The sequence below is a fragment of the Mucilaginibacter sp. genome (assembly GCF_041660805.1).
Classification (GTDB): Bacteria; Bacteroidota; Bacteroidia; order Sphingobacteriales; family Sphingobacteriaceae; genus Mucilaginibacter.
Map to the genome: position 1 here is coordinate 115,344 of NZ_JBAZVP010000005.1, position 56,222 is coordinate 171,565.

Genomic DNA, 56,222 nt, shown 5'->3' on the forward strand with positions numbered 1-56,222 from the left:
AATTTTATCAATTGCTTCAATAACAGTGTTGGTAGCTGTATCAAACCCAAGGGTATAGGTTGATCCGTAAAGGTCATTATCTATTGTCCCCGGAACGCCAATAACGGCAATGTCCGGGTATTTTTTTGAGAAACGCAGTGCACCTGTAAAAGTACCGTCGCCGCCTATAACCACAATGGCATCAATACCTTGTGATTTAAGGTTCTGATAAGCTAACTCCATTCCCTCATCACTGCGAAAAGGAAGACAGCGCGCTGTTTTTAATATGGTGCCGCCAAGATTTAGTATGTTACTTACCGAGCGGGTACTCATATCATACATATTGTTATCAATAAGCCCCTGATAGCCCTGGCGTATGCCTACCACCTGTAAACCGTTGTATATTGCTGTTCGTACAACCGCACGGATACAGGGGTTCATACCCGGTGCATCACCGCCTGAAGTAAGAACTGCTATTTTTGAAATTTTATGCATCTTTACACAAGTAAATTTGTAGGCACGAATATAGTGTGTCAAATTTACACCATTAAATTTATTTATTTTTTTTTGTATACAGATTTAACGGTATATATTTAACAATTATATAATCTATAAACTCTTGGAAGTAAAGTTACCTACATTTGACTCAGTTTTCTCAATTGACTGTGTAATATTTGGATTTGAAGCCGGCGAACTGAAGATATTGCTTATTGAGCGTAACGAAGAGCCTTTTAAGGATTGGCTTGCGCTTCCCGGCTATATTGTTGAGCAAGACGAGAGCATTGATGATGCTGCCGAGCGGATCCTTTATGAGCTTACAGGCCTGCGCGACCTGCATATGCAGCAATTCCACACATTTGGTGAGGTAAATCGTCACCCGCAGGGTAGGGTTATTACTGTTGCTTATTATGCGTTGATACGTATAAACGGGCAAAAAGAAGTAAAACCTGTTACCCAATACGCTAAAAGCGCTTTCTGGCACCCGGTTAATGAATTGCCTAAGCTGGCCTTTGACCATAGTGAGATATTTAACACCGGTTTCAACAAAATCCGTAGGCGGTTAAACTATCAGCCTATTGCTTTTGAACTGCTTCCGGAGAAATTTACCTTAACACAACTACAATCTTTATATGAGGCTGTACTAAATAAGAAGCTGGATAAGCGAAACTTCAGAAAGAAAATGTTAAGCTACGGTTTCCTGAAAGAATTAGATGAGAAACAAAAAGGCGTATCATATCGCGCAGCCAAATTATATAAGTTCGATCGTCGTAAATACACCAAAATATTCCAGAACGATCTGATCGTTGACAAATAGCTCTGTTATTTAACCAGATTTTTCTTATTGCATTTTGGGCACAGTCCCGATGCATACAATGTAAAGCTCTCGGGTTTAAACCCGGCCGGAAGAGTTATGTCTGGCAGGGAAAGTTCGTTTAAGCAATATACATTTTTGCAAACGGTACAGTTAAAGTGTACATGCTCATCGTGGTGGTGGTTGGCCTCACAATCTGAATGGCATACCGCGTAATTAGCAGTGCCATTTAAATCAAACACCTTGTGGATGATGCCCTTTTCTTCAAAAACATTCAAGATGCGATATAATGTAACCCGGTCAATATCATGCATTACATTTTCCAGGTCGGGCTGCGAGGTAGCTGTATTTTTTGAGTACATCATTGACAATACCCTTAGCCGCGGCGCGGTTTTTTTCAGCTGATGCTTATCAAGCATATCCTCAAACTGGTAATTGTTTTTTATTGATGTCATTGTATGTTAAATATAATAATTATACATGTACATTATCACCGCTGTGGGAATGTTTAACATGCAAAAAACTATCGCCTGCCTGGCAGGTACCGGCATATTTATAATTTACAAAGTGTGCAACCGCTATCAGGATGCCTCCGGTAGGTACAATAATGGCCTCCAGCCAGCCCTTTGTGAAAATATGACCTAATATAATGGTTATGAAACCGGCTATCAATAATATTAAAGGCGATGCCCGGTGATGAGCGCGTAAAAATGATGTACCAATTGATGAAACCCCAACCACAATTGCCAATAGTATCATGGTCCACTCTACCCAGGGATTGGCTAAAAAACCCAAACCTAAGATGGGCAAGCTGGTAAAAAAAATTGGTACAGCCGCACAATGTATTGCACAAAGCGTTGAAGCGGTCATTCCTATATTATCCAGTTTTATGGCCATTTTTAATGATCTCATGGCTGCAAAGATAAATATAAATGCAACAATATTTCATTTAGGATTATTTGGATAGGTGATTATGCGATGCTTTTGAAAAATTGTTACATTAAATCAACAATGTTGCAAGAAAATATTAAAAAGATGAAGCGTTGCTTTTGATCATTTGGTAGGCTTCCTGTCCGTTTACACGTTGCACGATATGGAGCTCTTTACCGGCCGGCTCATTGTAATTCTTAAAGAAACTTTCAATTTGGTTCAATATGGCTTCGGGTAAATCGTGAATGGAGTTAATGTTGCTGTATAGCTGCGAAGCTTCCGGCACGGCAAAGTAGCGGTCATTACGTATGGTTTTGCCATCGCGCCCGGTTTGATCAACTTTTATGGCGCCAATAATTCTGCAATCCATACAGCAACCGGGGAAACCGCTTATTTCAGATAGCACCATCACATCCAGCGGGTCGCCATCTTCGCCTTTCGTATCAGGTATAAAACCAAAATCAAACGGGAACACCATCCCGGCAGGCAGAATTTTTTTGAGTTTGAAACGATTTAATTCAGGTTCAAAATCATATTTGTGGCCGCTCCCTTTAGGGCTTTCAATTATTATGGTAATGGGTTCCATTATCTGTTAGCTCATTTTTTAAGTTTGTTTATTATTAGTTGTGCAACCTTGTCAACCGTTTGCAAAACTATTTGCTCCGGGTTGCCTTTATAAACTTCTTTCACCGCAACCGGGTCGTTTTTAATAATAGCGTGTATAAACATGGTGCCTACGGGCTTTTCCGGAGTTTCGCTGCCGCCGGGCATTGTAAGGCCTGTCACCGCAACCTGTATATCGGCTTTCATAAGTTGCTGCAGCCGTTCGGCTAATTCTTTAGTTACCTCGGCAGATTCAGGTGTGTATTTTTCAACCAGTTCTTCGGGGACACCCAACACATCCTGCTTAATACAGGCATCATAGCACACAATGCCGCCTTTTAGTATCTTGCCGCAATCAGGGATCAGTGAAAATTCTGATGATAACCGGCCGCCGGATGCGCTTTCTGCAAACGCTATGGTAAGTTCCTGATCAAGAAGTAATTTTGTGCAAGCTTTTACTATTGCTGATGGCATAGATTTTTTTATTTTCTATATAGTTAACATCATAATACACTGTTTTGATTTAAACTTTATAGAATGATTGAAATTTGATATAGCTATTAAAAACGATAAGCCGTATGTTAGCCTAATTATTTTATCACGGCAATTATATCTGCTTTTATGAAAAATTTCCTGCTTACCTCCGCGCTTTTTTTTACTTGCATATTATCGGCAAATGCCCAAACGGTAACTGCTGCAAAACCGCTTACCGAGCTTCAGCAAAACTTTGTTGATTTAAAATTTGGTATGTTTATCCATTACAATATACCCACCTATATGGATGCCGACTGGCCTGACCCGGATGCATCGCCCGGTATTTTTAATCCTAAGAAACTTAACCCTGCTCAATGGGCCAAAGCTGCAAAATCTGCAAACATGACTTATGGCTGCTTAACCACAAAGCACCATAGCGGCTTTTGTATCTGGGATACCAAAACAACCGACTATAATGTAATGAACAGCCCGCTGAAAAGAGATGTGGTAAAGGAATTTGCAGATGCGTTTAGGGCCAACGGGTTAAAGGTGATGTTGTATTATTCAATACTGGATACCCACCACAGGCTTCGCCCGAATGCGATCACTAAAAAACATTTTGAAATGGTTAAAGCCCAGTTAACCGAATTACTGACCAAGTATGGTAAAATTGAAGCGATAATTATAGATGGCTGGGATGCGCCATGGTCAAGGATCTCTTATGACGATATTCCGTTTGAAGATGTGTACCACCTTGTTAAATCTATCCAGCCGGATTGTGTGTTAATGGATTTGAACGGCGCCAAATACCCTGCCGAAGGTTTATATTACAGTGATATAAAAACTTACGAAATGGGAGCGGGGCAGCATATATCAAAAGAAACTAACCGTATGCCGGCATTGGCCTGTTTGCCAATTAATAGCGCCTGGTTTTGGAAAACAAAGTTCCCAACGTCTCCGGTTAAAGACCCGGCTAAACTGGTTAACGAAGATATTATCCCGCTTAACAAAGTTGATTGCAATTTTATACTGAACGTAGCGCCAAACCGAGATGGTTTAATAGATGATAATGCTTTGGCTGCACTAAAACAAATAGGTGAATTATGGAAGAATGACGGGCCTGCGCCTAAGCTGGCCCCAACCGGTGCGCCTATAATATCAACCAATCTGGCAAAAGGGAAAATGTCTAACTCCAGCTGGAGTGATGACTCGGAGATTATGGATTTTGCTAATGATGATGATTTTACTACCTCATGGGTATCAAACCCGGCGGTTGAAAAACCCTGGTATGAAATTGATTTTGGCCACGATCAGGATTTTAACACCATCACTTTAACGGAATCGAAACCTAATATCACCAACTACCATCTTGAATACCTGCAAAACGGTGTTTGGAAACCAATTGCTAAAACCGAAAATGCTAACCGCTTTAAAGTGAACCGTTTTGAACGGGTTTATGGTAACAAAGTACGGGTTTGGATTGATAAGGCTGATAAGCAGGTGTCTATAGCGGAATTTGGGGTTTATAATGAGAGAAGATAGCCTCATTAAGTTAAGCTATAGCTGACATGTCTCAACGGCAAAGCATTAACATTCAAATGCTGAATGTTAATGCTTTGAGGCAACCGGTTTTTTAACGATCTTATTAAAACGGGGCCCTTATCAAGGGAACTGTATTTGTTCGGGCTGTACGGCAACAATTTCGGGGCGGCCCTTGTGCAACTCATATACACCGGTAACACAAAGCTTTTTGCCTTTAAGATTCGCCCAGTCGAGCGTAATTTTATTGCTTTTTACAGCTATGGTATATTTTTGATTAGGATAATTACCACCCATGTTTATTAGGGTGAGCGTATCGCTGAATATTTTTACAGATGAAACCTCATCGCACAGGGTTTTGGTTTTGCCCAGGTTAGCCTTAAAATCTTCGGCAGAAAACGTTTGTGCCGATGCCTTTAAAGAAAAAGCGACTAAAAAAATAATCGGGATTAGTAATCTTTTCATTAGGTAAATATACATACGTAAACATTTAAACTTACAGAGTTAATAGTTTTAATATATAAAAGGTAGTTAAATTATCATATAAGTAAATTTTTTTAATAACTATCATCTCAGATCATTATCAGTTATAACATTTAACTATATTTACCCTTGGTAGTTGTATTTATACTAATTATCACTCTGATTAACTTAAAACTTATCACATGCTGCACTCATTTTTAAGCATAAAATGGTATTATCTGCTATTGTTATTCGCTGTTAATCCGTGTTTTGCACAAACCACCAAGGTAAATGAGCTACAGCAAAAGCTAAAGAAGCCTATGCATGATACCGCCCGGTTAACGCTGCTTCAAAAATTAGGGTCGGCGTATTCTGTGGTTGATCCTCAAAAGAAATTTTATTACGCCAATGTTTACAAGGCACTTGCCGAAAAACTTCACAGGCAGGATGCTGTTGCTGATTCATATATCCAAATGGGGATATCATACGGTATCCGCAGCAGATTGGATAGCGCTATGTTTTATTTTAACCTGGCTTACAATCACTCAAAAAAGTACGATTATCAGGTTGGGATAGGCAGGAGCCTGGCAAATATGGGTTTCGCATATGATCGCCTTGATGATGGGAAGGAAGCAATAAATAAGTATTTCCAGGCGCTTGTTATCTATAAAAAAATAAACTACGAGATTGGGACAAATCAATGTTACAATAATATCGGGTCAATTTATTTTGATATGGATAAATTTAAAATAGCGCAAAGTTATTTTAGCCAGTCATTAGCAAGTTACACCAAAGTTAAAAATGAAATAGGAATAGGTAACGCCTTATACTCTTTAGGTAATTGTTACCGCGGGTTAAAGCAGGATGAACTTGCAATTGATTATTATAACAGAAGCCTTGCCCTGCGTGAAAAACTTGGCGACATGAATGGGATAGGCCTGTCAAGAATGGGTTTAGGGCGCGCATATACACAGCAAAAGAAATATATTAAGGCCCTGGTTAATTTAGATACGGCTTTAAAATATGTGCGTATACTGGAAGATAAGTATCTGGAAGCTAACGTGCTGAATTCAATTGCAGATGCTTATAATGGAGAAAAAGATTATGATACAGCTATTGATTATGCTACGCTGAGCTTAAAAGTGAGCAGGGCGATCAAATCAAAAGGTACAGCGTACGAGGCCATGGAAAGGCTGGTTACAGCTTATAAAAACAAAGGCGATCTTAAAAGCGCTTTGTACTATCAAACAGAATATGTTTTAACTAAAGATAGCATCCAGGAAGAAAAAATGCTAAAAGATGTTTCGCTGATAGAGATAGGCAGGATGAGAAGTGAAAACGCCAACCTTGAAAAGAACAACCAGGATATATCTTTAAAGAACTCCAATTACCTGGTAAAAATTAAGAAATATAGTACGGTTATTATTGTTACAGTGGTCGTGTTGATATCGGCCATACTGTTTTTGATTATATTATACCGCCGTAACTTAGAGAAGCAAGCTACTAACAAGGTTTTGATTAAACAAAAGGAGGAGATAGCAGCCATTAACCATGAGCTTGAAATGCTTAATGAGGAAGTTAGCGCCCAAATGGAACTTACCAACGCGCAAAATATAGAGCTGGAAAGGCTGAATGATATTAAAAACAAGTTTTTTTCCATTATATCTCATGATTTGCGCAGTCCGCTGAGTACGTTACAAACCTTATTTGCTGTTTATAGGGAAGGAGATATTGGAGAAGAGGAGTTGAGCGAATTGCTGGTGAAGCTGGAAGATACCATACTGAGTACAGGAACATTTTTAGATAATTTGCTGGAATGGTCAAAAAACCAATTAGAGGGCATTGTTATTAAGCCCGTGAATTTTAATGTTAGTAAAAGCATTGAAGAGAACATCCGTTTATTTGAGACCAAAATAGGGCTGAAAAATTTAAAGGTTAGCAACCTGGCCAATGAGCAGATCATGGCATATGCCGACCCGGACATGATAAACCTGGTTATAAGAAACCTATTATCAAACAGCATTAAATTTTGCAATGCAGGCGATGAGATCATATTTAACGCACAAATGAAAGGCGACCGGGCAGTAATCTCTATACATGATAATGGCCCCGGTATAAGCAAAGAAGAAAGCGAAAAGCTCTTTAGCCTTGAGCATACCTTAAGCACTGGTACACATGGCGAAAAGGGTAATCATTTAGGTTTGATACTTTGTAAGGATATGGTTACCCAAAATAAAGGCAAGATATGGTTTGAAACCACGCAAGGTGAGGGGACTACCTTCTGGTTTGATCTGCCGGGAGAGAAAGCATAACTTCCGATGCAAGGGAAATGCTTCCCGTCAATTTTTCCGCAACTGAACATGCTTTTAAATTCCTTTAAGCGGTTACCAAAGGGCTTGCTGATGGCAGACGGCCTGGTTAGGTGTAATCTACCCGCTAATTTGTCGCTTCTACACCTCTTGCGAGGCAAAAAATATTTTGACATTTGTTGTGAACAGTTAAATATTTAATCACTATGAGCAATACAAAGAAAGTAGAAGAATTTATGGCCAAACTTGAACATCCATTGAAAGCAGAAATGGAAGCGGTAAGGTCAATCATTGTAAACGCCAATCCTAAAATAGAAGAAGACGTAAAGTGGGGAGGCCCCAGCTTCTTTTATAAAGAAGACCTGGCTACCTTTAATCCCAGGATCAAAAACTATGTAGCCCTGATATTTCACAAGGGAGAGCTATTGAATATCAAATCTGATTTTCTTGAAGAGGCTTCGAAAGGAAAGGTGTACGCAAAGTTTTATTCCATGGAACAAGTGACAGAAAACAAAGAACTGCTTGAAAAAATGGTGAACGCCTGGGTTGAACTCATGGATAAATAGCAGGAGTTGTTGGCCAAATAGGCCCATTTCTGAAACCATCGGCCTTTGAATGTGCTGTTGAGTATTCATGCTTTTTCAATTTCATATTTAATTAACTTTGGTTAATGAAAAACATGGAATCGTTTCTGGATGGCTTTAAGCAGAACGATAAGTTGCCAATCAGGATGGTTTCGCCGGGTTTTGGTCACTTATCACCTGAGGTAGCTCAAACGTTTGGTACTGTCCATCGTACGCCATATTATTTTTTTCTTTTTATGCTGGACGGACGCAGCCGGCACAATGTTGATCTTCAACCGTTCGAAATCAATAATAACGAGCTGCTTTTCATACTGCCGCATCAGATACACAAACTGCCAGACGCCCAACACGGTTCAGATTATTTTAAGATAGGTTTTGATGAAAGCTGCCTTTCTCTGTTACCCAAACAATATTCTTTTCTGATCAATCCGTTAAATAATCAAAAGATAAGTTTCACCGCTTCATCGGCTGGCCGATTGAGATCCATTTTTAAGATATTGCTTGAATTATTAAGCAGCATGGATACAGATCCTGAACTTATTCTGGCACACCTCAATAGCTTGCTCACAGAGATCAATACGTCCTATTTTGCAGCAGATAAAAAGCCGGCTGATGAAAGGCTTTCGAAGTATATCGATTTTAAAGTTTTTGTAGAAAATAATCTTACAGACCATCCGTCCATCCGGCTCATTGCTGAAAAACTGGCCATCAATACAAACGGTTTGTACCATATTGTTAAGCACTATTCCGGGCTTTCGCCCAAAGAGTTTATTACTAACCGACTGATATTGGAAGCAAGGCGGCGGCTATATTATGCCGAAAGTTCCTCAGTCAAGGAACTGGCCTTTGAACTCGGTTTCAACGACCCTGAATATTTTTCCCGGCTATTTAAAAAAGTTACAGGCAAAACTATAGTTGGTTTCTTTCAGGATTTGTCAGGGAACTAATACATTTTGTCCGGCTCTTTTCGCGATGTTCTGTCAATCTTTGTTCATCAAATAAAATCAAACGATGAACAGAATATTAGGAACAAAAGGCCCTTTGGTGTCCGCTATAGGTTTAGGCTGTATGGGGATGTCCGGTGCTTACGGGCAATCTGACGATAAACAATCGATCGCTACTATTGAAAGAGCCCTGGAACTTGGGCACAACTTTTTAGACACAGCCGATTACTATCTCGCTGGTCATAACGAAGGGTTGATTGGTCAGGCAATTCAGGGCAAACGTGACAAGGCTTTTCTCTCTGTAAAAACCGGCCAGCTGGTTGCTCCCGGCCCTAATGGCACTATGAGGCCATATTCGGTAACGGGCCGCCCGGAGTACATTCAGAACGCGGTGATGTACAGCCTTCGGCGCCTCCAGACGGACTACATTGACCTTTATACACTTGCACGTATAGATCCAGGCGTGACTGTTGAAGAGACGATTGGCGCGCTGGCAGACCTGGTACAAAAAGGAGTGATTCGTTATATTGGTCTGTCAGAAGCATCTGCAGAAAGTATACGCAAAGCTGCGGCCGTTCATCCCATCACGGCACTCCAGATTGAATATTCACTTTGGAGCCGTGATATTGAGGCTGAAGTGCTGCCAACCATAAGAGAGCTTGGCATCGGTCTGGTAGCTTATGCGCCTTTAAGCCGGGGCTTCCTCAGCGGAGAATACAAAAAGCCGGAAGACTTAAAGGACGGCCGCGCTTATATGCCGCGCTTTCAGGGCGAAAATTTTTACAAAAACCTGGAATTGGTAGAGAAAATCAAATCACTGGCTAAGGAAAAAGGCTGCACACCATCTCAGTTAGCGATTGCCTGGGTGCTTGCTCAAGGTGAAGACATTATTACGATTCCCGGTACCAAGCAGGTCAAATATCTGGAAGAAAACATAGCATCTGAAAAGATAAACCTTAGTGCTGAAGACCTGCAAAGTATCGAAGAGATTATGCCTGCGGGAAGCGTTTCCGGAACCCGGTACCCGGAAAAATTCATGAGCAGCCTAAACCAATAAATGTTTGAGCAACCGTAAAATATTTGTTGATTTAATTTACACTCAAACCAGCTGATAAAGATTTTTTAGAACCCGTAACTAAGCCCGCCCTGGAATATAAATGAATTCTGAAGATAGGAGACATTGGCTACCCTGTCGTTGAGTTTGCCGAATCCGTTGAATGGTACTTTTTGATCCATATTAAATGTTTCCAATCTTTGTGAAAAAGTATGACCAGCAACCAGGTTTATTTTCCATCGTTGGCTAAGTTTAAGGTCATAGATGAGTCCTGCACTATTTTGCCGCAAATGTATGTATTGATCCTTCCCATCCTCGTTCAGGCGGTACATGCTGCCGTTGAGCGATGCCGTAATACCCAATGAGTGGATTTCTGATAGTTTATATTTTAAAGAAGTCCGGGCAGGTATAATACCGGTCAGGCTTAGCCTGTTGCTGATTGTCCAGTCTATATCAGGTAAGGGCAGCAGGAACTTACCTGAGTAACTACTGGTATAAATGAGTGTGATACCGTATTTGAAAGCCTTTCCCTGCCGAAAGCCTATCCGCACACCGGCAGTATAAAGAATATCCGCTGCATCAATACTTCGTTTAAAGTCAGAGCCAATGGTTGCCAAACCCACAAAAGTGATATTGGTGCTGCGCGAAAGCGAATAATTTAACAACAAGGGAACGGTGATGGAATGAAATTCATTGCTGCCTATATTTTGTTCGCCCGAAAGAAAAAGGCCCTGGTAACGGATGCCTGTTTTTATCAAAACGGGATGAACGCTTGAAAAATCCTTATACACAGGAAAACCGACGTCCACAATAGGTTGTTGCATGGTAAAGGTATTTCCGCCGGCATCAACCGGGGCTACAATATGGGTTACGGTAACACCGCCGAGCAGGGGTGCTGTAGTAGTCAATTTTTTGCGCATACTACTACTGTCAACGCTTTGGCAATAGGAAAGTACAGGCAATAGCATGCCCATAAGAAAAAGGCTTCTTTTCATTTTTTTGTCGATATGTTTTTGAATGAAAGGGTAGTTACGTTAGCAGGGTGTAACCAGCCCGATTAATTTCTGCATTGTTTTGTCAAATTGATTTCTTTCTTCTCCTGTTAGTTCCGAAGACAGAACGGAGTCAAATCTCGCAAGGATAGCGTCAGCCTGTTTTCCCGCGCTTTCGCCGCTTGCTGTTAGTTCTACATGAGTTTTTCGCTTGTCGACGGTATCAGGGATTACCTTTACAAAATCTTTTTTTAGTAAAACTGATATTGTTCTGTTAACTGATGCTTTATCGCGCCTCAGATTAGTACCGATAGCTTTCTGAGATGCCCCGCCTGAGTAATACAGGACCATCAAAACCGGTAGCTGGTCCATCTGGAGGGGAAAGTTGTGCTCACTAAAGATTTTATCACATTCTTTGTATATCCTGTTATAAAGGGCGCCTATTTGTGCGACGAGCGAAGGCGGGGCAGGATGATTTAATTCACGATTCATTATACAAAGGTCTAAATATTAGTTGATATATCAACTAATATTTAGAAAAAAATTATTTTAGCCAGCCCCCATTGGGGGGGCAACGAGGATTGAACTCAAAAAGTGGCTCCATTGCGAATAAACGCAATGTTGAAATCATCTTTAAAAACAAAAAACCACCCTTAATCAAATAAAGATGGTTTTTAAATTAATGTGATCCCAACAGGATTCGAACCTGTGACCTACTGATTAGAAATCAGTTGCTCTATCCAGCTGAGCTATGGGACCATCGCGATTTTTTCGCGGTGCAAATATGCGAAATTACGGTTGAAATGACAATAGTAACCGCATACTTTTCTGTAGTGACTTACATTTATCAAAATGCCCGGTTATCTGCCGCAATACTTGTATATTTAATTATGGTGTTTTTACGGGCTTAACGCCGGTTTTGTTGTTTTTAATTCGGCAGAAGTTACCTTTAAAGCATATTTAGTGCAACAAAAAACAGTGGCAATAAATAATTGTTAAAATAATACATATAATTGTAAATAAATTATAATCCGGCTCAACAGCAAATAGTAAATTATATGTGTAACTTACAGTTGATAAGTGTAGCATAACTTATTAAATTGCTATTCTGACTGATTTTATTTTCTGCGTATAAAACATCGGTTATATACGTAGAAATGTAGTTTTTAATGAGGAAAAGCATTTTTTTACTTTTTAAAGTTGCGAAGTGTTTTTTTTACAATAAGTTAATCATACTTTTAACCCAATTTTTTTAATAAACTTATTTTATGATCATAATTGCTGACGGTGGCTCAACCAAAACAAACTGGTGCCTGGTTACTGAAGAAGGTAAAAAGGTGTACTTTAACACCGAAGGTTACAATCCTTATTTTGCTCCAACTGATTACATCATTCAATCATTAAAGGATAGTTTGCCTACAGATCTTGAAAAAGACAAGATCACGGAGGTTAATTATTATGGCGCAGGCTGTTCAACTCCCGAGATGCGTAAGGTTGTAGAGGATGCCATGCAGGCAGTTTTTACAAAATCAAAAATTAATATTGGCCATGACCTGCTTGCCGCCGCGCGTGCATTATTGGGTAACAACGAAGGTTTTGCTGCTATTTTAGGTACCGGTACCAATACCTGTTTATATAATGGCCGCGAGATTATCAATAACATTGACTCAGGAGCATATATTTTAGGAGATGAAGGTAGTGGTTGCCATATAGGTAAAAAATTGCTGGTAGATTACCTGAGAGGCTATATGCCCGATGCGGTTAGAAAGAACTTTTGGGAAACCTTTAAATTAACCCCTGACGATATTAACGAAATAGTATACACACAGCCAAGGGCTAACCGTTTCTGTGCAAGCTTTAGCAAGTTTGTGTATGATAACATTGTGAACATTGAATACTCACGCAACCTGGTAAGGACATCATTTGAAGATTTTTTCCGCAACCTGGTTGTTCATTATCCTGATTATCAAAAATATACTTTTAACTGCATAGGTTCAGTAGGTTACAATTTCCGTAACGTGCTGGAAGAGGTAGTTACCGAAAATGGTATGACAGTGGGCAACATTATCCGTTCACCTATAGATAACCTGGTAAAATATCACCTGGATCTTGCACCCAGCCAGTTGTAATTACAAAGGGTAGATTTTTAAAAACTAATATTATAATTGGCGGCTCAATCATGTATTGATGCCGCTTTTTTACTTATGTGGCATATTATATTTTATAAAAATTCGTTATCAGGACAAAAATTCTTCTTCTTTAAATGAATCAAAAGTATTTTAGGCTATTAAGTATATTGGCAATTGTTGGCTCATGGTTAATGCTGTGTTCATTTACATTGCCTGCCGATACTATAAAAAGCACTGGTTTTAAATTTAAAACAGTTGTTGTTGATGCCGGCCACGGAGGTAAAGATGGCGGAGCAAAGGGTAGTTTTTCAACAGAGAAAAACGTTGCTTTAGCTATCGCTAAAAAACTGCAGACTGCTATTCAAACCCAATTGCCTGATTTGAATGTGGTAATGACCCGTACAGATGATACGTTTATTGAACTGAATAAACGATCGGCCATTGCCAATCAAAACCAGGGAAATCTTTTTGTATCTATTCATTGCAATTCATCGCCGGAAGGTACTGCTGCAAGAGCCAATAAAAAAAGCGGGGTAATGTTGTTGGTATATGGAATGCACAGGCTAAGTGAACAACTGGAAGCTGTTAGAGAGAATGCATCTATATTTATAGAGAAAGATTATAAAGAGAATTATCAGAGCTATGATGCAAGCGACCCGGCAAATGTTATAATCCTGAACACTTTTACACAAAAGTACCGTAAACAAAGTATCCAGTTTGGCGACCTGCTGAATAATGAATTTAAGTTTACTGATAACCGGGAAAGTATAGGGGTAAAAGAACAGGGAGTATTTGTTTTGGCACACAGCGCAATGCCTGCTGTATTGGTTGAGACTGGTTTTATAAACAATCCGGATGAGGAGGAATATTTAAACTCTGACGAAGGGCAATCACAAATTGTGCAATCCATAATTAGGGCAATACAGGCTTACAGGGGCTCATTTGCCGCGCAATAATTTATATTTGCAAGCCTATACATAAAAATGGATATTTTACATACGCTGCTTGGAGATGATATAGAAGCAGGCTTGCTGGTTATACTTAACTTAATAGTAATTGAGAGCCTTTTATCGGTTGATAATGCTGCCGTGCTGGCAACAATGGTGCTTGATTTGCCAAAACATCAGCGCAAACGAGCTTTAAAATATGGCATTGTTGGCGCTTACGTGCTGCGTGGGGTTTGTTTATTATTAGCATCATGGCTTATTAAAATATGGTGGTTAAAGCCGCTGGGTGGGTTATATCTGCTATACCTGGCCGTTCATTATTTCATTAAAAGAGCTAAAGCTAAGCCTCATGACCATCCGGAGCATGAGCATGAAACGATCAATAAAAAAAGGAATTGGTTTTACCGCTCAACTGTTGGTTTAATAGGCCCCTTTTGGGCAACCGTAGCTTTGGTAGAGCTGATGGACCTGGCTTTCTCTATAGACAATGTTTTTGCAGCAGTAGCCTTTACAGATCATATTTTTTTGATTTACACCGGCGTTTTTATAGGTATACTGGCCATGCGCTTTGTAGCACAGGGTTTTGTTAGATTAATGGAAAAGTTTGTTTTTTTAGAGACCGTTGCATTTTTAGTAATTGGCGTGTTGGGTATAAAACTAACCGCATCTGTTTACGGTCATTTTTATCACGGCACCCCTTTAGCCGAAATACTGGATGGAGAAACAGCCGACCTCTTTGTATCGGTATTTACGGTTACTATTTTTGTAATTCCGGTGCTTACTTCTCTCTTATTTAATTTCCCTAAGCAGCATAAAATAAAAGCTGATCATAAGTCATAAAAATATGAACAAAGCTATAGCATCAGTTTTTGGTATAGGGTATATAAAAGGTGGCGGTACAATAGCCGCGATGATTACCTGCGCTGTCCTTTATCTGTTTTGGCAGCAAGCCTGGTTTGTTAACCCGCTATATTTATTGGCAGCTACAATTCTAATAATTATTTTGGGGATATATACCGGCAATAAGGTTGAACCAGCCTGGGGCAAGGATAGCTCACGCGTAGTTATTGATGAGGTTGCCGGTATGTTGGTTACTATGTTGTTTATCCCTCCAAACGCGTATTTTTTACTGGGAGGATTAGTACTGTTTCGCTTTTTTGATATATTAAAACCGCTGTATATACGCCGGATGGAGGCCTTCCCCGGTGGTACTGGAGTTATGATGGATGATATTTTAGCCGGCGTTTATTCTAACGTGCTTTTACAGGCAGCGGCTTTATTTTATTTAAGGGCCTGATGATCGGCTAAGCCTCTATCTGTGTAAGTATTATTATACTATAATATAACTAATTTAATACATTGATATACAGTAGTATCTTTTGATACATGCCCGTTTTGTATTAATTTACCGGTATTATATTCATCAGCGATCGCTTGTAACTTACTTTCAAGTTTTCGGCATAAGCTCTCGTCCTCTCCATAACCAATTGAATATAAAGGAGTTGTTGCAGTCAAATTATAGCATTGCTCGGCAGATAATCCGGAAATATTTAAAATGTCATATTTAATTTGGTTAGTTATAAATATTATATCCATTGCGCATCTTTTAAACTTATAATAATAGTATTACGGTGTAAATATATAACCTTAGTTGCGATTATTAAAACCGGCGGTTTTCTTACGCTTTAACTATGCTTAGGTTTAAATTAAAAAATTAAATACGCCTACATAAGCAGGCAATTATATTTCCTAATAAATAATTATTTTAATACGGAGTTTGCAAAAAGGAAAACACGTAGAAATACCTGTTTTTAAAAACAGGTATTTCTACGTAACGTTTAATTCAGAAAATTGAGGCTAAATGTTATGGCAATATTTCACACAAGCCATTCTTTATGGCAAATAATACCATGCCGGCGGTATTGCGGCAATTGATCTTACTAATAATTCTTACCCGGTGGCCTTCAACTGTACGTGCACTTAAATATAATTCGGCACCTATTTCCGCGTTGCTGTATTCTTTGCAAACTAATTGCAGTACTTGTATCTCACGCTCAGATAAAGATACAGGCAGATTGTTTAAAACGTCTATTGCCGGTATTTTGTGATTGCCGCTTTTTCTTATGGCTTTAAGTGCATCGGCATTAAAATAAAAGCCTGTTTTATTTACGGTGTTTACGGCCAGTATCAATTCATCCTTATCACAATTCTTAGCCAGATACGAAGCCGCGCCGGCGTTTATCATTTGCGTTACCAGTATTTCATTTACATGTACCGATAATATGATCACTTTTATATCAGGATGTTGTTTTTGAAGCAGCTTGTTCAACTCAATGCCATTCATGCCCGGCATATCCATATCAATTATGGCAACGTTAACTTTAAGGTTACCATCCGCAAGCATATCAAGCAATGGTTGCCCGCCTGCACATTCTGCTACAAGTTTAAAATTATCAATATGGTTAATGAGCATTGCCATACTTTGGCGAAACAAGTTCTGATCATCAACTATAGCTATATTAATTTCTTCGTGCATTTTAAATTACCGGATAATTGATATTAGTATGAAAACCTTTGCCTGAATAAGGGTCTGTATGGAAAGTAGCATTAATATTAAGCAAGCGGCTTTCTATATTTTGCAGCCCCATGCCCTTCACTACTTTTTCTGTTCCTGCTTGTAAGCCCTTGCCGTTATCATTATAATCAATACTAAGGGCGGTCGCTTTCATTAAAAAATGAATGCTGGCCCTGCTTGCACCCGAGTGTTTGATGGTATTATTTAAAAGTTCTTCCAAAACACGATATATAGCGGTAGCAACGGGCAATTCAAGCTTTTCTAATAACTGGTCGGCATCATTAGTTAGGGTTACCTCCAGTTTGCCTGATTGATTAATGATGGTGCAATGTTCTGTTATAGCAGCAACCAGCCCATAATACCTTAATGTTGTAGGCGAAAGGTTGTGTGATATATTCCTTACATCTTTTACAATTTTATCAATAACATTTTTACTTGAGGCAGCAAAGCTTTGATAAGTTTCGTCGCCATTTGTTATAGGCTTAAACATCTCTATCATTAGCCTTAAGCCCGACAGGCTGGTGCCTACATCGTCATGCAGGTCTTGTCCAATTCGTTTACGTTCGGCCTCCTGCGATTCAATAATGGCATGCAGCAAACTTTTTTGATGTGCTATTTCGGCCTGCTGAAATTGCTGGCGTTGTTTTAATAGTTTGTTTTGGTTGCGGATAGAAAATAATATGAATGAGCTAACCAATAAAAAGGTTCCGCTCATGCCCAATATTACTAATATGTAGATATTGTCGGTTGTGTTTTGCATTTATAAAAGCCTATGGCAAATAAAACATATTCAAGTAATAAAATAGTATCATGTACGCTCCAAATTATCTCGTTTACAAACAAGCTTGCAGTCAAAAAATAGTTAGAGGTCATGAACATAAATAAACCGCTGGAATAATAGATTAATAATCCGGTATTTATCCAGTTTGCGCTATAGTCGCCCCAGTTATGCTCATCATCAATATCAGCCTGTTTAAAACTGAACAACAAACCGTAAGCGATCATAATAACGGCAGATAATGACCTGGTGTAGGTATTGACTACAGACATGCTTTGAAAATAGTAATTCACAAAGTATAGTATAGTAAATACAACTGCGATCCACTTCATGATATTACGGCCTTTTTTGTTTTGAAAGCATTGGTAAAAGGCCGAAAGCATTAAAAACTCAAAAATTGTATAAATATGAAGCAGTATAAGTGTTGGTATATGAAATACAACACCAAGTATTATATTAATAAAATTAGCAACACCCGAAACAAATACGAACCAAAAAATGATTTTAAAAGGTTTGCTTAAATACTTATAGTTAGTAAAACCGGTTATAAGGGGGATTAATACACTAAAGGGGATAATGTATTTCATGTAGATAAGTAACATCGATTGTGATTATAAGCTTTAAATATAATGCTTACAATCACAATTGATGTAAAGAAAAAAAATTATCCGTTTAAAATGCTTTCGTCAATGGTGCAAACAGGTGGGCATGTTGTTGTAAAGTCATACACATTGCTTTCAGGTTCAACGCCTAAGCCGTCCATTCCCTCCAATCCCTCCGTAGATTGAAATAAAACGTCTTTGCCATCAACCACTGGTACCAATACAAGTTTGCTTGACTTTGAACCATCTATTTCTTTTAATCCAACGTAAGCCCTTACGCCTTCAGCATCGGGATTGTACTTTACAATGTTTTGAAAATCTATAATTGGAATAAGAAATGACCTGGCCGCAAATTCCTGGTTTGTTGATTTGAGGTAGTCTCTCCAGTTTTTGGTCATTTCGGCTGCTTCATCTACCGGGATGGTTCCTTCTGGTCCTTGTGATTCATTGTCTAGGTTGCTCATTGTTTTAAATTTTAAGTGTGTATGTGATCGGTTGTTATATAGTGATTATCAGTATTTTAGTACTACCAATATTCAGAGGACTAAATAACTCATTTAATGTAATATTTGCTAATTCTGATTTAATTCATTTAACTTTTTATCCTGAAATTTAGCCATAAAGAGCACCATACAAACTGCCCCAATCATAGCGTAAAGCATATCAGACTGGGTATCCCAAATATATCCCTGTGTACCCAGGAATGAATCGCCTGATTCCCCGGATATAATTGCAACAAACCATTCTAAAAATTCATATAATACGCTGATGGTTACACAAACGCACACGGTAAGAAATGCAAGCCACGATCTTTTTTGAACCACCTGTAGCCTGATAAATAATTCTCTTGTTATCATAGCAGGCACAAAGCCCTGAGTGAAATGACCCACCTTATCATAGTTGTTACGGGTTTGGTGGAAGATATCTTTTATCCAGTTAAAAGCGGGTACTTCAGCATAAGTATAATGGCCTCCAATAAATAACACATAACAGTGCAACAATATAAAAGCATAGGTTAAATAAGTGAACTGAAAACGCTTATGGGTAATAAGCAAAACAACCAGTCCGATTAGCGCAGGAAACACCTCCAGTATCCAGGTAAAATAATCGTGCGGATGGATGCCAGAAATAATTAATCCGGCAAAAAATAGCAATATTAGAATAACATGTTTATTCATCTTTCTAAGATGAATATTATTAACAACATTTCTTTTTTTTGTATGGTTATTTCCTCTAAAAATAATAAGTGCAGAATCGGAAATATAACTTTTTATCCAAATCAGGTTGTTGGTATGCGTGGTAAATTTAAGCAACAGCCGTATTTCACTTCTCATTTTCTCTTTTTAATATTTATTATGTAATTTCCGAGCATACTGATTTCTTAACATGAAGCTATTATATTCTATTTTAATTGTTTTGTTTACGATAAGTGCGGTAAAGGGTCAGTCAGACCGAGTTGAAAAGGTGATTGATTCTTGTATTACAAAAAGAAATTTTAACGGGGCTGTTTTGATAGCCAAAAACGGCAAAGTAGATTTTATAAAATACACTGGTTTAGCAAATCGTCACTATAATATCCCATTCTCCGCTAAAAGCAGATTTCAGATTTTTTCTGTTACCAAAACGTTCACTGCCATACTTATTATGCAGTTGTACGAACAAGGCAAGATTAATCTTGATTCGGCTATAGCTACTTATTACCCGGAATACAAAGGCGAGGCTGCGCACAGAGTAACTATCAGGAATTTACTGACTTACAGCAGTGGCCGCTATTTAAAGGAAATGGACCCTAAGTTTATTCCGGAAGCTTATGACCAAAATTTATGGCCGGTTGATACATTCATTAACAGATATTGCTCCGAGAAATTGATTGACACCCCAGGTACTAAATTCAATTATAGTAATGGCGATTTTATTATACTGGGAAGGATCATAGAGAAAATATATAAAAAGCCGTTTGATGTGGTTTTACGTGAAAAGATACTCATACCGCTTAAGATGCGCAATACCAATTACTGGCACCATGAAGACATTGTGGCTAATCTCGACGAAGGATATTATAACAAAGATGGCAATGTTGATTCTTTGATCATGCCCACTAATCATTACATCGATAACCATTTTTCCGCGGGAGCAATGTATTCTACGGCACAGGACTTATTAATTTTTGATCAGGCCATTTTTAATCATACGCTGCTTAAAAAATCGACCGTAGATGTTATGTTAAACCCTTATCCAAAGCTGGGTGATGTAGCATTTGGCTTTTGGGTATATCCAAGAAAGATAGGTAAGACAAATACCATTTTTGCAGAAAGGCAAGGTGGTGGTTACGGAAGCGAATCAAACTGGGTACACTTGATTGATAAAGGAGTAACGCTCATATTATTGTCAAATACTGAAACCACTGATTTAAACAGAATGAGATTAGATGTGTTAAGTGCTTACTTAAATGGCAAACCGGCCAGCAATTGATAAATTGTTTAAATAAGCTTACGCCTTTGTGCTCTAGTCTGTAGCAATTACAAATACAGCATTTCTTTTAAAAATAAGTTCCCTCTGCGTTTTTATGGGAACAAAGCCTGGGGCGTTATCTGCAGTTTTGGCAGCTTAGGTTTCAGACTTTTTATTCTATTACCTTTCCGTCCTTTTAGTTCGCATGGTAACTCCGAATATATAATATTCCCTCAACGCTTAATTTGGGCACGGTGATCTAATCCCCATTGTACGAGATTTTCTGCAAGAGGCAAGACATTAAGACCATAGGAGGTAACCTTGTATTCAACAGTTACCGGTTTAGTATTAATAACCGATCTGGAAATAAGTAAGTTCAACTCCAAATCTTTCAATTCTTTGGCTAACATTTTGGCTGATAATCCTTCAATTTCCCGCTGGATTTTTTTAAATGTGTTTTTTTCTTCTAAACGGTTACTCAAATAACGTAATAGCATAAGCTTCCATTTACCACCTAATATTTCAAGGCTGTCGCGCATTGCAGTTAATTCCTGCTTGCAGGTTGCTTCCTGTATATTTCCGTCGATGTCAATAGTGCCCATTATGATAGTTTCCTTTAAGTTACCGGTTACCTCTGGTTAACTCATATCAAAAATAAAAAAATTAGCACTGAACTTTGGTATAACAAAAATAATATGAAAGCAATAGTGTTAAACGCATTCGGTGATACTAATAATTTTACCGAGAGAACTGACCTGCCGGTTCCGGTACCTGGAGATCATGAGGTATTGGTTAGGATTAAAGCGACAGGTTTTAATCCAATGGATTATCAAATGCGCCAGGGAAAAAGTGAAAAGAGAAACATGAAATCGCCAATCCTGGGTCGGGAGTTTTCAGGGATTGTTGTTAAAACCGGAAAAGATGCCCGGAGGTTCAGAAAAGGAATGGCTGTTTTTGCCGCATCAGGAAGCATGGGATCGAATGGTACGTACGCAGAATACATCAGCGTTCCTGAAAATATCTTAGCCGGTAAACCGGTTAATCTCACTTTTGAAGAAGCGGCGGCAGTACCATTAGCCAGTCTTACCGCTATGCAAACCTATAAACGTTTAAAACCAGATCAAGATGACACGCTTTTTATAACAGGAGCTGCAGGCGGTGTCGGCATGGCCCTGATAAAATTGCTGCTATATGAAGGCATCAACAGGTTGGTTGTTACAGCGGGTAATGATGAAAGCCGGAACCAACTGATCGCTGCTGGTATATCAGTTGAACAAATAATTGATTACAATGCAGATAATATGTTGACGAAAATTATTGTTGCCAATAACCAATCTTTGTTTAATCATTGCATTGATCTTGTTGGAGGTAAATTTTCCGAATTGTGTGCTCAATTACTTATAACCAATGGTACATACGTTGATATTACAGCTTTCACTACTTCTAAGGCAAGAGAAAAACTGTTTGATAAAGGAGCGACGATTCTCAACATCTCCAATTATGCATATGCACTGAAGGGGGAGGTAGATTACTATGGCAGTAATTTGCAACAGATCTCTATCTTATTAGAAAAAGGGGTTATTAGTCCGCCTCCGGTATATCTCATTGGCGAGCTTAGTGTAGCAACAGTTAAAAAGGCGCACCATATTTTAGAAAGTAACTTGAGCAAAGGGAAAAAATTAATAATGCGAATTCCGGCTGTATCTTTTTGGATAAGCATTATGTCAAGGGTGTTTTTCTCTGATTTCGTTGAATTGTATAAATACCTGCATGTTGTTAAGTGATTATAAAAACATATCGTATAACAAAGCCCTGTGCTGCCATATCGTCAAAGAATAAGTTTCCTCTGCGTTCTTATGGAACAAAGCTGGGAGGATAATAAACAACCAGGCAACTAACGCCAAACCATCCCATCAAATCAGATCCTCCTTTTTAACGTTAATATAACCCGGCTGTATTGTTTATCGTGATAGATCTCAAGCAGTACGCCACGCCCGTCGCCTGATTTGAAAAGATGGTCAAGGTCTTCCAGGCTCATATTGGCCACCGGTTTTAAATTTACCGACATTATCTCGTCATCCTTTGCCAAACCAATGTCATCACTTGCTGATCCCGGCTCCACCCGGCTAATTACTACATGCTTTAATCCGGCGCCGCCTGCATAATACTCCATCCCGCTCATGTCATGTTCAAATGGCTCTTTTAGGTTACCACGCGCTTTCAGGTACATAAGGTTATTTTCGTAATCAAATATTACAGTAAACCTTTTCAATACATCCATCCCCAAATTGCCGTCGCGGGATGTAAAATAAGCCGAGTTTTGATTTTCAGGGAAAGAAGAAAGTACATTATTTAAGCCATATTTACCAATGGATAGCTGGGTTACACGGCTTATCTCACCAGATATTGGCCCGGTTAAACCCATGCCCAAATTAGCTGCTATACTTTTTTCAGTTGGCCACCGGTTAACGCGGTGATTATCTAAAGAAAGCGGGTGCCCGGCTCCAATATCAACTATTAGTTTGCACTTACGCTCGCTGCCATCACAAAAACGTACCGTGGTAGTAATGTATGGTTTATTGTTTTCTATGAGAATAGGCAGGGCCTCAAATTTCTTTATCTTTTTTAGCTTGCCAGGTTTGTAAGCCGTTAGTACGCTATCGGTAAAGTTAAGTTTCACCACCAGTTTATTAAAAAACTCATAGCCCAATAAGCCGTGAATAGGGATCCCGGCATAATTAGACAAGCCAAAATGATCTTTTTTAAATATGGCCGCACCTACCCCTACGCCCTTGATACCGGGCATATCTATTTTTAAGGGGGCGGTTACATAAGCTTCGTAATCTTCGCCGGCACCCAAACCTGCCAGGCGCAGGGTACGTTTATCAGGAATGTTTAATGAGTCTATCAGTTTAGGTTCAGTAATTATCATTATGCCTACTCCTGTATCCAGGATAAAGTTATACGGGCCCCTATCATTTATATTCAGTTTAAGGATCACCATGTTTCTCACCATCTTAAAAGGAATATTTACCTTGCTTTTGTTGGTGAGTTCAAAATATTGGGCAAAAGCGGTGGATATGCTACTGAATATTATCAGCAGTAATAAAATTAAGGGGTAATATGTCTTTCGGTCTGACATGAGAGTAGCAGACAGGTTATAATTGGTCATTTATCTATATAGATCTGATAAGCTAATAAACTTATCAGGTTGCTATTTTTAAAGCATTATACTTTGCCGCCGGCATTGCCGATACAACAAAGGCGCCGCCTGCTATAGCCAGTTCAAGCATAGTTCCGGCCCATTGCTGCCCGTTTCTTATATCGCTAAGCAACAGCGGGACCTGGTAAAGTATAATGGAAACCATAAGGAAGATACCCAGCAGTAAAGCTGGTACACCCAAATACCTGTTACTGAGAATAGCAATGGCCGCAATAATCATAATTAGCCCAAACAGGTAATCCCAAACAATAATTCCGGGGAAGTAGGCCGGTACTTTGGCGGTCACAAAAGCCATATGGGCAAAGTGTTGTAAACCCAAAATTATCATGGGCACTGCAAATAAATACTTACCAATCGGTAGCAGCCTTAAATTACTGGTTAGCACTAATGCGGTGCCCATGATAACAACGTCCTGCAGCGCCCGGGTCCAGGTTTGGGGGTTTTGCGGGTCGTTAAGCAATCTGGGTACGTGTATCAGCAATATGAACAATGCCAGCATTACACTCAGCATAGTGCATGAGAGCCGTACATACTTATTTATGATGATACTTAGCGCCGCCGCTATAAAAGCTACCGCCACTAAATAGACGAAAAAGAGATGCCACGGTATCCACGCCGGTACATAAGTGGTTAAAAAATCAGCATAAATAAAATGCTGAATCCCGAATACTACAAGTGTGATTGCGTATAACCATTTCCCGGTGATGACCAGCGTGTTCATAAAAATATATAGTTCAGTTTTAGCCATTTAGTACTCCACAATTCTTAAATTGCAGATACCGGGCATCAATACAAATTTAAGATGATAAAAACCAAATAGTATGCTTTAGGCCGTACAAGTTGGTACAAGTTGATACAAGCCGGTATAAGCCTTTATTGATACTAATTTTGCCCCACTATAAACCGATTATGCCTTTTGATGAACTGATAGAAACGCTAAAACGCCAGTACGAAACCGAGACTGGTTGGGGTGACAGCAATGGCTGGACCAACCAGGATTTTATTAATTTAAGCGAGCGGATACATGAACGCACCGGCGTTTTGCTTAGCCACGTTACCCTAAAACGTATATGGGGAAAGGTGAAGTACGATAGTTTGCCCAATACCTACACGCTGGATACCCTTGCGCATTATATTGGTTTTGAAAGCTGGAGAAGTTTTGTAACCGCTCATAATAAAAATGCCGTTAATGTACTGGTGCATGAACCTATTGCACCCGAACCTGAAGCTAAACCCCGAAAGCCCGTTAATAAGCAACTTAGAACCGTGTGGATAATGGCGGTAGTTTTGTTGCTAACTATATTGGGAACCTACTTTAGCGTGAAGAAAAGCCCGGCGCCTGTTACCAATAACGATTACAAATTCAGCAGCAGAAAGGTGGTTACCTCGGGTTTGCCCAATTCAGTTATTTTTAATTATGATGCCACAAAGGCCCCGGAAGATTCAGTGATCATACAGCAATCATGGAACCCAAAGCTGCGTACCAAAGTATCTAAAAGAGACCATCAGCATACTTCTATATATTATTATCCTGATTATTACAAAGCCAAGCTGATTGTAAATAATAAGATAGTAAAACAGCACGAACTGTTTATAAAATCTGATGGCTGGTTGGCTGTTATTGAGCAAGACCCTGTGCCCGTGTATATTAACAAGGATGATATTAATCAGGATGGAAGGATGGGGATATCCGCCGAAACCATTTTAAAGCACAATATAAAATTGCAGCCTGTGCCGCCTAATACACTTTTTAGTAACGTACGCGATTTTGGCGAGATATACAGCGACGACTTTGTTTTTGAAACCTCTTTTAAAAATGACTACCGTGAAGGCTCGGCCATATGCCAGAAAACAGATCTGTTCCTGCTCTGTAAAGGTACTGCTATAGGGATCCCGCTTTCTGCCAGGGGCTGTATATCAGCGCTTAACATGTACTTTACCAATTATTTCCGCTCAGGTAAAACAGAGGACCTGTCAAACTTTGGGGTGGACTTTAACAAGTTTGTTAAACTGAGAATAGAATCGCACAACAAAAAAGCCCGCATTTATATTGATGATAAACTGGTTTACACTGTTGATAAGGATATTATCCACTCCAGGATCATAGGTATCGATTTTCGTTTTCAAGGCGCAGGACTGGTTGATTATGTAAAGCTAAGTAACGGCAAAGTGAATTTTGAAGACAACTTTTAATACTTTTGGGATATGGACGGTTTAAAGCTGAATGGCAGGATATGGCTGGCAAATGGCGACGACAAAGTACTTGGCCATGGCCGTGTAGAGCTGCTTGAAAGGATAAAAGAATCAGGATCTATACGGCAGGCGGCTTTGCAAATGAAAATGTCATACAAGCAAGCCTGGGACATTATTAACCATTTGAATGCCAATTTTAAGTCGCCTGTTGTTATTTCCCAGCGCGGAGGCAAAGGCGGGGGCAACGCCGTAGTTACAGAACATGGTTTAAAAGTTATTAAAGAATTTCATGAGCTCCAGGCAAAATTTAAAGCGTTTTTGAAAGAGCTTGACAATTAAGGTTTACATTATTATTAAAATTGCATGTAAACCTAAAAGCCAATTTGGCTAAAGAGGGTAAAAAAAACAATGTTTGTTTTTTTTTACTTTTCGTTATATTTTTAAAAACATAACGAAAATGGATTGTTAAGAATTAAACATAATACCCGGATTTTATTTATGAAAAGAAAATTACCTCTTATTGTATTATTCCTTAACTGTTGCGCAGCAAGTTGGGGGCAAACAATACCCAATGCGAAGCCGCCGGCAGATACGATCAGGAAGAAGCAACTCTCAGAGGTAGTTATAAGTGCATCACGCATTGGCGAAAGTCTGTTAAGGTCACCCGTGAGCATAGAGAAAGTACCTAACAGCGCCTTTAAGCTATCGGCAGCACCATCCTTTTTTGATGCCTTAGAGAATATTAAGGGTATACAGCTAATTACACCCAGCCTGGGTTTTCGTATTATTAACACACGCGGCTTTGCCAATACCACCAATGTACGTTTTACGCAATTGGTTGATGGCGCTGACAACCAGGCACCACATTTGGGTGCACCAATAGGCAATGCAATGGGCCCCAGCGATCTTGATATTGAAAGTGTAGAGATCATTCCGGGTACGGCATCAGCCCTTTATGGCTTAAACGCTATTAATGGGCTGGCAAATTTTATCACCAAAGATCCTTTTAAAACTACAGGCATCAGTTTTCAGCAAAAAACAGGGGTAAACCACCTGGCTGATCCTGAATCAGGAGCAAAACTGTATTCTGAAACCAGCTTCAGAATTGCTGAGGCGTTATCTAAAAAGTTCGCTTTTAAGCTTAATGGAACGTATACAGCGGGTTATGATTGGATAGCAGATAATAATACCGACCAAAACAGTGTTGCAAATTCAAAACTGGGTATACCCGCAGGCCCGCTCAACCCGGGATATGATCCTATAAATGGTTATGGTAATGAATCATCAGACAGAAGGACCGTCACACTGGGGGGCAAGCAATATTCTGTTGCGCGTACCGGTTATGCTGAAAAGGACCTAACCAGTTATGGTTTACATAATGTAAAAGTTGATGTGGGCTTAGCTTACAAGATAAGCCCAAACACACAGCTTACCTATACATTCCGCTTTGCTGATCTGGATAACATTTATCAGCGTGCAAACCGTTTCAGGCTTAAAGGCTATACCTTACAACAGCATGCGCTTGAACTAAAAAACAACATTTATCAGGCACGTGTTTACTGGACAAGGGAAAATACCGGAAAATCTTATAATCTGCGTTCTGCGGGCGAAAACCAGGACAGGAACTTTAAAGATGATAATACCTGGTATGCCGATTATACGAAAGCCTTTAACGCCGCAACAGCGGCGGGTACAGATATAACAACTGCATTGCAACAGGCAAGGCAGGCTGCCGACGCGGGCAGGTATCAGCCGGGTACGGCTGCGTTTAATAATAAACTAAACCAACTTGCTGATATCAATAACTGGGATATTGGCTCGGCTTTGCGGGTAAAAGATGATATGGTACATGCCGAAGGCCAGGTTGATATTTCAAATGCGATTGCATCAAATTTTAAACAAAAAACGGGGCTTGACCTTCTTGCCGGTTTTGATCACCGCACCTACATTATTCACCCGGATGGTAACTATTTTATTAATTATGTGCCGGGGCATGAATTTGATGATTTAAAGTACAGTAAAACCGGTGGTTTTGTACAAGCTGCTAAAGAACTGTTTGATAATAAGCTTAAACTGTCTGCAACTTTGCGTGCCGACAGGAATGATTATTTCAGCCTTAAGCTTAACCCGCGATTTACTTTAGTGTATTCGCCTGTAATTGAACACAATATCAGGGTATCTTACCAAAGCGGCTATCGTTTTCCGAGCATATTTGAGGCTTTCTCCAACGTTAACAGTGGGGGCGTTAAACGAGTGGGCGGCTTAAGGGTAGTATCAAACGGCGTATTTGAAAACTCTTACCTGCGTACCTCAATTGATGCTTTTCAAAATGCGGTAAAGAATGATTTTAACGCCGGGGCAACCACTAATGCTGCTATCGAAAAAGAGAAAGTTTTACTGATAAAAACACCGTACACCTATTTAAAGCCAGAGCATATTAATTCATTTGAAACCGGTTACAAGGCGTTGTTTTTAGAAGGAAAATTAAGTGTCGATGTCGATTTCTATTATAATAAATACGATAACTTTATTGCCCAGGTAGAGGTAAATGTACCTAACACACAAAAGGCAGATTCCATCCCCTATTACCTTAACGATAAAAACAAACAAGCCCGTTATCGTATCTGGACAAACTCTCAAAGTAAGGTTTACAACATTGGCGGCAGCTTTGGCCTATCATATCAATTACTTCAAAAGTTTCAGTTATCTGGTAATGTCACCTACGCAAAGCTACAGCGAAAAACAAATGAAGATGCATTAGAAGATGGTTTTAATACACCGCAGTGGATAACTAACTTATCATTTGGCGGTAATAGGGTGGCCGGTAACTTTGGTTTTAATGTTACCTATAAATGGCAAAGCGGTTATTACTGGCAGTCGTTTTTGGTAAATGGCGATGTAGATTCTTACGGTACTGTTGATGTACAGGTTAATTATGATTTTATAAAAACCAAGCTAAATGTAAAGTTGGGCGCAAGCAATTTAACTAACCAATATTATAACTCTTTTTTAGGTGGACCGGCTATTGGCGGGTTTTACTATACTACATTAACTTATTCCATAAAATAAGCGTTCTGCTCAATTAATTTGAAATAGTTTGTACACAAAATGTGCTTTTGTTACCAGATAGGGTAAGTTTTTGATGAGATTTTAAATTAGTTGTGCAGATTATTGTAATATAACCTCTTGTTTTTCTATTAGTTAAATCGTAAATTCATCCAACCAAACTAACCTGATAATATTATGAATTGCGTAAAACACATCCTTGCCCGCAAGGGAAGCAGTGTTATTGCTGTAGCGGCTGATACCACTGTGTTTAATGTGCTTAAACTGATGGCCGAAAAAAACATTGGCTCTGTAGTAGTTACAGAGGACGATAAATACCTTGGCCTGGTAACAGAAAGAGATTATGCCCGTAAAATTATATTAATGGGCAAGCATTCTGATGGCACCACAGTGGGAGAGATAATGAGTACCGGTTTGCCGCGCATTACCCCAGATTCATCAATAGAAACCTGCATGCTGGTTATGAGCGATAGCAATATCCGGTATTTGCCGGTATTTGATGATCAGGACAAGTTATGCGGTATCGTTTCCATTAATGATGTGGTATACGAAACTATCCATTCGCAAAAAGAAACCATTGATCAGCTGCATAGTTATATATATACAACATAACGAAAGTTAGAATTCAAACTTTATAACCAGTAGGTCACAGGTTCGAATCCTGTTGGGATCACAATATTTCAAAAACCGCCTCTAATAGATTTAGAGGCGGTTTTTTGTTTTTACAGTATTTTGCCATCGCACAGATAACCAGACCAATCTGGTACTAACTAATTATATGTATATTTAAGATTTGACGATTGAAAATTTAATGAACAACGCCAACTAAAATATTAGTTATCAATAAATTGTATAATTTATTAGAAGAATTATGAATGATATGGCAAATTTAGATCAACAAATGCTGGAAGCAGTTTTAGCGGGAGATCTAACTAAAGTTGAATTACTGGTTTCGCAGGGGGCAAACATTAATTATAATGATCCATGGGGAAATTGTGCCGTGTTCTCCGCAGCTTGGGAAGGGAATATTAAAGCTCTTGATCTGTATTATAATTTGGGAGCCTTAATTGAGTTGGAAGACAATAACCCACTTTGCAATGCTGCCTTTAATGGTAAGGTAGAATCTGTAAAATGGCTGTTAGAAAAAGGTGCTCACCCAAATTTTAGTTTTAAACAAACAGGAGAGAATGCACTGCATTATACCATTTGTAAAACCAGCGAAATAGAGGAAAGAACGGAGATTGTTAGGCTATTAGTGGACGCAGGTACAGATGTAAACAAAAAGACAAAGAAGGGCGAGGTAACTCTTTGTTTTATGAGGGATGCCTTTTTAAAAGCTGAAACACCACTTCACCGGGCGGCAGCTTATGGAAATGAACGCATTATCAAGTTATTATTAAATGCCGGGGCCAACCCCTCAGAGAAGGATGCCAACGGAGATTCGCCTATTTCATGGGGTAGCTGGCATTTAAGAAGTTCAGATGTGCTGCGATTGCTACTCTATGATGGTGTGCCCGGCATCCGATGAGCCAACCCAACCTCACCTAAAGCAGTTGCTTTTCGCGATATAGAAATTTGTGTTATTTTTGGGTAACCCACGCTCATCCACAATGAAGGACACTCCCGAGAAACTGATTTTTAAAAGTGTAAGGGACCAGTACGTTCATTTTGGTTTGCCGGTTGATGACTTTGATGAGAATACAGATTTTGTTATCCATAACCTGAAGGATATCCACAAAACGATGCCTTATATATCTCAGGTCTTCCGCCCAAATTTCTTTTCATTTGTTTTTGTAAAAGACGGGTTAGGGAAATATACAACAGACGATCTTACTTTTGATACCGTACCCGGGACGATATATTTTACCAATCCGGGTCATTATAAATCATACCACTGGCGGCAGGTAAACGACATATGCCTGATCACGCTAAGTGAATCATATCTTAAAGAGAATGTTCATCCGGATATTTTTGAGGAGTTTCCGTTTTTACTTGCCGAAACCGTACAGCCACGGGTGCTTAATGATGAAACGTTTAAGGAATTTGAGCAGTTGTATCTGCAGATACAGAAAGAATACTCAGCTAAAAGTCCATATCGTAACCGGTTGATCGGTAATTTATTTGTGGTGCTATTATTAAAAATAAAAGAATACTTCTGGAAAGATTACAATCCTATTTATGAAGGGAACCGCAGTTCGGAAATTGTAAAAATTTTTAAACGTACGCTTGAGCATCATTACCGCGACCTAAGCAGCGGTAAAGCCGAACGTGTTTTCCGTGTACAAGAGTATGCTGATGACCAGAGCCTGCATCCCAATTACTTAAGCAATGTTATCAAAATAAAAACCGGTAAACCCATTGGCACCTGGATAGCCGAGAAAACAATAGCCGAGGCTAAATCGCTGCTGCAGAACTCGCCGGTATCAATAAAAGAGATAGCTTACCGGCTGGGCTTTTCAGAATCGGCACATTTTAGCAATTACTTTAAAAAGCATACAGAAACCTCCCCGGTTTTATATCGTAAACAGCACAGCACTATTGCATCTTAACAAAGTCTTGAAATACCTTTCTGACCTTTATTAAAAGAGCAGCTAAACAATCTGTTTTACCCCTAATCTTTAATATTTGCATGTAATGCTTTAGTATCTGTACTTTTTGAGTTGCCCATATCCAGACCTTTGTTCTATCAAAACAAAACAAATAAAAAGGATATGAAAACGCTAACAGAAAAAGTAATCTTAGTAACCGGCGCCTCAAGAGGTATCGGTGCAGCAGTGGCTCAAAAGCTTGCACAAGCAGGGGCTAAAGTAATTGTTAACTATGCCGGCGGTAAAGAAGCTGCCGACCAAACAGTTGACAACATTAAACAAGAAGGCGGCGACGCTATTGCCTTACAAGCCGATGTAAGTAAAGCGCAGGAGGTAGAGGCCATGTTTGATGCCGCCATTGCCCACTATGGCCGCATTGATGTATTGGTAAACAATGCAGGCATTATGCTTACCAAATTAATAAAAGATACCACCGACGAAGATTTTACCCGTCAGTTTGATATCAACGTTCGGGGTACTTTCAATACCATGCGCCAGGCCGCTACAAAACTGGCAGACAACGGAAGTATCATCAACTTCTCATCAACCACAACAAGGGTAATGATGCCAACTTACGGTACCTATGTGGCAAGTAAGGCAGCGGTTGAACAACTAACCCGGGTATTCTCAAAAGAAGTTGGTGCAAGGGGTATCAATGTAAATTCAATATCTCCGGGCCCAACCAATACCGAGCTATTTACCAAAGGTAAACCACAGGAAGTGATAGACCGGTTGGCATCACAATCTGCCTTTAACCGCATTGGCGAACCCGAAGACATTGCCAAAGTAGTAGTATTCCTGGCCGGCGATGATGCCAAATGGATAAGCGCGCAAAATTTAGGGATAAATGGCGCAATGGCATAATTGAAAGGTTAAAAATTAGAGATAATTAGAGATAATTAGAGCTAAAAGTAAAGTAAAGAAAATAGCAAAATCACAATTAAAAGATTAGAAATCATGAACACATTAAATAATAAAGTAGCATTAGTAACAGGATCGGCCCGTGGATTAGGTAAAGCAATTGCAGAACGTTACGCAGCCCTGGGCGCAGATATAGTGATCAATTATTCACGTGATAAAGCATCTGCCGATGAGGTGGTAAGCAATATAAAAGCAATGGGGGCAAGGGTAATAGCAGTACAAGCCGATGTAAGCAAAGTTGCCGACCTGGAAAGGTTATTCGCGGAAGCCATTGCCGCTTTTGGTAAAATAGATATAGTGGTAGCCAATGCAGGTATTGAACTGGTAGAAACCCCTGTAGTTGATTTTACCGAAGAACAGTTTGACCGCGTGTTCGGCATCAACACAAAAGGTACTTACTTTACTATGCAGCAGGCCGCTAAACATGTAGAAAATAATGGCCGCATCATATATATCGCGTCAAGCACCACATCGTTTCCGGTACCGGGCATGGCAGTGTATGGCGGTAGCAAAACCACACCACGCTATCTGGTAGATATCCTGTCAAAAGAAATTGGTCACAAAGGCGTAACCGTAAACTCCATTATACCCTTCGCGGTTGATCATTCAGGCATATTTGCAGAACCAGACAGCTATCCTGAACTAAGGAAACAATTGCTGGACAGCTGCCCAATGGGTCGCCTGGCCGAAGTGGAAGACGTAGCCAATGCCGCTGAATTTTTCGCAAGCGATCTTTCTTCTTTCGTATCAGGCCAGCACTTGTTGGTAAATGGTGGTGCAACTAATTAATATTGAATAATCACTTAAAGCCAATAGCATTTTAATTGCTATTGGCTTTCCTCTTTAACATAAAATCATGATAATTAAGATATTAACTACCCTGTTACTGTTGTTTGTAGTTTACATGGGCCTTAAGCAAGGCTGGGCCATGGTAAACAGCAAACCCGAAATGCTGAACATGTTTAGTAAATGGAATTTTAATGTACTAAGCATTAAAATATTTGGTGTTGTTACTTTGTTAAGTGTGCTGATGCTGCTGTTTCCGCAAACTTATGTTGCAGGCAACTTTATAATGGCAGGCTCTATACTCCTTATCCTTTGCTTGCAGCTAACCATTAAAGATTTAAAGGGAGCGGCTATTGAACTGCCATTTTTACTGATGAACCTGGTACTGATCTATCTTCAGTATCCTGTTTTAAAGCAAAAATAAGAACCATTAAAAATACTTGTCAAATGCCAGCCCGTAAGTGAAATTGAGATTATCGCTGCTGGTGATGTTCATTTTGTTGTAGGTGAGCGATGTAGTAAGGCTTATCCATTTACGTAACCTGAAACCCAATGTGGTTGTTGAAAAGGTTTAGATTTTGTTATTATAACCGCGCTATCCTGAGTTTATTGGTTAGCTGATTTAGTAGTCAAACCGATATTGATTTCTTTTTTTATGCTGCTTTTACATAAGCAGTTTCAAATTATTTTGAACTTGATTTGTGTTTTTTCACAACTAAATTAAACGATTTTTAAACAATTTGCGTTTTAACGGGGTTATAAACAATGAAACACTTAACTAAACAGGCAGGCTATAGAGAGAAAATATTTACGCATTAACAATTAATAATTGAAAAATCATAAACGGAGAGAAACATGAAAAAATCACTTTTAATGGTTGGCGCAATATTAATTTTAAATTTAACAGCCAGCCACGTATTCGCACAGGTACAGGACACGACGAAGAAAACTACAACCACAACCACCACAGAGGGTGCAAGTGATGTAGTAGGAGCCTTAGCAAGCAATGCCGACTATTCAACCGCGCTAACTGCTGTAAAAACCGCGGGTTTAGATGCTACTTTAAAAGCAGGTGGCCCATATACCATATTCGCTCCAAACAATGTTGCTTTTAGTAATTTGCCTGCAGGAGAACAGGACAGTTTAATGAAAGACCCTACTAAACTGGCTAGCCTGTTAAAAGGCCACGTAGTTACCGGTAAATATTCTAAAGCGGATATTATTAAGGCATTAAATGCAGGAAAAGGCAAGGCAAGCTTAACAACTATTGATGGGCAGCCTTTAACCTTATCGTTAGTTGGCAGTAAACTGCAATTAACAAATGCTTCCGGCAGTACTGCCCAGGTAACATTGTTTGACCTGGTAGGTGCCAACGGTGTTGTAAACGGTATAAATGGTGTCTTAAAACCAACAAAGTAAAACACAAGCATTTTATAACAAAAGCCCGGCAAAACCGGGCTTTTGTTATTTGCTGCAATTACGTTTAACTTATTATATTCACGGCATATTCCTTACAAAATGCCCGAAAGAACCTCCAGGTACTGGATAGAACATTTAGCCTTACAGCCGCACCCCGAAGGTGGTTATTATAAAGAAACGTTCCGCTCATTGCAGCAGGTTAGCAGGAGCGGAAATACAGTTATCCGCCAGGCTTGTACCTCAATTTATTACCTGCTGGAAGGTGAGGATTACTCAGGCTTCCACCGCATCTTATCAGACGAGATCTGGTATTTTCATAAAGGCGGCCCCTTACATATACATGTGATAAATGAGCAGGGCCTTCATGAAACACATGAGCTTTCTGATTTAGCTACCGGCAATTTATCAATAATCGTATCCGCAGGTTTGTGGTTTGCGGCAGAACTGCCTGCTAAAACAGGTTATTGTTTAGTTAGTTGCGCAGTGGCGCCTGGTTTTGAGTTTAGTGAATTTGAAATGGCAGATAAAGCAGCATTAGAAAAAGCTTATCCTCAATATAAAACTGTTTTTGAAAGGCTTTGCCGATAATATAGTATAAACAACAAAGCCTGGTATTGCCAGGCTTTGTTGTTTAAAGAAATGATGGTCTATTTGTCCTCTTGCAGCTTTGCAAGGGATAAATGATTTAAGCCAATAAGTGTGGTTTGGCTGTGTATGTTTCCCAAAGCAGTTCGCCAAACAAGGTGTTGGCCCAGGCAAACCATTTACGGGTAAATTTGGTAGGATCGTTTTTGTGGAATGACTCGTGCATAAAGCCGGTGCCCCCATGTGTTTTTCTCAGCGTTTCAATACATTGCTTTATTTCTGCATCATCATTACTGGTTAAAGCACGAATAATTATACTGATAGGCCATATCATATCCTTACCAATATGTGGCCCGCCAATGCCTTCGCCTGCTGTACCTTTAAAAAAGAAGGGGTTGTTAAGCGATAACAACATTTTGCGGGTGTTGATGTAAACCGGATCAGTGTTTTTAATAGCATCAAGGTATGGCATACCTAAAAGGCTTGGTACATTGGCATCATCCATTAAATTAAAACTGCCAAAACCATTCACCTCGTAAGCATAAACTTTACCATAATCGGGATGATTAATAACCGCGTGTTTTTGCAAAGCGGTGTTAACTTCTGCGGCTAATGCATTTAGTTCGGCAGCTAAAGCAGTATCTTTTGATATTGCCGTTACCATCTCCGCAGCTTGGTTTAAACTGGTTACCGCGAAAAAGTTTGATGGCACCAGGTAGGAGTATATGGTAGCATCATCGCTGGGGCGGAAGGATGAACAGATCAACCCTACCGGTTTTACCGGATAGCCAAAGCCGTTCATAGGTACCCCATCAGTTGCCCACGATGTTTTACGCTGAAAGGAGTAAGGCCCGTCGTTATCCTTTCGCTGCTGTTCTTTAAAGGTTTTGAGTGTGCTTTGTATGGCTGTTTTCCATTTGGCATCAAACGGGGAAGTATCGCCGGTAAGTTTCCAGTACTTATGTGCTAAACGAATGGGGTAACATAAAGAGTCAATTTCCCATTTGCGTTCATGCAGGCCGGGTTTCATATCGGTCACATCATCTTTCCATTCGCCAACTTTTGTTGGGTCATCATAAAAAGCGTTGGCATAAGGGTCGCGCAGAATGCAGGTTGCCTGTCGGTTTATTACACCGGCTACCAGCTTTTTCAGTTCGGCATCTTTATTAATAAAGGCAAGGTAAGGCCAAACCTGTGCACTGCTATCACGCAGCCACATGGCATCAATATCGCCGGTTATTACGTATGTATCGGGCTTGTTATCGGTTAATTTATAGGTTACAGTTGTATCTAATGTGTTAGGGAAGCAATTCTCGAACAGCCAGCCCAACTCCGGATTTTTTACTTTGGCTTTAAATTCAACAATAGCCTTTTCAACAGATTTACTTGTGAATTTTCTTTGGCCTGCGGGTACCCTTACTACCGGGTAAGCAGCATCTGCCGCTATTGATAATTTACTTAAAAATACGCTTGCACCCAATATGGTACTGCTGCCAATAAATTGCCTTCTTTTCATGGTAGGTATGTTAGATCGCTGAAAGTAAAAAATCTTAAGGAAATTAAGTCAATTTAATTGCAAAAACAGCGTTCCGTCACATATTTTAAATGGTTCATCACATTTATCTGCAAGCAGGTTTAACATTCGGTAGCATTGAGAAAACATCGGCAAATAAATATTGAAACATGAAGAAGTATATACTTATTTTAATACTGGCAAGCCTTTCAATTATTGTGAAAGGGCAGTCAAAAGAACAACCCATAGTTTTGGGGCATGTGGATACCTTGTATTCAAATATCTTAAAAGAGAAACGCCCGGTATGGGTTTATACGCCATCTTATGACACCAGTTATTTTTCTAAACCAAGCTATCCGGTTTTGTATGTGTTAGATGGTGATGGTTATTTTTTGTCATTAGTAACTATGATAAAGCAGTTGGGTGTTATTAACGGTAATACTGTGTTACCAGAAATGGTAATTGTGGGTGTGCTAAATACGCCGGGTAACCGCAACCGTGATCTTACGCCTGCAAAAAACAATGCGTTTGATAAGTCGTCGGGCGGGGGCGAAAACTTCACCGCTTTTTTAGAAAAGGAATTGATACCCTATATTGATAAAAATTATGCGACAGCGCCGTACCGTACATTAATTGGCCACTCGTTGGGCGGCTTAATGGTAGTTAATACATTGGTGAACCACACCAGTTTGTTTAATGCGTATGCAGCCCTGGACCCGAGCATGTTTTATGACGATGGAAGCCTTTTAAAGCAAACTGATGCCCTGCTCAAACAAAAAAACTTTAGGGGCAGGTCATTATTCCTGGGGATTGCCAACACCATGAGTGAGGGAATGGATACCGCGCAGGTAAGAAAAGATACAACAGCAATAACGCAGCATATCCGGTCTATATTAAAGTTTGCTGATAACCTCAAAAAATATCCTTCGGATAGTTTAAGGTGGAACTATAAATATTACCCTGATGATGACCATGCTTCAATGCCGCTTATTGCTGAGTATGATGCGTTAAGATTTATTTTCCATCACAACAGGTTTCCCAAAAATCAACCGGAAAACCAGTATTTCGACAAGCGTTTATCTGCAGAAACATTAAGGAAGATGATAACAGCACATTATAATCAATTATCGCAGGAAATGGGATATGCAGTACGCCCTCCGGAGTTTACAATAAACCAGTTGGGTTACATAATGCTTCAAATAAAGAATTACGAGAAGGCTAAAATGTTTTTTGAGGTGAACATTGATTATTACCCTAAAAACTTTAACACTTATGACGGCCTGGGCGATTATTATTTAGCTAAAAATGATAAGGTAAACGCCATTAAATACTTTAAAAAGGCCTTATCATTAAAGCACACGGCCGAGATCTATGATAAGTTAAAGAAGTTGGAATAGGAGTTAAATTCAACACAAAAAAGGCGTTTCTAGATCAGAAACGCCTTTTTTGTGTATGGAATCTGTGCCTTATTAACCAAAACTTAGCGCAGTGATTTGAATGCTGCACGAAGCTCTTCTGCAAACAATTGCGGCTGTTCCCATTGCGCGAAGTGACCACCTTTGTCTGCCTCGTGGAAATAAATAAGCTTTTGATAACTACGTTCGGCCCAGCTTTTTGGAGCCTGGTAGATCTCACCAGGGAAGACTGTCACCGCAACCGGGATTTTGATCTCGGCTGTTTTCTGCTCCACAGCGTTAAAGTTGTTGGTGTTATTTTCCCAGTATAGTTGTGCGGAAGAAGCCGCAGTATTTGTAACCCAATAGAGTGTAATATCGTCAAGCATTTCATCCTGTGTAAGCGATTTCCCGGCATCCCCTCCGCTATAGGTCCATTCGTTAAACTTGTCTAAAAAAAAAGAAGCAAGGCCAACAGGTGAATCTGACAGACTGTAACCCAGGGTTTGCGGGCGGGTCACCATTAGGGCAGCGTAGCCACCGCCTTTGGTGTACAAGTGATTAAGCGATTTAAATGCTGCCTGCTCTTTTTCAGACAGTCCTGCAGGTGCAGGTTCGCCGTTTTTAAGCGCCTTTGCTACATCTGCCGGTACTGTTGCAGGCATATTAACGTGAATGCCACGCAATCCGGCCGGTGCCTGGCGTGCCATTGCATCGGCTATTACTGAACCCCAATCGCCACCTTGTGACACATAGTATTTATATCCCAACCGTTTCATTAGTACATCCCATGCACTTGCAATACGATCAGGGCCCCAACCGGTACCTGTTGGCTTTCCGGAAAAACCATAACCAGGCATCGAAGGAATAACAACATCGAAAGCATCTTCTGCGCGGCCACCAAATGCGGTAGGATCAGTAAGCGGCCCAACAATCTTCAGTAGTTCAAAGACAGAACCCGGCCAGCCGTGTGTAATAATGAGCGGCAAAGCATTTTTATGTTTAGAACGAATATGTACAAACTGGATATCAAGCCCATCAATGGTAGTTATAAACTGTGGCAGGGCATTCAGTTTAGCTTCTGCTTTACGCCAATCGTAACCATTCCCCCAGTATTTTACAAGTTTTTGAATTTGCTCTAACTTTACGCCTTGCGTTTGATCAGTAACAGTTTCTTTATCTGGCCACCTTGTTGCTAATACGCGTTGGCGCAGATCAGTTAATGTAGCTTCCGGGACGTTGATATGGAAGGGACGGATTTGGCTGGAGGCCTGGGCATTGGTAGCCGGAACGGTCTGTGCGAAGCCAGGTGCCCCGAACAGCATAAGAGCGCCGGTAATAATTTTACCGGCAAGGATGTGTTTATACTTTTTCATTGTTTTTATTTAAAAGGATCGTGATTTTTATGGTAGTTTATGTGTTGATCAATATTGTATCACTGACTGATTAGCGCCACAAAACTATCTTAAAAGCGGGCGGGCCGTTAGCTAAATGTAGCCCAGTTAGGCATAATCTTAGGCGAATCAGACCTTTTTTATCCTGAATGCATTTGGTGCCCGATATCTAAATTTCGTAAACAGATTTTACGAATGCTTCACAGTAGCAGGTATTTGTACAATGCTTCGTAATATCATAAATGAGGCATGGAAGGCTAAGGAGACATGAATGGCATAGCCCGGGATCTATGTCAAATTCTGACGCGTTATTGCAGGTAATTGTAAGCGCATCTAAAAAGAAATGAGGAGGCCTGGAGTTTAAAAATTAACGATTTTCAAGCCAGCTTAAAAAGACATGAATTTTCTCCTTGTTAACTAATAATTTATTAGGCGTTGGAATCACGAGCCGTACAAATAATTTACGGGCAAAATACCGCTCTATTTCTTTTACAGCGGCAAAATTGATCAGATATTGCCTGTTCAGCCTAAAAAACTGATTTGGTGAAAGAAGGCTATGCACGTGGTCCATTGACTGAGCCACTGAATATTCTTGCTGATCAAAACACATTATAGTAGTTGTCTCATTTCTGATATAAAAAAAGGCAATAGTATCTGTTGGTACCGTTATATATTTATTATTCTTAAATACTAAAAAGCTCTTTTTGCCTTCGGGGTTACCTAACCGGGTAAGCAAGTCATTAATATTAGGCATAAGGCTTTGCTGAAAGAAGTTTTTAAACTCATCCACTTTTTTAAAAGCCGCTATTATATTATCTTTTGAAATGGGTTTAACCACGTAATCAATACCATTAGCTTTGAAAGCCTCTAACGAATATTCGTCAAATGCTGTACAAAAAACCACAGGACAAGTAATTTTAACTGTTTTAAAAATATCAAAACAGATACCGTCAGCTAATTGAACGTCCATAAAAATAAGGTCTGGCTGTTCATTTTCAGAAAAGTAGCTTATAACACGTTCAATGCTTTGAAGTTGTGCTAGGATTTTAGCTTCAGGCTTAATTTCGGTTATCATAGCAGCCAACGATCTGGCGGTCTTGATCTCGTCTTCAATGATGATAATGTTCATGAATTACAGGCAATTTTATTTTAAAGGATTTTTCGTTAACCTCAATGTCAATTTTCTGGTCTAAAAGATGAATGTAACGCTGATTAATGTTTTCAAGCCCTACTTTAGTAGAGAACTCCTGGCTCTTTTTGGGTTGTAGCTGATTTTCGACAATTATTTTTTCGTTTTCAGTATAAAGTTTTATTTGAAGAGGATAATCCAGGGACACTATATTATGTTTAATGCAATTTTCAATAAGCAGCTGTATTGTAAAGGGAGGGATAAGTGATGAATAATATTGGGGGTCAATTGTGTTTACAAGGTTTATTCCATCCTCAAACCGTGCCTTCAATAAAAACATATAGGCAGTTAATATTTCAACCTCATCAGATAAATGAATCAGGTCATTCTTACGGCTTTCTAATGTAAACCTATAAAAGTCAGATAGTTTAAGAATAAACTCAACAGTGTGCTCATCATTGGTTTCTACCATTGCTTTTAGGGTGTTCATATTATTAAACAGAAAGTGAGGGTTAACCTGCTGTTTAAGCATTTCGTATTGTGCGCCAAGGTTGTCTGCCTGTGTTCGTTCCAGCTCGATGCTAACCTGTTGGTTCTGGTAACCCTGATACAGCAAATGAAGAAACATATAAAATGTAAGGTTTACGAGTATTCCCCGTACCTCTACCATTAACATATCCGGGCCGAAATTAATACTTGAAAGCAATAACTGCTGCGCATAGGCAAGAAGAAACATAACCGCTAATCCAATCAGAAGGCTGCGCATAAGCCGGAATGTGGAGAACCCTCTGTTTTTATAAGATGTTGTATAACCAGGAAGAGTATAGATATTGTAATACCATACAAACAACGCAAACACAAATGTAACGCCCGAGTTAACCAGGGTCTCCATAATATTAAAATGCCGTTCAGCAATTTTAGGTACAGAAACTAAAATGCCCATAAAAAGAGAACTTAACCAAATGATCCAGGGGGATATTCTGTATGTGTTTTTCTTGTTTGGACTATACATGACGTTTTACGAAAATACGGATGGTTTTGGTTAAAGATAAAGTTAACCTTTATACTGGTCAATAGTATGCCGGGATCATGCGCACCGGCATACCATTTTACCAGCTGTAATAATCCAAATAAAGCAGTAACAATCCGTAGTACAGCTATGAGTAAACAGCCTAGTTGAATTTAAACACACTGAGGAAAATTACCAGAAATAACAGAAGGAACTGGGAAAAATAAAACCGATAGAGGTTCGCCTTGGCTTTGTTTATTTCTTCAAGTGCTGTGCTGCCGGTGTCAGTTATATGTTTTCGTAGTTTCAAACTCTGCCGCCTGCTAACAAGCAACGCGTTTAGTATAATGATAATTACCAAAGCGAATTTGATTCTGAACCATAGCTGTTCTCCAAAAATACCATGAGTAAGTGCCATCATACCTATGCCTGTAAGTATTAGTAGGGCGGCGCCAATTCCATTGATCCTTGCGAATTTTGACGTTGCTTCCAGTAACACTAATGATTTGGTTTGATTGACCTGAAATTGCTTCCAAAAGGTTGAAAATGTAACATAATCGATAACTGTAGTACCTGCCATGAGGATAAGGCCTGTAAGATGAAGCGTTAACAGGGCCGGTAAAAGTGTTTGTGTGTTCATGAGTTGGTCGGTGTGTTTAAAATAATGGATAAATTGATTTATAAGTCCATATAATATCATATGGTTTAAATTATAATTAAAGTTATACCATTTGGTTTAATTATCCTACCCTGTGTTTAATTTAATACTTAATTGAACAAGCAATTAGCAAATCTTACAAAATGATGACCCGCACTAAGCATGACTGCGTGTACCAAGGCACCAGGGACTTCAGCAGCAGGATAATACAGGAAGCCAAGATCTTACTTAAACAAACCGACTGGAATATCTCTGAAATATCCTATACCTTAGGATTTGATGACCTGGCAAATTTCTCAAACTTCTTCATAAAGCAAACTTCTTTTACCTCAATGGTGTTTCGTTCTTAGGGTTTGTCAATAAGGATGAAGTTGAAAGATCAGGACATTATACCGGGCGTTGTTTTTAACAATGCCGACGTGCTTGAAAGAGGGTTTAAATTAATTGAAAATTCTTTTACCATGAAAAATATATCAAAAAATATCATCAGGTTGATGGTGGCCGGCAGTATAGCCTTTGCTGCTTTATTTATTTCATCGGTAGCCCACGCACAGCAGGCTGCCACAATTAAAAATATCGTATTGGTACATGGCGCATTTGTAGATGGTTCCGGATGGAAGCCCGTTTACGATATCCTGGTAAGCAAAGGATATCGTGTGAGTGTTGTACAGCAGCCTTTAACATCTTTTGAGGCCGATTTAGCAGCCGTAAAAAGAGTGTTGGACCTTCAGGACGGCCCCTGTATTTTAGTTGGTCATAGTTACGGTGGCGGTTTAATTACCGAAGCAGGGAACAACTCACATGTGGCAGGGCTGGTTTATATAGCTGCCCATGCACCAGATAAAGGGGAATCAGAAGCGGATAATGGCAAACGTATCCCTCCGGCTTACAAATCCCTGCAAAAACCGGCCGATGGTTTCGATTATATTGACCCTGCACAATTTCCTGCTGATTTTGCAGGAGACCTGCCCAAAAAACAAGCAGAATTTATGGCCAATGCGCAGATGCCTACAGCCGACCAGGTTTTTCACGCTGTAATTCAAAATCCGGCCTGGAGAACCAAACCCAGTTGGTATATGGTTGCTAAAGCCGACCGGATCATTAACCCGGATCTGGAAAGGATGTACGCCAAACGCGCCGGCAGCCAAACTGTAGAAATAGAAGGTGCAAGCCATTCAGTATTTGTATCGCACCCCCAAGAGGTTGCCCGCTTAATAATTGAAGCAGCAGCAGGCCCTGTCAAATAGAGTTATTAAATTAAGCAGAGTGGAACTTTTTATAAGTTATTCCTGTAATTGCATTAAAATGCCAGGGTAACGCCGTTCTTCAATCCCTCGTCGTATTTTTCTTTGTCGAATGTATAGAGGAACGGAGAGCGGTGGGCGCCTATCTTTTTGGTTTCATTTAATTTAACGATGATGCCGGTACCCATTAAGCGTTTAGAGAAGTTCCTGGTATCAAGTGGTTTCCCTAAAATGGCCTCATAAAGATTATGAATTTCTGGTAAGGTGAATTTCTCGGGAAGGAGTTCGTAACCTATTGGGTAATACGCTATATGCAGACGTAAGGCGCGTAACGCTTCAGAAACAATTTGCTTATGGTCAAACATCATCGGCGGTAGTTCGCTTACAGGCCACCACCGGCATTCGGCCTCATAGCCACCCTTTTTTAACTTAACCTTTGAAAACTCGGTCAATGTATAAAAGCCGAGAGACACAAAATAATCAAAGATCCAGAGATTAGCAGGTATTTCAATCCCTGAAAATTCGCTAAGGCGTTGTGCTGTAAATTCACTATCCACAGACCTTGTAGGGCTCCCAAACGCACCAAATTGCTGAAAGAAAAGGTTATCAAGGCCGGTTCTTGTAAAAGCGATCCGTTTTGCAGCTTCAGCAATGTCCTCTGATTTTTTGATATAACCTCCTGTAACCGTCCATTTAGTTACAGCTAAAGGCTGTTGAAGCAGTACTTTCAGTTCTTTATCATGATATCCAAAGATAACGTTATCTACAGCAACGTTCCGAAGATATTGGTCGGAGTTAGCTGTTAGATCTTCAAATTTTAGCGCTTTCATTTCGGTTGTAAAGTTAACTAAAATACATTACGTAAAAAGTACGGAATAATTTGTTTTATAGTTTTTGTTGGTTACATTTATTCTGTCATTCTTACGGAATGGCTTCACCAATTTTAAACTTAAAATAAATCATTATGAAAAAACTCATTTTAACTTTCACAGTAATTGCAAGCATGTTTTTATGCGTTGGTGCGAAAGCACAGTCAACAACAGACTATTTCACGGGGAAATGGAAAGTAATAATTATGGGAACGCCTCAGGGAGATGCTACCATGATGTTTGTTTTTGAAAAAAAGGACGGCAAACTAACCGGCGCCTTGCGAGATTCAACCGACAAAGAAATTTCAAAGATTACTCAGATAGACGAAAAGGATAAAAGCATTACCGCCTATTTCAACACACAAGGTTATGATGTTAACCTGATGCTTGAGCCTCTGGATGCCGACCGCGTAAAGGGAAGCCTGATGGGGATGTTTGCAGCTAAAGGAGAACGTGTTAAAAACTAAATAGCTTTATAAAGCAACCCCGATCACGTCAGTAATAAATTTCAGCAAGGCAAGCGCAGCAAAGTTTACTATTATTGAAGGTGCCTTCCTGTTATTGACGCGTTGGAAAAATGAAAAATGGTAAATTAATGATGATCCTGCAAGCAGGCTATTTAAAACGATATTAGCTTAAAGGCAATAGGCAAGTGCACCTTTGTTAAATCTCCGGTGCACTTGCTTATTGCCATTTCTCCTGGAAAATATCCCATTCATTTAACGAAGAAATGCAAGCATTTCGCCTTTAGGGAGTTCCCGTGCAGTATAATGAAGGCTGAGCTCATGTTGGGCATTATTCTTTTTCAACTGCAACAGATCTTTTACTGATATTACCATATTTAAATCTGAACCGGTGGTATTGGCAAATTCAAATTTCTTCAATGCATTTCCCTTCTCGTCTTTTATGGTAATGCTCCTGTTGGTACCGGCCCCCTTTACAGTGCAATGTTTGTAATTGATACGCAGCTGATCATTGTCATTTGCCTTATCCAATTGCAGTACTCTTAAACTCAGGGGCTGGTTCACCGCCTGTTTCAGGATGAGCTTGTTATTAAGATAGATCTCATAACTGTCCAATCCAAATTTTGTTGTGAAACCAAATGCAGTGAAGCATAGTGTAATCAGCGTAAACATCTTAATAAACGCCTGATTGAATGTTGTGTGTCGCATAATATAAATTTTTAATTAAAATCCTTGACCATTACTCTCTGATAACAATATTAACCGAACAGGGAATGAAGTAGAAAAATAGTAGACCAACAACCGGAATAATAGATATCAGCGTTTTTATCGTCTCATTCCTCTACCTTTTGCGCGGTTTGTCTTATAAGTTTGCTGTTGTAGATCTCCGCCCTGATAAAATATTTTCTTCACAAATAAAAAGAAATTCAAACCCTGTGTATTTGCGGTTGTTATCCCTATAGCTAAAAATTACAACATATGGCAAAGAGGATCAAAAGTGGAACGGCATTTTGTATCAGATCAACCACACGAAGTAAAATATGAAGCAGGCAAACCCGGCATTAAACAAGCCGATATTAAAGATGCGAAAAAAGGCGGTTCCAATCAATGCTACAACATTGAAAATCAAGTAAAAGGAAAAAAAATAAGCCTATGCCCTGGTACAACGGAGATTATCCGCCGTCTTATAACAATCAGCCAAAAAAACTGCGGGAAAAGGCTGTCGAGATCGCCAATGAAGTACTAAAGGATGGTGCGGACGAGGGCATGGCGATTGCTACCGGGCTGAAACGCGCACGGGAGTTCTTTGCAAAAAAGAGAGAACAGAACATAAACCAGCTTACCAATGACAATAAGTTCAAAGAGGAGGAAAATGGCCGGACTAACCAGGTTTTTAGAGGCACAGGAAAATGATTACCAGGGGGCGTTCGCCGAAATTAAACGTGGCAGGAAGCAAAGCCATTGGATGTGGTACATCTTTCCACAGATAGAAGGGCTGGGTTTTAGTGAAACTTCCAAATATTACGCTATCAGGGATGTGAAGGAAGCAGAGGGATTTCTGACGCACCCGGTGTTAGGTGGACGATTGATCCGGATTTGCCAGCAATTACTTAAACTGGAGAGTAACAACGCGACGGATATATTCGGTACGCCCGATGACCTTAAATTGAAATCCTGCATGACCTTGTTTGCTGCACTGCCCAACACCGACCCGGTCTTTCAACAAGTGCTGGACAAATTTTATAGCGGCGTAAAGGATGTGCAAACCATGCACCTTATTAATACTGCCCAAGCTTAGGGCGCCTTAACCGGAAATGGCCAGTAAATAGTCCATGTCGTGTTGTAGAGCTGTTAAGGTTAGTTGCTTACTATAAGGTCTTCCGGCCAACCGTACTTGCTGACTATTGGATATACCCTGTAGGTTAACCGTTTGCTGGTTGAAAACAGTTCCATTTGGTTCTAACAAACGGTAAACATCCTCAGACATAAGCATATTATTGTTCAGTTCCTTTGTCTTCGCCTGAAGCCTGGAAGCAATGTTTACGGGCAGCCCCATTACTGATAACTGAGCAGGCGAATCCAGTCCAAATTCTCCAACAAACACTTTCCCGGCGTGCAGGCCAACGCCAATTTCCAGCGGGCCGCCATAATAAGGCGTTGTATAAGCCTCATTGAAAAGGTTGACGGTTTGAAACATGATTTTTGCAGCCTGATAAGCATGGTTCGCAGCCGCGCGGACATTATCTTGTAAGCCAAAAACCGCATACAGGTTGTCACCAGCTATTTCTACCACTTTACCATTGAAGTTTTTAATGATCTGGTTGAATGCTGTAAATAAGCGGCGCACTACCTGGATCACAGATCCCGCCGGTTGTGATTCCATAAGCCCGGTAAAGTTCCGCACATCCAGAAATAAAATGGCCAGCTCTCTTTCCTCATCAGGGGGCATGGCCAAGGTTGCAGGGCAACCACCATTCAGCATTAAATAATCGTGTTCCATATATGTATTGTATGTGTATATACCTATACAGACGCGAAGCTCAGGAAAACATTTTAAAAAAAATACGAATTGTTACTTCGTGATATGCGGGTGACCGAAATTTGATTTTATCCGGATAAATGAAAAAAGACGCCAAAAGGCATCCAGACGGGTAAGCTTGCAATTTTTTGTTATAAATCCATTCAAATTAAGTATTTTTCTATAAGAAAAGGGCTTTCATTTGTAAAAAGATACCAATGGAAAATTTAATTACAGAGGCCTATGATCCGGAGAAGTTCAGGGATTTGGCAGAAGGACTAATAGGTATACTTACCGAGGAATTAAAAAAAGCGCACCTGCAGCCAGGTGAAACTGTTTTACCATGGGAATCTCCGGAACAACAGTTGGCCTATTGGCAGAACGACTTTGAGTCGCCAGCACCGGCTGACGCATTAGAACTGTTTGAAAAAGTCATATCTAAATCCATTAACGTGCATCGTAGGGCCTACATTGGCCACCAGGTACCGCCAACATTGCCCGTTACTATACTTACTTCGGCCTTGATGGCTTTTTTAAACAATGGTATGGCCGTATACGAAATGGGCATGGCCGGCAATGCCATGGAAAAAGTCATTATCAGTGATCTGGCTAAACGCTTTGGATTCGGAGCAGAGGCTTCCGGTTTTGTAACTTCCGGTGGCACACTCGGAAATCTTTCTGCATTATTAGCGGCACGCACCTATTATCTTAGGCAATATACCGATGTAAGGTATGAGCAATTAGCTATAATGGTATCAGAAGAGGCTCATTACAGCGTTAGCCGGGCATTTACGGTTATGGGCATTCCGTCAGAAAATATTATTAAAATACCGGCGGGAAATGATTTTTCAATTCTGGTTGATACGCTGGAGCCGCTGTACCTGAAATCTTTATCAGAAAGTAAGCATATTTTTGGAGTTATTGGCTGTGCGTGTACCACTGCTACCGGTGCTTATGATAATTTAGAAGCATTGGCAGATTTTGCTGAAAAATTTCGGTTATGGTTTCATGTGGATGCAGCTCACGGCGGTGCAGCCATTTTTTCTCCTGATTACACTCATTTATTGAAAGGAACAGAGAGGGCCAACTCACTGATACTTGACTTTCACAAAATGATGATGGTACCGTCTCTGTCTACAGCCTTAATATTCCGGTCTCATGAACTTTCACAGTTTACTTTCACGCAGGATGCTCAATATCTTTGGCAAGATCAGCAGGCTGATGAATGGTATAACTCTGGAAAACAAACATTTGAATGTACTAAGCCCATGTCGATACTACATGTATACACTGTTATGAAATTGTATGGACAACATCTTTACCGCCAAAATATCAATAAGCTATATGAGCTGGCAAAATCATTCGGGCAAATGTTGATTGAATCGCCCAATTTTGAACTTCTTTGTCTACCGCAAGCCAACATCGTTTGTTTCCGCTATGTTACCGCCACTAACGACTTAAACGCGTTAAATAAGGAGATCCTGAAACAGATAATCAAAGACGGCAGGTTTTATATAGTAAGTACCTCAATAAAAGGCGGGTTTTACTTAAGGACAGCTTTGATGAATCCGCTGACAACCATAAATGACCTGAAGCAATTGTTGGATCTGATACAACGTTTAGTTTAGCTGGCAGATTAAGAACTGTGGTTAATTATCTGCAAGCAAATCTTAATAAATATTAATTGTAAATTGCCCTGCTGTATTTTTTACTTAGTATGTAATAATGTAAGGTTGTATGCTTGATTGTTTTGAATGTGATTTTTCTGAGTTTTTAGGGTTGCCCATTATTGCTGTGGCGTTGTTTGTTAACTATTTTGCAGTCTGAATCAATATGGATACTTACAATATTACAACGGTTAAAACTGTTCTTTCAAACATTTTACAGGCAAATATAACTACCGAAGCGTGGAGCTGGTTCAATGCTCAAAGTGATGCGGATGATACACTGGCTTTTAACAAAGCATTTGTTATGATGCCGCGTAAAACCGGTAAGGCTGTTTTAGAGGTTGGCGAAACCCAACAGCAGGCATTAGCAAATTTGCGCCCAGGGTTTACACTTAACAATTGGACAGCCGATAAACTTGGCAGGGTACTATTATTAATTCAGCATAGCAAAATAGAAAAAGACACTTATTTTAAAGATATTGAGAATTTGTTTTCTGCGGCCGAAATGAACGAACAGGCTGCACTATATGCTGCCCTGCCGTTGCTGCCTTATCCCAGCTTGTGGATAAAACGTTGTGCCGAAGGTATTAGAAGCAACATGGGTATAGTGCTTGAGGCTATCATGTATCACAATCCGTACCCGGCTGAGAACCTTGATGAACCCGCATGGAACCAAATGATATTAAAAGCTTTTTTTACCGAAAAACAAATGGATAAAATATATGGCTTAGACCATAGGGCTAACAGTGAGCTTGCACGTATATTAATTGATTATGCAAAGGAACGCCATGCAGCAGGCAGAGGGGTAGACCCTATGCTTTGGCACCTGGTTGGCAAGTTTATTGACAATCAAACATTGCACGATATGAAACAGGGGAGATTTTAAAGAGTTAATAGTTTATTAAAAGGAAAAGAAATGTGTTGCAGTCATACCATTGAAGATAAAAATATACCATCTGAACAACCGGCAGATGCGTTTGATATAAGTGTTATAAAAGGGATGAAGTTTTTTGATCCGCATGTACACATGACCTCGCGGACAACTGATGATTACCAGGCCATGGCCGATGCCGGCATAGTTGCACTTATAGAGCCCTCTTTTTGGCTGGGCCAGCCCCGTACGGGTGCCGACAGTTTTAAAGATTATTACAGCAGCCTGATAGGGTGGGAAAGATTCCGGTCGTCGCAATTTGGTATAAAACATTATTGCACCATCGGGCTCAATTCAAGGGAAGCAAATAACGAAGCCCTCGCCGAGCAGGTAATGGAAATGCTGCCGCTGTTTATGTATAAAGACGGCGTGGTAGGTATTGGTGAAATTGGCTTTGATGACCAAACCGCTTTAGAAGAAAAATATTACCGGTTACAGCTTGAGTTGGCAAAGGAGGCAGGTTTACCCGTACAGATACATACCCCGCACCGCGACAAAAAACGCGGAACGCAGCGCAGTATGGATATAGCGATAGAGCATGGCCTGGATCCTAAAATGGTTATTGTTGACCATAACAATGAAGAAACGGTTAAAGAAGTGCTTGACAGAGGGTTTTGGACTGCCTTTACAATTTATCCGTTCACCAAAATGGGTAACCAGCGCATGGTAGAGATCGTAAAACAGTACGGGCCCGAGCGCATTATGGTTAACTCAGCAGCAGATTGGGGGATAAGCGACCCTTTGGCGGTGCCTAAAACCGCAGCGTTAATGAAGCTTAACGGAATAAGTGATGCTGCTATTGAACTGGTTACTTATCGTAACGCTATAACGGCTTTTGCGCAAAGCGGCCAGATCAATGAGGCCGATTTTGTTGCGGATGTTGACCAAAGCGTAAAATTTGAGGGAAACAGCATTTTAAGGGGAGGCCAGCAGCCGCGCATTAATAAATCATCCATTATTATTAGTTAGGCATTTTGAAAAATACAATTGCTTATTTACGGATGATGCGGCCGGCTAACATCGTAACTTCGGTTGCCGATGTTTTAGCAGGCATTGCTATAGCAGGTGCATTTTCATGGGGGTACCTTGCAGATAATATAACAGGAGCTTTACTGTTATGTTTTTCAACAGCTTGCTTATATGCAGGCGGTATTGTGTTTAACGATGTGTTTGATGCCGAACTTGATAAAATTGAACGGCCCGAACGGGCTATTCCCAGGGGGATAATAAGCGTGCGCCAGGCCGCTGTATTTGGCAGCATTTTATTAACAGCCGGAATATTATTTGCGGGTTTATACAGTTCCGTGTCAGCTTCGTTAGCAACAGGCGTTGCTTTTTTTGCCTTGTTATACAATAAGATCAGTAAAGATCATCCGTTTTTTGGCCCGCTTAATATGGGGCTTTGCAGGGGCTTAAATTTACTTTTGGGAGTTAGTATTGTTACACAGGCTTTACCGCAATGGTATTTTTTGGCAGTTGTACCCATCATCTACATTTTTTCTATAACCATGATCAGCCGCGGCGAAGTGCATGGCGGCAATAAGGGTAATTTGTACATTGCAGCACTCTTATATACTGTGGTAACTGGATTTATACTTTGCTTTTCATATCTGAATAATAAGCTGCTGCTAACGGTGATAATACTAATACCGTTTTTGTGGATGATATTTACGCCACTGATTAAAGCAATTAAAGATCCGGTGGGTAAAAACATAGGCGGAGCTGTAAAAGCAGGTGTTATTTCCCTCATATTAATGGATGCGGCATGGGCGGCAACATTTAGTACTATTTACGCTGCCTTAATTATAGCTTGTTTATTGCCTTTATCATTATGGCTGGCAAAGATTTTTGCCGTTACTTAATTACTTATTTTAGCGCTTTCTTAATCCTTCACATGAAGCAACTATCACAGTCTTTTTCTGTAAAGTTCGAATACCAGGTTTACTTTACGGCAGGTATATTTAACCCTGTCAATACGCTTTTAAACGATTTTTTTCTAAACTCAGCAACATCGGCATCTTTACGTAAAATACTGTTTGTGGCAGATAGTGGTGTTATAAATGCACACCCTAATCTTATTGATGATATAAAGAAATATTTCACTTCTTATAACACCGTTCGCCTCGTCCCCGACGTTTTAATTGTGCCCGGCGGCGAGGTAGTTAAAAATGATGAGGTTTACTTTAACCAGGTTGTTGAAGCGGTTAATACTTACGGTATTGACAGGCACTCTTATATTGCTGCTATTGGCGGCGGCTCTGTACTGGATATGGTTGGTTATGCCGCTGCGGTATCGCACCGTGGTATTAAACATATACGCATACCCACTACTGTGCTATCTCAAAACGACTCGGGTATCGGGGTGAAAAACGGGATCAATTATTTTTCAAAGAAAAACTTCCTGGGCACGTTTATGCCGCCGGCCGTCGTGTTTAACGATGAAAACTTTTTAAAAACCCTTTCTGACCGCGACTGGCGTTCAGGAATATCTGAAGCTGTTAAGGTGGCTGTGTTAAAAGACGCAGCATTTTTTAGTTGGATAGAAGATAATGCGGCAACATTGGTTAAACGCGATATGGAGGCAATGAACTATCTGATATGGAGATGCGCGCAGCTGCATATGGAACATATTGCCGGGGCTGACCCCTTTGAAAGCGGATCGTCGCGCCCACTTGATTTTGGGCACTGGAGCGCCCATAAACTCGAATACCTGAGTAATTTTGACGTACGCCATGGAGAAGCAGTGGCAATGGGCATTGCCCTAGATACGGTTTATTCAAATCTTTCAGGTCGTTTGTCATCAGCAGAAAGTGATAGAATTATCCATGCATTGCAAAGTCTTGGCTTCGATATTTCACATTCACTGTTGCAGGTAGATGCAGAAAATAGCCCAATATTGGCTGGCCTGGAAGAATTTCGCGAACATTTAGGCGGTCAGTTAACCATTATGTTGCTGAAAGCTATCGGCCAGGGTGAGGAAGTGCATGAAATTGATACGGACATATTAAAAAGGGCCGGAAAAAAATTAAATGAATTGCAACACGTCAATTATAAAAGTTAATAAATACTATGAAACTTCCCGCAGGCCATCTCTCTTACTGTACTAATATACACCCCGGCGAAACCTGGACCGATCATTTTAGCGCTTTGCAACAAAGTTTCCCCGAAATAAAAAAACAACTTTCGCCCGATGCGCCAATGGGCATTGGGCTCCGTTTATCAAACGTGGCCAGTATAGAATTGCTGGAGGGCGACAATTTGAAGGTTTTTAAAGAATGGCTGGCGCAAACGGGAGCCTATGTGTTTACCATGAATGGCTTCCCATACGGTGGGTTTCATGATGTGATAGTTAAAGATCAGGTACATGCCCCCGACTGGACAACTAACGAGAGGGTAAACTACACTATACGACTTTTTAATATACTGGCATTGTTACTGCCAGATGGTATGGAGGGAGGGATATCAACATCGCCTTTAAGCTATAAGCACTGGTTTGACAGTGATGATGCGATGGCCCAAGCCAAAATGGAGGCGACAAAAAATATATTACAGGTAGTTGCCCAACTCAATTTAATAAAACAAAGAACGGGTATCAGCTTACATTTAGACATTGAGCCAGAGCCCGACGGAATATTAGAGACCGGAAAAGAATTTATAGAATGGTTTGAAGGTGAGTTGTTACCACTTGGCGAAAACCTTTTTAAAGATGAATTAGAACTTTCAAGTCAGCAGGCACACCACCTTATTAAACAGCATGTTAATTTGTGTTATGATGTTTGCCATTTTGCAATAGGATTTGAACCCCACCAGGCCGTGATTAATGAGCTGGTTCAAAAAGAAATTAAGATAGGTAAGATACAGATCAGTGCTGCGTTAAAAGCGAGCTTTGACGCTACGCCCGGCAACAGGGGAGCTATACTTAGCGAGTTTGAAAAATTTAACGAACCTACCTACCTTCATCAGGTAATTGCGAAGTTAAAGGATGGCAGCCTGCAGCGATACGCCGATTTGCCAGACGCGTTAATGGCCACAGACGATGCCCGGGAATGGAGGGCGCACTTCCATGTTCCTGTGTTTTTAGAGAATTTTGGCCTGCTGCAATCTACGCAGGCCGATATCAAGGAAGTGCTCGGTATACAGTGTAAAAGTCCTTTTACCAGTCATCTGGAAGTAGAAACATATACATGGGGCGTATTGCCGGATGCTTTGAAAATCCCGCTTACCCAGTCTATAATCCGTGAGTTGGATTGGGTTAAGCATCAGTTAATACATTAAATTCATACAATGAACAAAACGGTTGTTATTGATATAGTTGGCCTGTCTGCTTCTGTGATAGGAGAGCATACGCCATTTTTGAAAAAATATATCCAGCAAAAGAACCTTACCACTATTGAGCCGCTTTTACCTGCTGTAACCACTGCTGTTCAGTCGGCTTATTTAACCGGCAAATATCCGGTTGATAATGGTATTGTAGGCAACGGCTGGTATGACCGTGTGGATAGCGAGGTCAAATTCTGGAAGCAGTCGAATAAACTTGTTATAGGTGATAAGATATGGGATAAAGCAAAAAAAGAAGACCCTTCTTTTACCTCATCAATGATGTTTTGGTGGTACAATATGTATTCAACTGCCGATTACTCGGTAACACCGCGCCCCAATTACCTTGCTGATGGCAGAAAAATGCCCGATTGTTACACGCACCCTGCCGAATTACGTGATATATTACAAGACAAGCTGGGGCAATTTCCCCTTTTTCAATTCTGGGGGCCCGGAGCAAACATTAAATCGAGCAGATGGATAGCAGATGCATCTATGCATACTGATGATCTGCACGATCCTACACTTACGCTCATCTATCTCCCGCATTTAGATTATTGCCTGCAAAAGTTTGGTCCCGATGAATCAAAAATAGCCACTGAACTAAAAGAAGTAGATTCTTTGGTTGAAGAACTGGTTTTATTTTACCAAAAAAAGAACGCCAACATTATTCTGTTATCAGAATATGGCATAGCGCCGGTAAACAACCCCATTCATTTAAATCGCTTGTTAAGACAGCATAACTTGTTAGCGATACGGGTAGAACGGGGTTTAGAACTGCTTGACCCGGGAGCTTCGAAGGCATTTGTTGTAGCCGACCATCAAATAGCGCATGTATATATTAATGACCCATCTGTTACTGAGCAGGTAAAAGCTTTACTTAAAACGGTGCCGGGTATTGAGCTGGTGCTTGACAGGGAGGAACAGGCGGCATACCACATTAACCATGAACGTGCCGGCGATTTGGTGCTTATGGCGGCTGAAGACAGCTGGTTTACTTATTATTTTTGGCTGGATGATGCCAAAGCGCCTGATTATGCCCGTGTTGTTGATATTCATAAAAAACCCGGGTATGATCCTGTAGAAATGTTTATGACCTCAAAAGCCCGTGCGGGATATAAGTTATTGCGTAAAAAAGCTGGATTAAGATATGTTATGGATGTGATACCATTAGACGCAACATTGATTAAAGGATCACATGGGCGGGTTGGTGTTGCCGACAAATACAAGCCTGTATTGATCACTAATAATAAACCAATGCAAGGCAGTGTTTCCCCGGTTGATGTATTTAATATTATATGGCAGCATTTAACACAATAAATTTAACACTAGTAAATATTAATCGATAACAAAAAGCCACTAATTTTAACAATTAGTGGCTTTTTGCTAATTTAAAAGGAATGGGCGGGATACTATTAAATGGAAATTTAATAGCATTTTTTCTTAAGTGTAGGCGGTATATCACCTGGCTGAAATTATTTTAATTGTTTATTTGACAATTAAAATAATTTAATTTTACCTTAGGCCTAAGCAAGCGTTGAAAAAGGAGTGGGGCGATCAAATTTCCCTAGACATTATTTCAGAGCTTTGCTTTTGAACCAAAATCTAAATAACAATAATATCCGATAGTTTATAAATCCGGAGCCTAAGCCTAAGGATGAGGTTAAATT

General features: G+C 39.9%; 62 protein-coding genes and 1 tRNA gene (1 of these 63 only partly in view). 36 read left to right on the forward strand and 27 right to left on the reverse strand.

The genetic code is table 11. The features are described from left to right. Positions 1-474, reverse strand: the 5' portion of a protein-coding gene (gene pfkA, locus WC743_RS09370) for a 6-phosphofructokinase (protein ID WP_373011679.1). 513 nt of this gene lie to the left of the window's left edge; the window shows 474 of its 987 coding nt (coding positions 1-474); it begins with the start codon at positions 472-474; its stop codon lies off the left edge, out of view. A gap of 124 nt (positions 475-598) precedes the next feature. Between pfkA and WC743_RS09375 the strand changes: the two genes are divergently transcribed. After that, a complete protein-coding gene (locus WC743_RS09375; protein WP_373011680.1) occupies positions 599-1,294 on the forward strand; it encodes an NUDIX domain-containing protein in 696 nt (231 codons plus the stop codon). Positions 1,295-1,299: 5 nt separating this feature from the next. On the opposite strand, the gene WC743_RS09380 is transcribed toward WC743_RS09375, so the two are convergent. From WC743_RS09380 to WC743_RS09395, 4 genes are all read right to left on the reverse strand, one after another. Continuing rightward, positions 1,300-1,746 (reverse strand): Fur family transcriptional regulator, encoded by a 447-nt coding sequence (locus WC743_RS09380; protein ID WP_373011681.1) that lies wholly within the window; start codon positions 1,744-1,746, stop codon positions 1,300-1,302. A gap of 19 nt (positions 1,747-1,765) precedes the next feature. Further along, positions 1,766-2,203 (reverse strand): MerC domain-containing protein, encoded by a 438-nt coding sequence (locus WC743_RS09385; protein WP_373011682.1) that lies wholly within the window; start codon positions 2,201-2,203, stop codon positions 1,766-1,768. Between the two features lie 115 nt (positions 2,204-2,318). Then, the gene (locus tag WC743_RS09390; protein WP_373011683.1) at positions 2,319-2,807 is read right to left on the reverse strand and encodes an inorganic diphosphatase; all 489 of its coding nucleotides are present in this window, start codon (positions 2,805-2,807) and stop codon (positions 2,319-2,321) included. 11 nt (positions 2,808-2,818) lie between these two features. Then, positions 2,819-3,298: a CinA family protein gene (locus tag WC743_RS09395; protein WP_373011684.1), complete on the reverse strand. Its 480-nt coding sequence runs from the start codon at positions 3,296-3,298 to the stop codon at positions 2,819-2,821. 147 nt (positions 3,299-3,445) lie between these two features. On the opposite strand from WC743_RS09395, the gene WC743_RS09400 reads away from it, so the two are divergent. Continuing rightward, the gene (locus tag WC743_RS09400) at positions 3,446-4,840 is read left to right on the forward strand and encodes an alpha-L-fucosidase (RefSeq protein ID WP_373011685.1); all 1,395 of its coding nucleotides are present in this window, start codon (positions 3,446-3,448) and stop codon (positions 4,838-4,840) included. Between the two features lie 120 nt (positions 4,841-4,960). Here WC743_RS09400 and WC743_RS09405 read toward each other — a convergent pair whose 3' ends face one another. After that, positions 4,961-5,302, reverse strand: a complete 342-nt coding sequence (locus WC743_RS09405; RefSeq protein ID WP_373011686.1) for a hypothetical protein — start codon at positions 5,300-5,302, stop codon at positions 4,961-4,963. Positions 5,303-5,502: 200 nt separating this feature from the next. On the opposite strand from WC743_RS09405, the gene WC743_RS09410 reads away from it, so the two are divergent. From WC743_RS09410 to WC743_RS09425, 4 genes are all read left to right on the forward strand, one after another. Next, entirely contained in the window at positions 5,503-7,611 is a 2,109-nt protein-coding gene (locus WC743_RS09410; protein WP_373011687.1) for a tetratricopeptide repeat protein, read from the forward strand. Positions 7,612-7,814: 203 nt separating this feature from the next. Next, positions 7,815-8,174 (forward strand): DUF1801 domain-containing protein, encoded by a 360-nt coding sequence (locus WC743_RS09415; RefSeq protein ID WP_373011688.1) that lies wholly within the window; start codon positions 7,815-7,817, stop codon positions 8,172-8,174. A gap of 104 nt (positions 8,175-8,278) precedes the next feature. Then, positions 8,279-9,139 carry a helix-turn-helix transcriptional regulator gene (locus WC743_RS09420; RefSeq protein ID WP_373011689.1) on the forward strand — a complete coding sequence of 287 codons (861 nt, stop codon included), beginning with the start codon at positions 8,279-8,281 and terminating at the stop codon, positions 9,137-9,139. A gap of 64 nt (positions 9,140-9,203) precedes the next feature. Then, positions 9,204-10,193 carry an aldo/keto reductase gene (locus WC743_RS09425; protein WP_373011690.1) on the forward strand — a complete coding sequence of 330 codons (990 nt, stop codon included), beginning with the start codon at positions 9,204-9,206 and terminating at the stop codon, positions 10,191-10,193. 65 nt (positions 10,194-10,258) lie between these two features. Here the strand turns inward: WC743_RS09425 and WC743_RS09430 are convergent, their stop codons facing one another. From WC743_RS09430 to WC743_RS09440, 3 genes are all read right to left on the reverse strand, one after another. Next, the gene (locus WC743_RS09430; protein ID WP_373011691.1) at positions 10,259-11,185 is read right to left on the reverse strand and encodes a DUF6268 family outer membrane beta-barrel protein; all 927 of its coding nucleotides are present in this window, start codon (positions 11,183-11,185) and stop codon (positions 10,259-10,261) included. Positions 11,186-11,224: 39 nt separating this feature from the next. After that, on the reverse strand, positions 11,225-11,674 hold the full coding sequence (locus WC743_RS09435; protein WP_373011693.1) for a MarR family winged helix-turn-helix transcriptional regulator: 450 nt from the start codon (positions 11,672-11,674) through the stop codon (positions 11,225-11,227). Between the two features lie 193 nt (positions 11,675-11,867). Continuing rightward, a tRNA-Arg gene (locus WC743_RS09440) sits at positions 11,868-11,941 on the reverse strand. Positions 11,942-12,450: 509 nt separating this feature from the next. Between WC743_RS09440 and WC743_RS09445 the strand changes: the two genes are divergently transcribed. From WC743_RS09445 to WC743_RS09460, 4 genes are all read left to right on the forward strand, one after another. Then, positions 12,451-13,311, forward strand: coding sequence for an N-acetylglucosamine kinase (locus WC743_RS09445; RefSeq protein ID WP_373011694.1), 861 nt, complete (start codon positions 12,451-12,453; stop codon positions 13,309-13,311). 134 nt (positions 13,312-13,445) lie between these two features. Continuing rightward, on the forward strand, positions 13,446-14,267 hold the full coding sequence (locus WC743_RS09450) for an N-acetylmuramoyl-L-alanine amidase (RefSeq protein WP_373011695.1): 822 nt from the start codon (positions 13,446-13,448) through the stop codon (positions 14,265-14,267). A 27-nt stretch (positions 14,268-14,294) separates the two neighbouring features. Next, positions 14,295-15,098: a DUF475 domain-containing protein gene (locus WC743_RS09455; protein ID WP_373011696.1), complete on the forward strand. Its 804-nt coding sequence runs from the start codon at positions 14,295-14,297 to the stop codon at positions 15,096-15,098. Between the two features lie 4 nt (positions 15,099-15,102). Continuing rightward, positions 15,103-15,555 carry a phosphatidylglycerophosphatase A gene (locus tag WC743_RS09460; RefSeq protein WP_373011697.1) on the forward strand — a complete coding sequence of 151 codons (453 nt, stop codon included), beginning with the start codon at positions 15,103-15,105 and terminating at the stop codon, positions 15,553-15,555. Between the two features lie 38 nt (positions 15,556-15,593). Here the strand turns inward: WC743_RS09460 and WC743_RS09465 are convergent, their stop codons facing one another. From WC743_RS09465 to WC743_RS09490, 6 genes are all read right to left on the reverse strand, one after another. Further along, the gene (locus WC743_RS09465; protein WP_373011698.1) at positions 15,594-15,854 is read right to left on the reverse strand and encodes a hypothetical protein; all 261 of its coding nucleotides are present in this window, start codon (positions 15,852-15,854) and stop codon (positions 15,594-15,596) included. Positions 15,855-16,122: 268 nt separating this feature from the next. Continuing rightward, positions 16,123-16,794 (reverse strand): response regulator, encoded by a 672-nt coding sequence (locus WC743_RS09470; RefSeq protein ID WP_373011699.1) that lies wholly within the window; start codon positions 16,792-16,794, stop codon positions 16,123-16,125. Between the two features lies 1 nt (position 16,795). Further along, a complete protein-coding gene (locus WC743_RS09475; RefSeq protein WP_373011700.1) occupies positions 16,796-17,593 on the reverse strand; it encodes a sensor histidine kinase in 798 nt (265 codons plus the stop codon). After that, on the reverse strand, positions 17,560-17,943 hold the full coding sequence (locus WC743_RS09480; protein WP_373011701.1) for a hypothetical protein: 384 nt from the start codon (positions 17,941-17,943) through the stop codon (positions 17,560-17,562). Before WC743_RS09480 ends, WC743_RS09475 begins: the two co-directional genes overlap by 34 nt. 332 nt (positions 17,944-18,275) lie before the next feature. Continuing rightward, entirely contained in the window at positions 18,276-18,677 is a 402-nt protein-coding gene (locus tag WC743_RS09485) for a hypothetical protein (protein ID WP_373011702.1), read from the reverse strand. A 108-nt stretch (positions 18,678-18,785) separates the two neighbouring features. Next, a complete protein-coding gene (locus WC743_RS09490; protein ID WP_373011703.1) occupies positions 18,786-19,391 on the reverse strand; it encodes a DUF2238 domain-containing protein in 606 nt (201 codons plus the stop codon). A 208-nt stretch (positions 19,392-19,599) separates the two neighbouring features. On the opposite strand from WC743_RS09490, the gene WC743_RS09495 reads away from it, so the two are divergent. Beyond that, entirely contained in the window at positions 19,600-20,685 is a 1,086-nt protein-coding gene (locus WC743_RS09495; protein ID WP_373011704.1) for a serine hydrolase domain-containing protein, read from the forward strand. A 212-nt stretch (positions 20,686-20,897) separates the two neighbouring features. Here WC743_RS09495 and WC743_RS09500 read toward each other — a convergent pair whose 3' ends face one another. Next, positions 20,898-21,266 carry a winged helix-turn-helix transcriptional regulator gene (locus WC743_RS09500; protein WP_373011705.1) on the reverse strand — a complete coding sequence of 123 codons (369 nt, stop codon included), beginning with the start codon at positions 21,264-21,266 and terminating at the stop codon, positions 20,898-20,900. Between the two features lie 93 nt (positions 21,267-21,359). Here WC743_RS09500 and WC743_RS09505 point away from each other — a divergent pair, with 93 nt between their 5' ends. Further along, positions 21,360-22,448 (forward strand): NADP-dependent oxidoreductase, encoded by a 1,089-nt coding sequence (locus WC743_RS09505; RefSeq protein ID WP_373011707.1) that lies wholly within the window; start codon positions 21,360-21,362, stop codon positions 22,446-22,448. Positions 22,449-22,582: 134 nt separating this feature from the next. Here WC743_RS09505 and WC743_RS09510 read toward each other — a convergent pair whose 3' ends face one another. Together WC743_RS09510 and WC743_RS09515 are read right to left on the reverse strand one after the other, a co-directional pair. Further along, a complete protein-coding gene (locus WC743_RS09510) occupies positions 22,583-23,836 on the reverse strand; it encodes an aspartyl protease family protein (RefSeq protein ID WP_373011709.1) in 1,254 nt (417 codons plus the stop codon). Between the two features lie 34 nt (positions 23,837-23,870). Continuing rightward, a complete protein-coding gene (locus WC743_RS09515; protein ID WP_373011710.1) occupies positions 23,871-24,635 on the reverse strand; it encodes a hypothetical protein in 765 nt (254 codons plus the stop codon). A 161-nt stretch (positions 24,636-24,796) separates the two neighbouring features. Between WC743_RS09515 and WC743_RS09520 the strand changes: the two genes are divergently transcribed. From WC743_RS09520 to WC743_RS09560, 9 genes are all read left to right on the forward strand, one after another. Then, a complete protein-coding gene (locus WC743_RS09520; RefSeq protein WP_373011712.1) occupies positions 24,797-26,080 on the forward strand; it encodes a hypothetical protein in 1,284 nt (427 codons plus the stop codon). A gap of 12 nt (positions 26,081-26,092) precedes the next feature. Then, a complete protein-coding gene (locus tag WC743_RS09525; protein WP_373011713.1) occupies positions 26,093-26,419 on the forward strand; it encodes a winged helix-turn-helix domain-containing protein in 327 nt (108 codons plus the stop codon). Positions 26,420-26,578: 159 nt separating this feature from the next. Further along, positions 26,579-29,149 (forward strand): TonB-dependent receptor, encoded by a 2,571-nt coding sequence (locus WC743_RS09530; RefSeq protein WP_373011714.1) that lies wholly within the window; start codon positions 26,579-26,581, stop codon positions 29,147-29,149. A 174-nt stretch (positions 29,150-29,323) separates the two neighbouring features. Further along, positions 29,324-29,758 carry a CBS domain-containing protein gene (locus WC743_RS09535; protein WP_373011715.1) on the forward strand — a complete coding sequence of 145 codons (435 nt, stop codon included), beginning with the start codon at positions 29,324-29,326 and terminating at the stop codon, positions 29,756-29,758. 259 nt (positions 29,759-30,017) lie between these two features. After that, the gene (locus tag WC743_RS09540) at positions 30,018-30,674 is read left to right on the forward strand and encodes an ankyrin repeat domain-containing protein (protein ID WP_373011716.1); all 657 of its coding nucleotides are present in this window, start codon (positions 30,018-30,020) and stop codon (positions 30,672-30,674) included. A gap of 82 nt (positions 30,675-30,756) precedes the next feature. After that, positions 30,757-31,695, forward strand: a complete 939-nt coding sequence (locus tag WC743_RS09545; protein ID WP_373011717.1) for an AraC family transcriptional regulator — start codon at positions 30,757-30,759, stop codon at positions 31,693-31,695. 162 nt (positions 31,696-31,857) lie between these two features. After that, the gene (locus WC743_RS09550; RefSeq protein WP_373011718.1) at positions 31,858-32,598 is read left to right on the forward strand and encodes an SDR family oxidoreductase; all 741 of its coding nucleotides are present in this window, start codon (positions 31,858-31,860) and stop codon (positions 32,596-32,598) included. A 93-nt stretch (positions 32,599-32,691) separates the two neighbouring features. Then, entirely contained in the window at positions 32,692-33,444 is a 753-nt protein-coding gene (locus tag WC743_RS09555) for a glucose 1-dehydrogenase (RefSeq protein ID WP_373011719.1), read from the forward strand. A 67-nt stretch (positions 33,445-33,511) separates the two neighbouring features. Then, complete coding sequence (locus tag WC743_RS09560; RefSeq protein WP_373011720.1) at positions 33,512-33,865, forward strand: hypothetical protein; 354 nt, start codon at positions 33,512-33,514, stop codon at positions 33,863-33,865. Positions 33,866-33,871: 6 nt separating this feature from the next. On the opposite strand, the gene WC743_RS09565 is transcribed toward WC743_RS09560, so the two are convergent. Further along, complete coding sequence (locus WC743_RS09565; RefSeq protein ID WP_373011721.1) at positions 33,872-33,994, reverse strand: hypothetical protein; 123 nt, start codon at positions 33,992-33,994, stop codon at positions 33,872-33,874. Between the two features lie 302 nt (positions 33,995-34,296). Between WC743_RS09565 and WC743_RS09570 the strand changes: the two genes are divergently transcribed. Both WC743_RS09570 and WC743_RS09575 read left to right on the forward strand, forming a co-directional pair. After that, entirely contained in the window at positions 34,297-34,860 is a 564-nt protein-coding gene (locus WC743_RS09570) for a fasciclin domain-containing protein (RefSeq protein ID WP_373011722.1), read from the forward strand. Between the two features lie 99 nt (positions 34,861-34,959). Then, on the forward strand, positions 34,960-35,448 hold the full coding sequence (locus WC743_RS09575; RefSeq protein WP_373011723.1) for a cupin domain-containing protein: 489 nt from the start codon (positions 34,960-34,962) through the stop codon (positions 35,446-35,448). A 97-nt stretch (positions 35,449-35,545) separates the two neighbouring features. On the opposite strand, the gene WC743_RS09580 is transcribed toward WC743_RS09575, so the two are convergent. Then, positions 35,546-36,961 (reverse strand): glycoside hydrolase family 125 protein, encoded by a 1,416-nt coding sequence (locus WC743_RS09580; protein ID WP_373011724.1) that lies wholly within the window; start codon positions 36,959-36,961, stop codon positions 35,546-35,548. A 167-nt stretch (positions 36,962-37,128) separates the two neighbouring features. Here WC743_RS09580 and WC743_RS09585 point away from each other — a divergent pair, with 167 nt between their 5' ends. Further along, positions 37,129-38,355, forward strand: coding sequence for an alpha/beta hydrolase-fold protein (locus tag WC743_RS09585; protein ID WP_373011725.1), 1,227 nt, complete (start codon positions 37,129-37,131; stop codon positions 38,353-38,355). Positions 38,356-38,438: 83 nt separating this feature from the next. On the opposite strand, the gene WC743_RS09590 is transcribed toward WC743_RS09585, so the two are convergent. The 4 genes from WC743_RS09590 to WC743_RS09605 form a co-directional block, all read right to left on the reverse strand. Then, positions 38,439-39,728 carry an epoxide hydrolase family protein gene (locus tag WC743_RS09590; protein WP_373011726.1) on the reverse strand — a complete coding sequence of 430 codons (1,290 nt, stop codon included), beginning with the start codon at positions 39,726-39,728 and terminating at the stop codon, positions 38,439-38,441. Positions 39,729-40,113: 385 nt separating this feature from the next. Further along, positions 40,114-40,875, reverse strand: coding sequence for a LytR/AlgR family response regulator transcription factor (locus tag WC743_RS09595; RefSeq protein ID WP_373011727.1), 762 nt, complete (start codon positions 40,873-40,875; stop codon positions 40,114-40,116). Beyond that, entirely contained in the window at positions 40,856-41,767 is a 912-nt protein-coding gene (locus WC743_RS09600; RefSeq protein ID WP_373011728.1) for a sensor histidine kinase, read from the reverse strand. The genes WC743_RS09595 and WC743_RS09600 overlap by 20 nt, the downstream gene beginning before the upstream one ends. Positions 41,768-42,047: 280 nt before the next feature. Next, positions 42,048-42,524, reverse strand: coding sequence for a hypothetical protein (locus WC743_RS09605; RefSeq protein WP_373011729.1), 477 nt, complete (start codon positions 42,522-42,524; stop codon positions 42,048-42,050). Between the two features lie 161 nt (positions 42,525-42,685). Here WC743_RS09605 and WC743_RS09610 point away from each other — a divergent pair, with 161 nt between their 5' ends. Further along, on the forward strand, positions 42,686-42,892 hold the full coding sequence (locus tag WC743_RS09610; protein WP_373011730.1) for a helix-turn-helix domain-containing protein: 207 nt from the start codon (positions 42,686-42,688) through the stop codon (positions 42,890-42,892). A 15-nt stretch (positions 42,893-42,907) separates the two neighbouring features. After that, positions 42,908-43,789: an alpha/beta hydrolase gene (locus WC743_RS09615; RefSeq protein WP_373011731.1), complete on the forward strand. Its 882-nt coding sequence runs from the start codon at positions 42,908-42,910 to the stop codon at positions 43,787-43,789. A 53-nt stretch (positions 43,790-43,842) separates the two neighbouring features. Here WC743_RS09615 and WC743_RS09620 read toward each other — a convergent pair whose 3' ends face one another. Further along, positions 43,843-44,616: an NUDIX domain-containing protein gene (locus tag WC743_RS09620; RefSeq protein ID WP_373011733.1), complete on the reverse strand. Its 774-nt coding sequence runs from the start codon at positions 44,614-44,616 to the stop codon at positions 43,843-43,845. Positions 44,617-44,750: 134 nt separating this feature from the next. On the opposite strand from WC743_RS09620, the gene WC743_RS09625 reads away from it, so the two are divergent. Further along, positions 44,751-45,122 (forward strand): hypothetical protein, encoded by a 372-nt coding sequence (locus WC743_RS09625; protein WP_373011734.1) that lies wholly within the window; start codon positions 44,751-44,753, stop codon positions 45,120-45,122. A gap of 252 nt (positions 45,123-45,374) precedes the next feature. On the opposite strand, the gene WC743_RS09630 is transcribed toward WC743_RS09625, so the two are convergent. Next, a complete protein-coding gene (locus WC743_RS09630; RefSeq protein ID WP_373011736.1) occupies positions 45,375-45,827 on the reverse strand; it encodes a hypothetical protein in 453 nt (150 codons plus the stop codon). Between the two features lie 444 nt (positions 45,828-46,271). Here WC743_RS09630 and WC743_RS09635 point away from each other — a divergent pair, with 444 nt between their 5' ends. Next, positions 46,272-46,532 carry a hypothetical protein gene (locus WC743_RS09635; protein WP_373011737.1) on the forward strand — a complete coding sequence of 87 codons (261 nt, stop codon included), beginning with the start codon at positions 46,272-46,274 and terminating at the stop codon, positions 46,530-46,532. Continuing rightward, the gene (locus WC743_RS09640; protein WP_373011738.1) at positions 46,492-46,917 is read left to right on the forward strand and encodes a DUF1810 domain-containing protein; all 426 of its coding nucleotides are present in this window, start codon (positions 46,492-46,494) and stop codon (positions 46,915-46,917) included. Before WC743_RS09635 ends, WC743_RS09640 begins: the two co-directional genes overlap by 41 nt. A gap of 6 nt (positions 46,918-46,923) precedes the next feature. Here WC743_RS09640 and WC743_RS09645 read toward each other — a convergent pair whose 3' ends face one another. Then, entirely contained in the window at positions 46,924-47,619 is a 696-nt protein-coding gene (locus tag WC743_RS09645; protein WP_373011739.1) for an adenylate/guanylate cyclase domain-containing protein, read from the reverse strand. A gap of 236 nt (positions 47,620-47,855) precedes the next feature. Between WC743_RS09645 and WC743_RS09650 the strand changes: the two genes are divergently transcribed. From WC743_RS09650 to WC743_RS09680, 7 genes are all read left to right on the forward strand, one after another. Then, positions 47,856-49,265: an aspartate aminotransferase family protein gene (locus WC743_RS09650; protein ID WP_373011740.1), complete on the forward strand. Its 1,410-nt coding sequence runs from the start codon at positions 47,856-47,858 to the stop codon at positions 49,263-49,265. A 205-nt stretch (positions 49,266-49,470) separates the two neighbouring features. Beyond that, positions 49,471-50,190 carry an EboA domain-containing protein gene (locus WC743_RS09655; protein ID WP_373011742.1) on the forward strand — a complete coding sequence of 240 codons (720 nt, stop codon included), beginning with the start codon at positions 49,471-49,473 and terminating at the stop codon, positions 50,188-50,190. A gap of 30 nt (positions 50,191-50,220) precedes the next feature. Beyond that, complete coding sequence (locus WC743_RS09660; protein WP_373011743.1) at positions 50,221-51,204, forward strand: TatD family hydrolase; 984 nt, start codon at positions 50,221-50,223, stop codon at positions 51,202-51,204. Between the two features lie 5 nt (positions 51,205-51,209). Next, complete coding sequence (gene eboC, locus WC743_RS09665) at positions 51,210-52,097, forward strand: UbiA-like protein EboC (protein ID WP_373011744.1); 888 nt, start codon at positions 51,210-51,212, stop codon at positions 52,095-52,097. Positions 52,098-52,129: 32 nt separating this feature from the next. After that, positions 52,130-53,296 carry a 3-dehydroquinate synthase gene (locus tag WC743_RS09670; RefSeq protein WP_373011745.1) on the forward strand — a complete coding sequence of 389 codons (1,167 nt, stop codon included), beginning with the start codon at positions 52,130-52,132 and terminating at the stop codon, positions 53,294-53,296. An 8-nt stretch (positions 53,297-53,304) separates the two neighbouring features. Then, complete coding sequence (gene eboE, locus WC743_RS09675) at positions 53,305-54,510, forward strand: metabolite traffic protein EboE (RefSeq protein WP_373011746.1); 1,206 nt, start codon at positions 53,305-53,307, stop codon at positions 54,508-54,510. Positions 54,511-54,519: 9 nt separating this feature from the next. Continuing rightward, positions 54,520-55,872 (forward strand): alkaline phosphatase family protein, encoded by a 1,353-nt coding sequence (locus WC743_RS09680; protein WP_373011748.1) that lies wholly within the window; start codon positions 54,520-54,522, stop codon positions 55,870-55,872. Positions 55,873-56,222 lie beyond the last annotated feature (350 nt).

Excerpts from the sequence above, each read along its gene's own strand:
- WC743_RS09680 (WP_373011748.1), top strand. The coding sequence starts at position 54,520 with ATGAACAAAACGGTTGTTATTGATATAGTTGGCCTGTCTGCTTCTGTG.
- WC743_RS09620 (WP_373011733.1), bottom strand. The coding sequence starts at position 44,616 with ATGAAAGCGCTAAAATTTGAAGATCTAACAGCTAACTCCGACCAATAT.
- WC743_RS09535 (WP_373011715.1), top strand. The coding sequence starts at position 29,324 with ATGAATTGCGTAAAACACATCCTTGCCCGCAAGGGAAGCAGTGTTATT.
- WC743_RS09390 (WP_373011683.1), bottom strand. The coding sequence starts at position 2,807 with ATGGAACCCATTACCATAATAATTGAAAGCCCTAAAGGGAGCGGCCAC.
- WC743_RS09590 (WP_373011726.1), bottom strand. The coding sequence starts at position 39,728 with ATGAAAAAGTATAAACACATCCTTGCCGGTAAAATTATTACCGGCGCT.
- WC743_RS09530 (WP_373011714.1), top strand. The coding sequence starts at position 26,579 with ATGAAAAGAAAATTACCTCTTATTGTATTATTCCTTAACTGTTGCGCA.
- WC743_RS09520 (WP_373011712.1), top strand. The coding sequence starts at position 24,797 with ATGCCTTTTGATGAACTGATAGAAACGCTAAAACGCCAGTACGAAACC.
- WC743_RS09550 (WP_373011718.1), top strand. The coding sequence starts at position 31,858 with ATGAAAACGCTAACAGAAAAAGTAATCTTAGTAACCGGCGCCTCAAGA.
- WC743_RS09480 (WP_373011701.1), bottom strand. The coding sequence starts at position 17,943 with ATGAAGTGGATCGCAGTTGTATTTACTATACTATACTTTGTGAATTAC.
- eboE (WP_373011746.1), top strand. The coding sequence starts at position 53,305 with ATGAAACTTCCCGCAGGCCATCTCTCTTACTGTACTAATATACACCCC.
- WC743_RS09385 (WP_373011682.1), bottom strand. The coding sequence starts at position 2,203 with ATGAGATCATTAAAAATGGCCATAAAACTGGATAATATAGGAATGACC.
- WC743_RS09435 (WP_373011693.1), bottom strand. The coding sequence starts at position 11,674 with ATGAATCGTGAATTAAATCATCCTGCCCCGCCTTCGCTCGTCGCACAA.
- WC743_RS09630 (WP_373011736.1), bottom strand. The coding sequence starts at position 45,827 with ATGCGACACACAACATTCAATCAGGCGTTTATTAAGATGTTTACGCTG.
- WC743_RS09605 (WP_373011729.1), bottom strand. The coding sequence starts at position 42,524 with ATGAACACACAAACACTTTTACCGGCCCTGTTAACGCTTCATCTTACA.
- WC743_RS09430 (WP_373011691.1), bottom strand. The coding sequence starts at position 11,185 with ATGAAAAGAAGCCTTTTTCTTATGGGCATGCTATTGCCTGTACTTTCC.
- WC743_RS09585 (WP_373011725.1), top strand. The coding sequence starts at position 37,129 with ATGAAGAAGTATATACTTATTTTAATACTGGCAAGCCTTTCAATTATT.
- WC743_RS09615 (WP_373011731.1), top strand. The coding sequence starts at position 42,908 with ATGAAGTTGAAAGATCAGGACATTATACCGGGCGTTGTTTTTAACAAT.
- WC743_RS09400 (WP_373011685.1), top strand. The coding sequence starts at position 3,446 with ATGAAAAATTTCCTGCTTACCTCCGCGCTTTTTTTTACTTGCATATTA.
- WC743_RS09570 (WP_373011722.1), top strand. The coding sequence starts at position 34,297 with ATGAAAAAATCACTTTTAATGGTTGGCGCAATATTAATTTTAAATTTA.
- WC743_RS09660 (WP_373011743.1), top strand. The coding sequence starts at position 50,221 with ATGTGTTGCAGTCATACCATTGAAGATAAAAATATACCATCTGAACAA.
- WC743_RS09425 (WP_373011690.1), top strand. The coding sequence starts at position 9,204 with ATGAACAGAATATTAGGAACAAAAGGCCCTTTGGTGTCCGCTATAGGT.
- WC743_RS09600 (WP_373011728.1), bottom strand. The coding sequence starts at position 41,767 with ATGGAGACCCTGGTTAACTCGGGCGTTACATTTGTGTTTGCGTTGTTT.
- WC743_RS09650 (WP_373011740.1), top strand. The coding sequence starts at position 47,856 with ATGGAAAATTTAATTACAGAGGCCTATGATCCGGAGAAGTTCAGGGAT.
- WC743_RS09445 (WP_373011694.1), top strand. The coding sequence starts at position 12,451 with ATGATCATAATTGCTGACGGTGGCTCAACCAAAACAAACTGGTGCCTG.
- WC743_RS09555 (WP_373011719.1), top strand. The coding sequence starts at position 32,692 with ATGAACACATTAAATAATAAAGTAGCATTAGTAACAGGATCGGCCCGT.
- WC743_RS09410 (WP_373011687.1), top strand. The coding sequence starts at position 5,503 with ATGCTGCACTCATTTTTAAGCATAAAATGGTATTATCTGCTATTGTTA.
- WC743_RS09545 (WP_373011717.1), top strand. The coding sequence starts at position 30,757 with ATGAAGGACACTCCCGAGAAACTGATTTTTAAAAGTGTAAGGGACCAG.
- WC743_RS09505 (WP_373011707.1), top strand. The coding sequence starts at position 21,360 with ATGAAAGCAATAGTGTTAAACGCATTCGGTGATACTAATAATTTTACC.
- WC743_RS09625 (WP_373011734.1), top strand. The coding sequence starts at position 44,751 with ATGAAAAAACTCATTTTAACTTTCACAGTAATTGCAAGCATGTTTTTA.
- WC743_RS09395 (WP_373011684.1), bottom strand. The coding sequence starts at position 3,298 with ATGCCATCAGCAATAGTAAAAGCTTGCACAAAATTACTTCTTGATCAG.
- WC743_RS09490 (WP_373011703.1), bottom strand. The coding sequence starts at position 19,391 with ATGAATAAACATGTTATTCTAATATTGCTATTTTTTGCCGGATTAATT.
- WC743_RS09610 (WP_373011730.1), top strand. The coding sequence starts at position 42,686 with ATGATGACCCGCACTAAGCATGACTGCGTGTACCAAGGCACCAGGGAC.
- WC743_RS09515 (WP_373011710.1), bottom strand. The coding sequence starts at position 24,635 with ATGGCTAAAACTGAACTATATATTTTTATGAACACGCTGGTCATCACC.
- WC743_RS09510 (WP_373011709.1), bottom strand. The coding sequence starts at position 23,836 with ATGACCAATTATAACCTGTCTGCTACTCTCATGTCAGACCGAAAGACA.
- WC743_RS09595 (WP_373011727.1), bottom strand. The coding sequence starts at position 40,875 with ATGAACATTATCATCATTGAAGACGAGATCAAGACCGCCAGATCGTTG.
- WC743_RS09465 (WP_373011698.1), bottom strand. The coding sequence starts at position 15,854 with ATGGATATAATATTTATAACTAACCAAATTAAATATGACATTTTAAAT.
- WC743_RS09645 (WP_373011739.1), bottom strand. The coding sequence starts at position 47,619 with ATGGAACACGATTATTTAATGCTGAATGGTGGTTGCCCTGCAACCTTG.
- WC743_RS09420 (WP_373011689.1), top strand. The coding sequence starts at position 8,279 with ATGAAAAACATGGAATCGTTTCTGGATGGCTTTAAGCAGAACGATAAG.
- WC743_RS09640 (WP_373011738.1), top strand. The coding sequence starts at position 46,492 with ATGGCCGGACTAACCAGGTTTTTAGAGGCACAGGAAAATGATTACCAG.
- WC743_RS09580 (WP_373011724.1), bottom strand. The coding sequence starts at position 36,961 with ATGAAAAGAAGGCAATTTATTGGCAGCAGTACCATATTGGGTGCAAGC.
- WC743_RS09475 (WP_373011700.1), bottom strand. The coding sequence starts at position 17,593 with ATGCAAAACACAACCGACAATATCTACATATTAGTAATATTGGGCATG.
- WC743_RS09415 (WP_373011688.1), top strand. The coding sequence starts at position 7,815 with ATGAGCAATACAAAGAAAGTAGAAGAATTTATGGCCAAACTTGAACAT.
- WC743_RS09525 (WP_373011713.1), top strand. The coding sequence starts at position 26,093 with ATGGACGGTTTAAAGCTGAATGGCAGGATATGGCTGGCAAATGGCGAC.
- WC743_RS09635 (WP_373011737.1), top strand. The coding sequence starts at position 46,272 with ATGCCCTGGTACAACGGAGATTATCCGCCGTCTTATAACAATCAGCCA.
- WC743_RS09470 (WP_373011699.1), bottom strand. The coding sequence starts at position 16,794 with ATGCACGAAGAAATTAATATAGCTATAGTTGATGATCAGAACTTGTTT.
- WC743_RS09380 (WP_373011681.1), bottom strand. The coding sequence starts at position 1,746 with ATGACATCAATAAAAAACAATTACCAGTTTGAGGATATGCTTGATAAG.
- WC743_RS09450 (WP_373011695.1), top strand. The coding sequence starts at position 13,446 with ATGAATCAAAAGTATTTTAGGCTATTAAGTATATTGGCAATTGTTGGC.
- WC743_RS09500 (WP_373011705.1), bottom strand. The coding sequence starts at position 21,266 with ATGGGCACTATTGACATCGACGGAAATATACAGGAAGCAACCTGCAAG.
- WC743_RS09460 (WP_373011697.1), top strand. The coding sequence starts at position 15,103 with ATGAACAAAGCTATAGCATCAGTTTTTGGTATAGGGTATATAAAAGGT.
- WC743_RS09405 (WP_373011686.1), bottom strand. The coding sequence starts at position 5,302 with ATGAAAAGATTACTAATCCCGATTATTTTTTTAGTCGCTTTTTCTTTA.
- WC743_RS09540 (WP_373011716.1), top strand. The coding sequence starts at position 30,018 with ATGAATGATATGGCAAATTTAGATCAACAAATGCTGGAAGCAGTTTTA.
- WC743_RS09560 (WP_373011720.1), top strand. The coding sequence starts at position 33,512 with ATGATAATTAAGATATTAACTACCCTGTTACTGTTGTTTGTAGTTTAC.
- WC743_RS09575 (WP_373011723.1), top strand. The coding sequence starts at position 34,960 with ATGCCCGAAAGAACCTCCAGGTACTGGATAGAACATTTAGCCTTACAG.
- WC743_RS09655 (WP_373011742.1), top strand. The coding sequence starts at position 49,471 with ATGGATACTTACAATATTACAACGGTTAAAACTGTTCTTTCAAACATT.
- WC743_RS09485 (WP_373011702.1), bottom strand. The coding sequence starts at position 18,677 with ATGAGCAACCTAGACAATGAATCACAAGGACCAGAAGGAACCATCCCG.
- WC743_RS09670 (WP_373011745.1), top strand. The coding sequence starts at position 52,130 with ATGAAGCAACTATCACAGTCTTTTTCTGTAAAGTTCGAATACCAGGTT.
- WC743_RS09455 (WP_373011696.1), top strand. The coding sequence starts at position 14,295 with ATGGATATTTTACATACGCTGCTTGGAGATGATATAGAAGCAGGCTTG.
- WC743_RS09495 (WP_373011704.1), top strand. The coding sequence starts at position 19,600 with ATGAAGCTATTATATTCTATTTTAATTGTTTTGTTTACGATAAGTGCG.